Origin of the sequence: Streptomyces sp. BK340, from assembly GCF_007827595.1 — a bacterium.
In the GTDB taxonomy this organism is placed as follows: Bacteria; Actinomycetota; Actinomycetes; order Streptomycetales; family Streptomycetaceae; genus Streptomyces.
In genome coordinates, this window is record NZ_VISR01000003.1 from 508818 (window position 1) to 564778 (window position 55961).

A 55961-nucleotide genomic window follows, 5' to 3' on the forward strand; every position below is an offset into this window, starting at 1 on the left:
GGCCGTTCACGGTCCGGCCCACGGGGGCTGCCCAGGCCTTTGCCGCGATCATCATCGGTGATCCGGGGCCCGCCCCACAAACCGTGGCCCCAGACCCGGGCATCAGGGACATGCGGGCGGGTCGGCATAGGGTGGGCGACCATGACCTGGCTGATCACCGGCGGAGCCGGATACATCGGGGCGCATGTGGCACGGGCCATGACGGGCGCCGGGGAGAGCGTCGTGGCGCTCGACGACCTGTCGGCCGCCGTGCCCTCACGCCTCCCCGCGGACGTCCCGCTCGTCGAGGGTTCGACGATGGACGGCGACCTGCTGAAGCGGGTCTTCGCGGACCATGGCGTGACAGGTGTCGTCCATCTCGCGGCGCGCAAGCAGGTCGCCGAGTCCGTGGCGCAGCCGACCCGTTACTACCGGGAGAACGTGGGCGGCCTGGCCACCCTGCTGGACGCGATGGCCGAGGCCGGTGTCGGCCGGCTGCTCTTCTCCTCGTCGGCCGCCGTGTACGGCAACCCGGATGTGGACCTCATCACCGAGGACACCCCGTGCGCGCCGGTGAACCCGTACGGCGAGACCAAGCTCACCGGTGAGTGGCTGGTGCGGGCGGCTGGAGCCGCGCACGGGATCTCCACGGTGTGCCTGCGCTACTTCAACGTGGCGGGCGCGGCCGCGCCGGAACTGTCGGACACCGGTGTGTTCAACATCGTTCCGATGGTCTTCGACCGGCTCACCCGCGACGAGGCCCCGCGGATCTTCGGTGCCGACTATCCGACGCCGGACGGCACCTGCGTCCGTGACTACATTCACGTGGCCGACCTCGCCGAGGCGCATCTCGCGGCGGCCAGGCGGCTCGCCGACGGCGGCCAGGCCGGCGATCTGACGCTGAACATCGGCCGCGGCGAGGGCGTCTCGGTGCGCGAGCTCATCACGGTCATCGGTGAGGTCACCGGCGACCGGCGGCCGCCGTTGGTTCAGGCGCGCCGTCCGGGGGACGCGCCGCGCGCGGTCGCCTCGGCCGAGCGGGCCGCCGAGACACTGGGCTGGCGGGCCCGGCGCGGGGTGCGCGAGATGGTGGAGTCGGCCTGGCAGGGCTGGCAGCTGCACCACGGCAAGTGAGCCGGGCAACGCCCTGACCAGCGGTTCGTTTGCGCAGGTCAGGGCACATGACAACGGTGTTCAGTGCCGCGTTGCCCGATACCCCCCACCCGTAGTTCACTGTCAGCTCGGGAGCAACACGGAAGGGCGGACTTCTCATGGGGGCAGGGCACGACCACGGGCACACGCACAGCCATGTGCCGCCCACGGGTACGGCCGCGGCCGCGTACCGTGGCCGGCTGCGCGTGGCGCTGGGCATCACGCTCATGGTCATGGTGGTCGAGATCGCCGGCGGTCTTCTGGCGGACTCGCTCGCCCTGATCGCGGACGCGGCCCACATGGCGACCGACGCGGTGGGGCTGGGCATGGCGCTGCTCGCCATCCACTTCGCGAACCGCCCGCCGAGCACCAACCGCACCTTCGGCTACGCCCGCGCCGAGATCCTCGCCGCCCTGGCCAACTGTCTGCTGCTGCTCTGCGTCGGCGGCTACGTCCTGTACGAGGCGATCCAGCGGTTCGTCACGCCCGCGGAGACCCGGGGCGGCCTGATGATCGTGTTCGGCTTCATCGGCCTGGTCGCGAACACCGTGTCGCTCACCCTGCTGATGCGCGGGCAGAAGGAGAGCCTGAACGTGCGCGGCGCCTTCCTCGAGGTGGCCGCGGACGCGCTGGGCTCGTTGGCGGTCCTGATCTCCGCGACCGTGATCCTCACCACGGGCTGGCAGGCGGCCGACCCGATCGCCTCGCTCGTCATCGGGCTGATGATCGTACCGAGGACCCTCAAGCTGCTGCGCGAGACGCTGGACGTGCTGCTGGAGGCGGCCCCCAAGGATGTCGACATGGCGGAGGTGCGGGCGCACATCCTGGCCCTGGACGGCGTGGAGGACGTACACGATCTGCACGCCTGGACGATCACCTCGGGACTGCCCGTGCTGTCCGCGCACGTGGTGGTCAGCTCGGAGGTGCTGAACGCCATCGGGAACGAGAAGATGCTGCACGAGCTGCAGGGCTGCCTGGGCGGCCATTTCGACGTGGAGCACTGCACCTTCCAGCTGGAACCGGGCGGGCACGCGGAGCACGAGGCACGTCTGTGCCACTGACCGCACACACATTCGTTCGATATTCCGGGGCGGTTCCCGGCCGTGCCCGCCGGGCACGATGATCTACCGGGCCCCACCTCGGCCCGACCCCCGCGCGGGACATGCGGACGCGCCGGGAAGTGCCGGGAGTGCCGGATTCGTACGGCAGACTTGGGGTGCGAAGACCGAGGCGAAGGATGGGTATGCCGATCACACCTGCCACCGAGACGCACAGCTCGTCGAACGGCACCGCAGAGGCGATTTTGCTGGAACTGGTCGACGAGAAGGGCGTGACGATCGGCACCGCGGAGAAGCTCGCCGCCCATCAGCCACCGGGACAGCTGCACCGGGCGTTCTCGGTGTTCCTCTTCGACGAGCAGGGCCGGCTGCTGCTCCAGCAGCGGGCGCTCGGCAAGTACCACTCCCCCGGCGTGTGGTCCAACACCTGCTGCGGCCACCCCTACCCCGGCGAGGCACCCTTCGCGGCTGCGGCCCGGCGGACGTACGAGGAGCTGGGCGTGTCGCCGTCGCTGATGGCGGAGGCGGGCACGGTCCGCTACAACCACCCGGACCCGGCCTCGGGCCTGGTCGAGCAGGAGTTCAACCACCTGTTCGTCGGCCTGGTGCAGGCGCCGCTCGCGCCGGACCCGGAGGAGGTCGGCCAGACCGCCTTCGTGACGGCGGCCGAGCTGGCGGAGCGGCACGCCCGGGACCCGTTCTCGGCTTGGTTCATGACCGTGCTGGACGCGGCCCGTCCGGCGGTCAGGGAGCTGACGGGCGAGTCCGCGGGCTGGTAGTCCGCCGTCAGGCGAGGGTCACGGGCTTGAGCGGCAGGGCGGCCCAGATCACCTTGCCGCCGCTCGCCGTGTGCTCCACGTCGACGACTCCGCCCGCCTCCCGGGCCACCTCACGGACCAGGAGCAGCCCGCGACCGCCGGTCTGGCCGTGATCGGCCTCCAGGGCGGTGGGGCGGTAGGGGTGGTTGTCCTCCACCGACACCCGTACCCACTCGGCCCCGACGGCCACCTCCACGGCGAGCACCGGCGACAGCAGCGCCGCGTGCCGGACCGCGTTCGTGACCAGCTCGGAGACGATCAGCAGCAGTCCGTGGACCAGGTCGTCGGAGACCGGTACGCCCTGGCGCAGCAGCAGGTCCCGTACGGCGTGCCGCGCCTGCGGGACCGACGCGTCCACGGCGGCCGCGGTGAACCGCCACACTCCCTCGTACGGCAGTGGATCGGGCGGCCCATCGGCGCCCCCCGCTGGGCGCGGGTCGTCCCCGCGCCCGTGGTTGTCCATCGTCCGGTCGCCACCCTCGCGCTCGATTGTCACCACACGTCGAGTGTTGGTAACGATCCGCTCCGCGCCGAAGAACTGAACACAAGTGAGCGCTTATCGAGCGGTTCTGACCATGTGCGTATGACAACGGCAGTTGTGGGACCGCTCCTGTCCCCGTGGCGCCGGTTCGCGAACTATTCGTGTTGTGGGAAAACTCCCACAGAGCCCGCCGGAGCCGTCCGGATAGCATCCACCGCATGGATCCCCAGCTGTCTCACCAGGTCGTCGACGCCGTGGCCACCGTCGTCATCCGTCACCCGGCCAAGCGCAACGCCATGACGGCCGCGATGTGGCGAGCCCTGCCGCCGCTGCTGGCCCGGCTGGCGGGAGACCCGGACGTGCGGGCGCTGGTGCTCACCGGGGAGGGCTCGACCTTCTGCGCGGGCGCGGACATCTCCACGCTCCGGGGCTCGGCCGCCGAGGCGCAGGGGCTGGCCGTGGCGGCCGAGGAGGCCCTCGCCGCGTTTCCCAAGCCGACGCTCGCCGCGGTCCGCGGCCACTGTGTGGGCGGCGGGGCCCAGCTCGCCGCGGCCTGCGATCTGCGGCTGGCCGAGGAGGGCGCGCTGTTCGGCGTGACGCCGGCGAAACTCGGGATCGTGTACGCGGCCTCGTCCACCCGGCGGCTGGTCTCGCTGGTGGGACCGGCCGCCGCCAAGTACCTGCTGTTCTCGGCCGAGTTGATCGACGCCGAGCGGGCGCTGCGCACCGGGCTCGTGGACGAGGTGCTGCCCGAGGGCGAACTGGACAAGCGGGTCGCCGAGTTGACCCGGATCCTGGTGTCGCGCTCCCAGCTCACCCAGGCCGCGGCGAAGGAGTTCGCGAACGGCCGCACCGACCGGGACACCCACTGGGCGGAACAGGCACGCGGCAGCGGCGACACCGCGGAGGGGGTCGCCGCGTTCCTGGAGCGCAGGCAGCCGCGCTTCACCTGGACTACGACAGGATGAAGCGGCTCCGCGCGCGCAGCAGCTCGACGATGTGCGCGGGTGCCTTCTCCGGCGAGCCCGCGTCATAGGGCGGCTGCGGGTCGTACTCGGTCCCCAGCTGGACGGCCTGGGCGTGCTCGTCACCCGCGATCCGGCCGAGCAGGGCGAGCCCCATGTCGATGCCGGAGGACACACCGGCCGCGGTGACGTACTTTCCGTCGAAGACGACGCGTTCGCCCGTGGGCTCGGCCCCGAACCGGCTCAGCTGATCGAGGGCCAGCCAGTGGGAGGTTGCACGTCGCCCCTTGAGAAGCCCGGCGGCGGCCAGGAGCAAAGAGCCGGAGCATACGGAGGTCGTCCAGGTGCTGGTGGCGTCGGCGGCGCGCAGCCAGTCCAGCAGGGGCTCGTGGTCCATCAGGGCGCTCTGACCGGGGCCGCCGGACACCAGCACGATGTCGGGATCGGGTACCGCTGACAGTGCCTTGTCGGCGCTGATCGCGAGAAATCCGGTCTCCGTGCGTACGAGGCCGGCCTCCTCGGCGACGAACACCGTCTCCGCGTCCGGGACCCGGGAGAGGATCTCGTACGGGCCGACGACGTCGAGGGCGGTGAAGCGGTCGTAGACGACGATGGCGATCTGCATCGGTATTCCTTTCAGTGGGCGGATGCGGGCCGGAAGCGGCGGCGGTACTCGGCCGGTGCCGTTCCGAAAGCCCTGACGAAGGCGCGGCGCATGGCCTCCGGGGTGCCGTACCCGCTGGCACGGGAGACCTCCTCGATCCCGTCGCCCGTGTCCTCCAGGAGGCGGCGGGCGTGTTCGAGACGGACCCGGTCGACGAAGCGTCCGGGGCTCATGCCCGTCTCGGCCTGGAACGCGCGGGCGAAGTGCCGCGGTGAGAGGCTCGCCCGGGCCGCGAGCGCCTCCACGGTGAGGTCGCCGGCCGGGTGCTCGGTGATCCACTGCTGGACCTCCCGCAGCGGGTCGCGCTGCGCGGTCTGGGCGGCGAGCTGGGCGCTGAACTGGGCCTGGTTTCCGGGCCGCCGCAGGAACACGACCAGGTGGCGGGCGATGACCAGCGCCGCCTGACGGCCCAGGTCCTCCTCCACCAGGGCGAGGGCGAGGTCGATGCCCGAGGTGACGCCGGCCGACGTGGAGATGTGTCCGTCCCGGACGTAGATGGGGTTGGGATCGACCTCGACGGCCGGGTGGTCACGGGCGAGCTTCTCGCAGTACGCCCAGTGGGTCGTGACACGGCGGCCGTCGAGCAGGCCCGCCTCGGCCAGCAGGATCGCACCGGTGCAGACCGAGACGAGGCGTCGCGCGCGCGGGCCGTGCGTGCGCAGCCACTCGGTCAGCAGCGGGTCGGAACTGCGGGTGCCCTGACCGCCGGGGACCAGCAGGGTGTGCGGGTCGGGCACCTCCCCGAGCGCCGCGTCCGGTACGAGGGTCAGACCGCTGGAGGTGCGCACAGGGCCGCCCTCCAGGGAGGCGGTGCGGATGCGGTACGACCCCGGCGTGTGCGTCTCGGCGCCGTTGAACACCTCGAGGGGGCCGGTGACGTCGAGGCTCTGCACGCCGTCGAAGAGGACGAAGAGGAGGGTGCGCTGCGGCATGTCTCGATTCTTCGAGGGTGGGTGCGTGGCCGCAATGACGGATACCCCACCTTTCCTGCCATACGGCACGGGGCAGGCTCGGCTGCTGGGCCCCGCGCCCCGCCGCGTGGCGCCCTGATCCCCGGTTGTCGGTGTCACCTGCCACAATTGCCGCGCAAGCTGACGTGGAGAAGGCGGTACGGGATCGTGACGACACCCCTCGTAGGGTCCATCGAAGGCAGGATCGCCGAGGAGCTCGGCGTACGGGAGCGGCAGGTGAAGGCCGCGGTGGAGCTGCTCGACGGCGGTTCCACGGTGCCCTTCATCGCCCGCTACCGCAAGGAAGCGACCGAGATGCTCGACGACGCGCAGCTGCGCACGCTCGAGGAGCGGCTGCGCTATCTGCGGGAGCTGGAGGAGCGGCGGACCGCGATCCTGGAGTCGGTGCGCGAGCAGGGCAAGCTCACCGAGGAGCTGGAGGCGCAGATCCGCGGCGCCGAGACCAAGGCACGGCTCGAGGACATCTACCTGCCCTACAAGCCCAAGCGGCGCACCAAGGCGCAGATCGCCCGGGAGGCGGGCCTGGAGCCGCTCGCCGAGGGGCTGCTGGGCGACCCGGCGGTCGAGCCGCTGGCCGCGGCTGCCGCGTTCGTGGACGCCGACAAGGGCGTCGCCGATCCGCAGGCCGCGCTGGAGGGCGCGCGGGCGATCCTGACCGAGCGGTTCTCGGAGGACGCCGACCTGATCGGCGAGGTGCGCGAGCGCATGTGGGTGCGCGGGCGGCTGGCCGCCAAGGTGCGGGACGGCAAGGAGGAGGCGGGCGCCAAGTTCGCCGACTACTTCGACTTCGCCGAGCCGTTCACCGAGCTGCCCTCGCACCGCATCCTGGCGATGCTGCGCGGTGAGAAGGAGGACGTCCTCGATCTCGTCCTGGAGCCGGAGGAGGCGACGGAGGGCCCGTCCTCGTACGAGGGGATCATCGCCCACCGCTTCGGGATCGCCGACCGGGGCCGCCCCGCCGACAAGTGGCTGACGGACACGGTCCGCTGGGCCTGGCGCACCCGCATCCTGGTGCATCTCGGTATCGACCTGCGCCTGAGGCTGCGTACGGCGGCCGAGGACGAGGCGGTGAACGTGTTCGCCGCGAACCTGCGCGACCTGCTGCTGGCCGCCCCGGCCGGCACGCGCTCGACGCTCGGCCTCGACCCCGGCTTCCGTACGGGCGTGAAGGTCGCCGTGGTCGACGCCACCGGCAAGGTCGTCGCCACGGACGTGATCTACCCGCACGTCCCGGCCAACAAGTGGGACGAGGCGATCGCCAAGCTGGCGCGGCTGGCGAAGGAGCACGCGGTCGAGCTGGTCGCCATCGGCAACGGCACGGCGTCCCGGGAGACCGACAAGCTCGCCGGTGAACTGATCTCCAGGCACCCGGAGTTGAAGCTCACCAAGGTCATGGTGTCCGAGGCGGGCGCGTCCGTGTACTCGGCGTCGCAGTACGCCTCGCAGGAACTGCCCGACATGGACGTCTCGCTGCGCGGCGCGGTCTCCATCGCCCGTCGGCTGCAGGACCCGCTGGCCGAACTGGTGAAGATCGACCCGAAGTCCATCGGTGTCGGCCAGTACCAGCACGACCTGTCCGAGGTGAAGCTGTCCCGCTCGCTGGACGCGGTCGTCGAGGACTGTGTGAACGGCGTCGGCGTGGACGTCAACACCGCGTCCGTGCCGCTGCTCTCGCGGGTGTCCGGCATCTCCTCGGGCCTGGCCGAGAACATCGTCGCGCACCGGGACGCGAACGGGCCGTTCTCGTCGCGCTCCGAGCTGAAGAAGGTGGCGCGGCTCGGCCCGAAGGCGTACGAGCAGTGCGCGGGCTTCCTGCGCATCCGCGGCGGCGCCGACCCGCTGGACGCCTCCAGCGTGCACCCGGAGGCGTACCCGGTGGTGCGGCGCATGGTGAAGACCTCCGGCCAGGAGGTCGCCTCTCTCATCGGCAACACCGGTGTGCTGCGCTCGCTGCGGCCTGCGGACTTCGTGGACGACACCTTCGGTCTGCCGACCGTCTCCGACATCCTCAAGGAGCTGGAGAAGCCCGGGCGCGACCCGCGGCCCGCCTTCAAGACTGCCACCTTCAAGGAGGGCGTGGAGAAGATCTCCGACCTGTCCGCCGGGATGGTGCTGGAGGGCGTGGTCACCAATGTGGCGGCCTTCGGCGCGTTCGTGGACATCGGTGTGCACCAGGATGGTCTGGTGCACGTCTCGGCGATGTCGAAGACGTTCGTGAAGGACCCGCGGGACGTGGCCAAGCCCGGTGACATCGTCAAGGTGAAGGTCCTCGACGTGGACATCCCGCGCAAGCGGATCGCGCTGACGCTGCGGCTGGACGACGAGGCCGCGCCGCAGGGGCAGGGCGGCAAGCAGCAGCGGGGCGGCGGTTCCCGGCCGCCTCAGCAGCGGCAGGGCGGCCAGGGCCAGCGGCAGGGCCGCGGCGGTGACCGGGGTGGCGACCGGGGCGGTCGTCAGGCGCCGGCCCCGGCCAACAGCGCCATGGCCGACGCGCTGCGGCGGGCGGGACTGCTGAACCCGAAGGACGGACGCCGCTGAGCCGGGGCTCCGCCCCCGGCCCGTCTCCCGGCCGCCCATCCGTAGCCGTGGGCTGAGAAGCACCCTCACGGGGCTTGGCCCCGGACCCCGGCGGGGACGCGTTCGTGCGTCCCCGCCGGGGTCCGCCTCGGGACCACTCCTCGGCGCTGCGCAAACAAACGCGTGGGATGCGGAACTGTCCGCGGGCGAGATCGCGGAGCGGTTCGACGTCACGTTCGGGGCGGTATCCCAGCACCTCAAGGTGCTCAGGGAGTCCGGCCTGGTCACGCTGCGCCAGGACGGCAAGAAGCGCTTCTACCGGGCCGACCGCGAGGCCCTCGGTCCGCTGGCCGCGTATCTGCAGTCCATGTGGGCCACCAGGCTGGACACGCTCGCCGAACTGGCGGAGGCGGCGGAACGGGCGCAACGCCCCGGAGGGACGGACTCGTGAGGAACAACGCGGTCACCGTGGAACGGCGCATCGCGGCGCGCCCCGAGACGGTGTTCTCCTTCTTCACCGACCGGGACAAGTGGCTGTCCTGGATGGGCAAGGACGGCGAGTTCAGCTTCGAGCCCGGCGGCGCCTACCGAACGCTGGTCAATGGCGAGAACGTCGCCGAGGGCCGCTCTTCGTCGAGATCGACCCGCCCAGGCGGCTCGTCTTCACCTGGGGCTGGGCCACCGGCGAGATGCCCGTGCCACCCGGCTCCTCGACCGTCGAGATCACCCTGGAGCCGGTGCCCGAGGGCACCCTGCCGCGGCTGGTCCACCGGGATCTGCCCTCCCCCGAGGCGTGTGCCGCACACGAGGAGGGCTGGACGCACTACACCGGCCGGCTCGCCGTCGTGGCGGCGGGCGGCGATCCCGGTCCCGACCCCTTGCTGTGACCCGGCGGGATGTGAGCCGGCGTCACACGTACCCGCGCCGCTGGACGAAGCCGAGGGCCAGCGCGCCCAGCGGGACGTTGAGCCAGAACGTGAGCAGCCGGTAGACCAGGACCGCCGAGGTGGCGGGTCCGGCCGGCACACCGAGCGCGGTCAGACCGGCGATGAGGCCCGCTTCGAGCGCGCCCAGGCCGCCGGGGACGGGAGCCGCGTTGGCCAGCAGCCGGGCCGCCATGTATGCGGCGCCGGCCTGGATGAAGGGGAGGTCGCCGCCGAGCGCGTGAACGCTCAGGGCCAGACCCACGACCTGGACGAGCGGCAGACCGAGCGCGCCCACGGTGCCGAGTGCGATCTTCAGTGGGTCGGTGGCGATGCCCTTGACGGTCGATCCGGCAGAACTCAGGAACGGCCACACCTTCTCGTGCAGAAAGCGCCGGCCGGGCGGGGTGAGACCGATCAGCCCTCCGGCGGCAAGGGTGAGCGCGATGGCGGGCAGCGCGTAGCGGCCGACGGGCACGTCCAGGCGCACTCCGCCGTGGTGCCCTCCGGCCCAGGCGAAGAACACCGCGGCGACCACGGCGTTGGCGAGGGCTCCGGCCAGACTCTGCAGCCCGACAGAGGCCGTCGCCGCACCGGTCTCGATGCCCGTCTTCTGCAGATAGCGCAGGTTCAGCGCCATGCCGCCGACGTTGTTCGGGGTGATCCGGTTCAGGAACGCACTGGCGAACTGCACCTGGTAGGTGGGTCCGAACGGCAGCCGGTCGGGGATCGTGCCCAGCTGCAGAAAGGTCGAGAACACCTGCGACACGAAGGTGACGGGCACGACGGCGAGCAGCCACCACCAGTTCGCGTCGCCCAGCGCGCGAAGGGCGGCCGGGGCGTTGGCGAACTGCGGGAGCACCAGGTGCAGCACCAGGAACGCGCCGAGCAGGCCCAGGACGCTCTTCCAGGTGAACCGCGCCATGCGGGCAGGCGCGACGGACGGCACCCCGCACGCCGTACGGACCTCGGTGGCCAGGTCGTGCATCAGGCTGGGCCGGCCGCCGGGTTGCACCGCCCGGCGCCGGACGCCCTCCGAGGCGGCCCGGGCGCGCTCCTGGTCGTAGCGCGCGACCTCGCGCCGCGCCGGGCCGATCAGCGCGAGCGGCTGCAGGTACGGCAGCGCGCTCGCCAGCACGTCGGGGCCGAGCCCCGCCAGCGCACAGGCGGTGGCGCGGCGCGGGCCGACGCGTACGGCGGTTGTGGCCAGCAGTTCGGCGATGTCGCTGCCGAGCACCTCTGGCGGAGCGTTGAGCCGGGCCCTGGCGAAGGCGGTGAGCCGGGGCGTTCCGTCCGGTTCGACGAGGACGTGCCGGGTGCGCAGCGCGCGGTGCGCGAGGCGGTGCTCGTGCAGGTGGGCCACGGACTGCCACACCGCGCCGAGCAGCTGGTCGGTCAGTTCCTCTGCCGCCGATGCGGACAGCGGGCGGGCGTCCTGCCCCACGGTCACCAGGATCGCGCCCCCTCCGTCCACCGGGTAGGCGATCACGGGTTCGTCGACCCGGGCTCCGGTGCGGGCGGCGAAGACCAGCATGAGCAGTTCGTGCTCCACGGCGGTCAGCGGCGTCTGCGTGCCGGGGTCGTCCGGGTGACGCAGCAGCGTGCGCCGGGCGAGCCGGTAGAACAGGTCGCGGCCCTGGTCCTCGGCGGCGACGGCCCGTACGGTCAGCCGCGCGCCGGCGGTGGTCTCGGCGCGGTACCGGATCCCCTCACCGGGAAGCTGCTCGTCCGCGGGCAGCTCGCGCAGGGTGGCGAGCGGGATCCCGCAGTCGGCCAGCGCGTCGGCGACCGCCCGGGCCGACGGCCGGTCCGGCGGTCCGCCCGCCATGAGCAGGACCGCGGAGCCGGCCGCGCCGCCCGCGGCCAGGGCGGCGAGAGCCTCCAGCGGCACAAGGGCGGCCGCCACGGCGCCCACCACCGCGCACACGGCGGTCAGGGACCACAGCGCCCGACGCCAGGGCCGTGCGAGCCAGGGTCCCGCGGCGACCACGGCCGCGGCCCACCCGGCCAGGTACACCGAGGGCGGCCAGCCCGCCGGGACCACTCCGCTCCGGCCCGCCAGCACCTCGGGCCACAGATCCGGCCGGCCACGGGCCAGCGCCAGGCGGGTCAGCGCCCAGGCGGTCGCCGCGCCCAGCGCCGCCGCGGGCAGGACCCTGCGCAGCGCGTCGACCCGCCTGCGTACGACGAGCACGGCCAGGCCCGCGACCGGCGCCACCAGGGCGACGACCTGCACCGTGCCGACCAGGCCGTCGCGCAGGCCGGGCGACAGCGCGGCCGCGGCGGACATCAGCCCCTGCTGCGCCTTGCGGGCGAACTCCCGGGTGACGACCGCCACCAGCACCGACAGCCCCAGTACGGCCAGGGACACCAGCAGCCGCGACAGATCGGCCGCCCGGCGCACATCGCGCGGCGGGGGCGCGTCGATCACCGTCGCCGCCCGGTCGTCCGCTTTCCGTACGACGTCGGGGGACAGGATCATGTCGCGGTGCCCGGTCACCTCCGGCTCCCGGCAGGGACGCGAGAACGGCCCATGCGTTCACTCCCCGGGACGGCGTCCGGCCGGCCCGGACACCCGTTTCATCGTCCCACCGCGGGGGGCCGTGAGGGGCTGCGGTGACAGTCCTGCCTCACTCCGGGGCCTGGGCGGATCCGCTCATCCGGGCCCGGTTCTCCGCGAGGAGTTCCTGCACCCGGCGCTCGACCTCCTCGGGGTCGACGCCGAGGGCGCGGCCCATGTGGATCGACCACACCTCCGAGCGCACATTGGTCTCGAAGTCCAGGTCGGCGCGGACGTTCTCGCGGGCGGCCTGGCGGTTCTGGCTCACCATCACGAAGGTGGACAGGAAGATCGCCTCCAGGCTGACGATCATGGTGAGCAGCCCGAAGGGGAAGGGATCCCAGACCGCCTTCCGGCCGAACGCGCCCTCGTTGAACACGATCCAGACCGTGAACCAGAGGGCGTGCAGATAGACGAACAGCATGGTCCCCGCGAAGGCGGTGATCACGTCCGCGATCTTGTCCTCGGTGCCCCGTATCCGCGCGAGCACGTCCTGCTCGCGCCGCAGTCGCAGGGCCGGACCGCCCGGTCGACCCGAACCGCTCACCGCACCACTCATGCCCACTCCCCGGCCGACCGTCCGCGCGACAGCCGTGAGCCTAGCGGCGGGCGGGCCCGATCCCCGGTGCGGCACGATGCCCGGTCAGCGTTCCGTGACCTTGCCCGCCGCCACCTCCAGTCGGCGGGTCACCCGGACGGCGTCCAGCATCCGCCGGTCGTGGGTGACCAGGAGCAGCGTCCCCTCGTAGAGGTCCAGGGCCGACTCCAGCTGCTCGATGGCGGGCAGGTCGAGGTGGTTGGTCGGCTCGTCGAGGACGAGCAGGTTGACGCCCCGGCCCTGGAGCAGCGCCAGGGCGGCGCGGGTCCGCTCGCCCGGGGAGAGAGTGGCCGCCGGGCGCAGCACGTGGTCCGACTTCAGGCCGAACTTGGCGAGCAGGGTGCGGACCTCGACCGGCTCGGTGTCCGGGACGGCCGCGCAGAAGGCCTCCAGCAGCGCCTCCGGGCCGTGGAACAGCTTGCGGGCCTGATCGACCTCGCCGACCAGGATGCCGGAGCCGAGTGCGGCGTGTCCGGAGTCGAGCGGGACCCGCCCCAGCAGTGCGCCGAGCAGCGTCGACTTGCCGGCGCCGTTGGCTCCGGTGACCGCGACCCGGTCGGCCCAGTCGATCTGCAGCGACACCGGGCCGAAGGTGAAGTCGCCGCGCCGGACCTCGGCGTCCCGCAGGGTCGCCACCACCGCACCGGAACGCGGGGCGGCCGCGATCTCCATGCGCAGCTCCCATTCCTTGCGCGGCTCCTCGACGACGTCCAGGCGTTCGATCATGCGCTGGGTCTGCCGGGCCTTGGCGGCCTGCTTCTCGCTGGCCTCGCTGCGGAACTTGCGGCCGATCTTGTCGTTGTCGTTGGACGCCTTGCGCCGGGCGTTCTTGACACCCTTGTCCATCCAGGAGCGCTGCATCTGCGCACGGTCCTGGAGGGCGGCGCGCTTGTCGGCGTACTCCTCGTAGCCCTCGCGGGCGTGCCGGCGGGCCACGTCCCGTTCCTCCAGGTAGGCCTCGTAGCCGCCGCCGTACAGGTTGATCTGTCCCTGGGCGAGGTCGAGTTCGAGGACCTTGGTGACCGTGCGGGTGAGGAACTCGCGGTCGTGGCTGACGACCACGGTGCCCGCGCGCAGGCCGGTCACGAAGCGTTCGAGGCGCTCCAGACCGTCCAGGTCGAGGTCGTTGGTCGGCTCGTCGAGCAGGAAGACGTCGTAGCGGGAGAGCAGGAGGGAGGCGAGACCCGCGCGGGCCGCCTGGCCGCCGGAGAGCGAGGTCATCGGCTGGTCCAGGTCCACGGCCAGGCCGAGGGAGTCGGCGACCTCCTCGGCGCGCTCCTCCAGGTCGGCGCCGCCGAGGTCCAGCCACCGCTCCAGGCTGGTCGCGTACGCGTCGTCGGCGCCGGGCGTGCCGTCGACCAGCGCCTGCGTGGCCTCGTCCATCACGCGCTGTGCCTCGGCGACTCCGGTACGGCGGGCCAGGAACTCCCGGACGGTCTCCCCCGGCCTGCGTTCCGGCTCCTGCGGCAGATGGCCGACGGTCGCGGCCGGCGGGGACAGGCGCAGCTCGCCCTGCTCGGGCGCGGTCAGCCCGGCGAGCAGCCGCAGCAGGGTGGACTTGCCCGCGCCGTTGGCACCGACCAGCCCGATCACGTCGCCGGGCGCGACGACGAGGTCGAGCCCGGAGAAGAGGGAGCGGTCGCCGTGCCCGGCGGCGAGGTTCTTGGCGACGAGAGTGGCAGTCATCAGGAAGCCGATCCTAGTGTCCCGGGACACCGGCCGGCGGCGGGGTTTCCCGGGGCTGCCCGGCCTTCACTTCCCCACCGGCTCCACCAGCACGCTCCCGGTCGTTCTGGCCACCACGAACGCCTCCCCCTTCACCGCCTTCGGGTCCAGTGGAATGCGGTGGCGGCCGGACTCCAGGACGCCGTCGAAGACCTCCTGGGTGTGGGTGCGGTAGAGGCGGTCCAGGCGGTAGACCGTGACCCGGACCCGGCAGGGCGAGGTGACGTCGACGTCCACCGCGCCGTCGGCGGCGGCCAGGCCGGTCAGCCGGCGCTGCGGGAGCGGGCTGCGGTCCAGGGCGTGTTCGATCTGCGCGACGAGCAGGGGGATGATCGGGGCCAGGCCACTGACGTAGGCGACCTCGACCCCGGCACGCTCGAACGCCTCTCGTACGGCGGCCCGTTCCGCCTCGCCGACCGCACGGCCGAAGGCGACCGCGCCGTAGCCGCGCAGTTCCTCGGCGTGGACGGCCCGGACGTCCTGGGTGATGTCCGCGCCTATGCCGATGGTGCGCAGCGCGGCGGCGAGCTTGGCGAGGACGGCCACGCGGGCGCCGATCAGGAGCACCCGGCGGCGGGGCGCGGGCGGGCCGTCGGCGTCCTGGATCAGCGCGGCGAGGGCGGCCCGGTACTCGGGTCCGGCGAAGCGGAACGGCCCTATGCCGTGGTAGCCGTTGAGGTCCAGGTCGGCGTGCTCCTCCGTCTGCCAGGCGAAGTCCCGCCAGATGAAGTCGTCGCCCTCCCGCTCGATCACGGCGGTGACGGCACCACAGGCCAGGTCGGCGCAGTCGGGACAGCCGTAGATCACGAACCGGCCGTCCGGGAGCGGTGGTTCGGTCTCCAGCAGCAGACTGCGCACCTGCGCGGTGAAGATGGCGGGCGGGATGTCGGAGGCGAGGGGGGATACGGCGTCCAGGTCGGAGAGCTGGAACAGCAGCGGACGCCCGTCCACGATGAAGTCCACGAAGTCGCGGTGGACCTGGTAGCCGCCGTCGGCGAGGACACCGCCGGCGCGCATCGCCGGTGCCAGGCCGAAGGTCGCGTATGCGGCAGACATGCTGTGAGTATCCCCACACCGGGACGGATGTGAGCGCGGCATGACATATTCCGTTAGCGTCCTGGCGTGAAGCGCGAGTCGAGTGACGAAGTGATCGTGGTCGGCAGCGGGGTCGCCGGGCTGACGACGGCCGTGGTGCTGGCCGAGTCCGGCCGCCGGGTACGGGTGTGGGCACGGGAGCCCGCCGAGCGCACGACCTCGGCGGTCGCCGGCGCGCTGTGGTGGCCGTACCGGATCGAGCCCGAGCCGCTGGTCGGTGCGTGGGCGCTGGACTCCCTCGGTGTGTACGAGGAGTTGGCCGGGCGGCCGGAGGAGACGGGCGTACGCCTGGTCGAGGGTGTACACCGGGGGACCCGGCTGGACGAGCTGGGTGCCTGGGCGGGCCGGGTGCCGGGACTGCGGGCGGTGTCCGAGGGGCTGGCGGCACGGCTTCCGCTGATCGACATGCCGGTCCATCTGGCGTGGCTGCGGGAGCGGTTCGCCGAGGCGGGTGGCCGGGTGGAGGAGCGGGAGGTGACCGATCTGGCCTCGGTGCCCGCCGGCGTGGTGGTCAACTGCACGGGGCTGGGGGCGCGATCGCTGGTGCCCGATCCGGCGGTGCGCCCGGTGCGCGGGCAGCTGGTCGTGGTGGAGAACCCGGGGATCACGACCTGGTTCACCTCGGTCGACCACTCCTGCGACGCCTCGACCTACTTCTTCCCGCAGCCCGGCGGGCTGCTCCTGGGCGGTACGGCGGAGGAGGACGCCTGGTCGCCGGAGCCGGACCCGGCGACCGCCGCGGCGATCGTCGCGCGGTGCGCGGCCGTCCGGCCGGAGATCGCCGGGGCACGGGTACTGGCGCACCGGGTGGGGCTCCGGCCCGCCCGGGACTCCGTGCGACTGGAACGGCAGACGCTGCCGGACGGGCGGCTGCTGGTGCACAACTACGGGCACGGCGGGGCCGGGATCACGGTGGCCTGGGGGTGCGCCCGGGAGGCGGCCGAGCTGGCCGGAGCGGCACCCGGAGTCTGAGCGGGCAGGAGACCGAGCAGGAGCCGGAGGGCCCGTCAGGTCCGCCGCGTGCCGGACCCCCGCATGCCGGCCCCCGCATGCCGGTGCCGAGCGGGCGACCGCGAGGACGGTCGGCCGCCCGGCACCGGCTGATTCCCCCGGAGGGGAACGATCACTGCGTGGGTGATCAGCTCGCCGGGACGTGCCGGGTGGCGCGCGGGGCGCGGACGCCGTCCAGGGTGCGCGCCGCGGGTGCGGCGGTCACCCTGCCGGCGGTGGCCCGTTCGAACGCCGCCGTGCCTCCGACCAGCGGGACCCGGGCCGTCGTACGGGACAGATCCAGGGTGAGGGTCGGCTTGGTGGACGGAGGGTCGATGAGGTCCTTGTCGGTGCCTGCGACGATCAGTGCCAGGCGGTGCCCCTTCGGGACGGCGTGGTCGGTGGCCGCCAGGGACAGGGTGATCGTGTACGCCTTGCCCGGGGTGAGCGGGACGCCCCGGTCGAGGGAGGCGTAGTGGCCGAGGTCGGCCCAGCCGCGGCTGAACACCGTGGAGTCGACCTGGGCCGTCTTCGCCCTGGTCGCCTTGAAGCAGGCGCTGTCCCCGGCCGTGCTCTGGCCCCAGCAGGTGCGGTCGGTGAGCGTGGTGATGCCCTCGGCGCTGTCGGCGTAGTCACGGATGGTGTCCGGGCCGAGGTCCACCAGGACGGCGGAGAGGTGGGCCGAGGAGGTGGTCGGAGTGGCGGTCACGGTCACCTTGGAGGAGCCGGACAGGCGCAGGTCGCGGGTGAGCGGCGCCGTGACGAAGCCGGCCTTCTCGGGGGTGGACGTGGTGAGGTGGGCGGCCCAGTCGGTCTCGCCGAGCTTCGGGTCGTCGGTGAACGTCTCGGTGCCGGTGGCCGGGCCGAGGCCGAGGGTGCCGACGCCGGGCTGGGCGCCGCGGGCCGGGTGGAGCGTGGTGGCCCGGGTGCCGTGCGGCGGCCAGACCCTGGAGGTGACCCACTGGTCGGGGTGGCGCTCGATGTCCGCCATCGGCTGACGGTCGATACCGTTGTCGTAGCCGAGGAGCTCGTGGTCGAACCAGCGGTGCAGGGTGTCGACCCAGGCGCCGCGCCGGTAGTCGAAGGGGTCCACGTGGCCGGTCTGGGAGAGCCAGATCTTGCGCTCGACACCATGCTCGGCCAGGGCGTTCCACCACTGGCCGAAGTGCTTGGTGCGCACGTTGAGGTCCTGCATGCCGTGCACCAGGAACACACTGGCCCTGACCTTGGCAGCGTCCTTGACGTAGTTCCGCTCGGTCCACAGCGGGGTCCAGTCGCCACTGCGCGGGCTGCCGTCGGCGAGCTTCTTCTGCACCGCCGCGCAGTGGGCCGTCGCGCCGGCGCTCTCGACGTAGCCGGCCAGCTCGTCGGGGCCGCCGTCGTACAGCGGGGCGCCCTGGGCGAAGTAGTAGTCGTACCAGGAGGAGATCCCGCTGATCGGGACGATCGTCTTCAGGCCCTTGACGCCGGTGGCCGCGACGCCGTTGGCGATCGTGCCGTCCCAGCTCTTGCCGATCATGCCGGTCCGGCCGTTGGTCCAGCCGGCCCCGACGGTTCGGGTGCCGGTCCGGGTCGTGTAGGCCTTGGCGCGTCCGTTCAGCCAGTCGATGACGGCCTTCGCGGACCGGATGTCGGAGCGGCCGCCGACGTCGACGCAGCCGTCGGAGCGGTTGGTGCCGGCGAGGTCCACGCCGACGAAGGCGTAGCCGCGCGGCACGAAGTAGTTGTCGTAGAACAGCGGCATCTGGACGACGTGGCCGTGCGCGTCGTACGTCTTCTTCTGACTCTCGTTGCCGCGTCCGCAGCAGGAGTAGTAGGGGCTGGCGTCCATGATGACCGGCACCTTGCGGCCCTGGCGGGCGGGTTCGGAAGGTCGGACGATGTCGGCGGCGACGCGGTCCTTCTTCCCGTCACCGTCCGCGTCGAGGCCGGTGTCCACCCAGACGGACTCACGGATGGCATGTGCGTACGAATAGACGGGGCGGCTCTCGCGGGGCGCCGCGTGCGCGGCGGCGGGGGCGAGGAACGCGGCCAGCAGGGCCGTGACGGCCGCAGTCGCGAGCGGTCTCCAGATCGTGAAGCGCGTGCGCATGGTCGAACGAATCGGCATGCGCGGACGGTACTCCGGACAACTCCCGTACAGAAGAGGGCTTTACGGCGCCTCGCGTGGCTGTGACGGCTGAATGGCGATCGTGTGACAGCGGGGGCTGTGGACAGGTCAGGGGCCACAGCTACTGAATAGGCTCCGAACAGACTTCCTGTCCAGACGACTTGGAGCTGACGTGCACCGCAGAATCATCGCGCCGGGAGCACTCGCGGCGGCCTCCCTCCTGCTGGCGATCCCGGCATCGGCCGCGAGCCTCTCCCCGGGCGCGCCGGGCATCGGCGACCCCTACTACCCCGACTACGGCAACGGCGGCTACGACGTCTCGCACTACGACCTGAGGCTGCAGTACCAGCCGAAGACGGACGAGCTGCAGGGCACGGCGACCATCCTGGCGAAGACCACCCAGGACCTGTCCAGCTTCGACCTGGACTTCCTGCTGAACGTGAGCGAGGTGCGGGTCAACGGCGCCCAGGCGTCATTCGCGACGTCCGGCCAGCACGAACTGGTCGTCACCCCGAAGACGCCGCTGGCCAAGGGTGCGGCGGTGACCGTCGTCGTCCGCTACAGCGGGGTGCCGTCGGCGAAGAGCGCCTACGGTTTCACCACCTGGCACCGCACGCCGGACGGCGCGGTGGCCGCGGACGAGCCCGAGGCCGCCTGGTGGTGGTTCCCGAGCAACGACCATCCGAGCGACAAGGCGACCTACGACGTGTCGGTGGCCGTGCCGGACGGCACCCAGGCCATCTCCAACGGCACACTCCAGTCCACCAGTTCGAAGCTGGGCTGGACCCGTTACAACTGGCGGCAGAACAAGCCGCAGGCGACCTATCTGGCCACGCTCGCCCTCGGCAGGTTCGACATCACCACCAGCACCTCCGACGGCGGGGTGCCCGTCATCAACGCCTACAGCAAGGACCTCGGTGACAACGACGGTGCCGCGCGGGCCAGTGTGGAGCGCACCGGGGAGCTGGTCGACTGGCTGAGCGGCTACTTCGGGCCGTATCCGTTCAGCACGGCCGGCGGGTACGTGCCGAACACCACCACCGGCTACGCGCTCGAGACACAGACCCGCGTCTACTACAGCCCCAAGCAGTTCGCGAACGGCTCCAACACCTCGGTGGTCGTGCACGAGCTGGCCCACCAGTGGTACGGCGACGACGTGTCGCTGAAGGACTGGAAGGACATCTGGATCAACGAGGGCTTCGCACGCTACGCGCAGTGGCTGTGGTCCGAGCACGAGGGCGAGGGCACCGCCCAGGAGCTCGCCGACTACGTGTACGCCTCCCACCCGGCCGACGACGCGTTCTGGACGGTCAAGCCCGGCGACCCGGGCCCTGACGACCAGTTCGACATCGCCGTGTACGACCGGGGTGCGCTCGCCATCCAGGCGCTGCGCAACGAGATCGGTGACGACGCCTTCTTCGCCGTCCTGAAGGGCTGGCCGAAGGAGCACGCCTACGGCAACGCCTCCGTGGCCGACTTCCAGAGGTACGCCGAGCAGGTGTCCGGCAAACCGCTGGCCGCACTGTTCCACACCTGGCTCTTCCAGCCGTCGAAGCCGGCCGCTCCCGCGGCACACACGGCGTCCCTCGTGAAGGCGGGCACGACGGTCACCCAGCCGAAGTCGTGGAAGCGGATCGAGGCGACGAACGACGTCCACGGCCACTGACGCCCGGGCGCCTCACGGTCTCGGCCCGGCCGCCCGCTCGAGGAGTTCGTCCCGGCCCATCGCCTCCGCGCGGGTGGCCGGGACCGTGCAGGCGTACGCCCCGGCGACCGCCCCGTACCAGGCACACCGCCGGGGCGGCTCGCCGGTGAGGCGGCCGTAGAGGAAGGCGGCGGCGAAGGCGTCGCCCGCGCCGTTGGAGTCGACCACCGGCGCGGGCGGGTCCGCCGCCGGTATCCGGGTCAGCTCGCCGTCGGCCAGCAGATGAGCGCCCTCGGCGCCCGCGGTGGCGACGACGGTCTCGGCCCGGCCGCGCTCGGCGATCCGCCGCATGGTCCGCTCGGGGTCGGTGAGTGCGGCGGCGGAGAGGAAGACGACGTCCGCCGCGAGCGCGAACGGCTCGTGGTACGGATTCTCGCCGTCCCAGTCGTGCAGGTCCGTGGAGAGTGGCACGCCCGCCTCGGCCAGCACCGGCAGGGCGTGGGCGCAGGGCTGGGTGATGGTCACGTGGACGTGCCGGCTCGCCGCGGCCAGCTTGCGCAGGGTCTCCTCGGGGAAACGGTCGTCGGGGTGGGCGCGGCTGGTGTCGTACAGGGACAGGCGGCGCCCGTCCGGGCCGACGAGGTTCACCGCGCGCTTGGTCCCGGCGGGTTGCGGTAGGGCGGTGAGCCCGATGCCCCGCTCCTCGTGCAGGACACGGACGAGGTCGCCCTCGGGGTCGTCACCGAGCAGGTCGAGGTGGTGTGTGCGCAGCCCCAGCGCGGCCAGGCCCACGGCGACGAAGTCCCCGGTCTGCCCGGCGCGGGTCCGGATCCCGGAGTCGATCATGTAGCTGTCGGCGTACGGGAGCGGCAGCTCCGGGACGTACACGATCGTGTCGACGCCGGCTCCGCCCAGCACCAGAACGTCGTGAGCACCTGCCTGTGCGGTCATCCCCCGCCCTCCCCGTGGTCGTAGACCGTCACCGCGATGCCGCGGCTCACCAACCGCTCGGTGACGAGCGGTTCTATGCGGGACCACTTGCCGCCCGCCAGGCCGCAGCCTATGCGGGGCATGTGCACCGACGCGCCGAGTTCGATCACTTCGTCGGCGAGCCGGCCGAGGGCGGTGTCGATCGCCTCGTAGCGGACGGGGACGCCCTTGCTACCTGTACCGATGCCTCGCTGGCCGACCATGTTGGCCACCCAGACGTGCGGGGCGACCTTGACCAGCTGGACCGCGCCCAGCCCGAAGTCGTTCCTCGCGCGGTCGCGGTGCCACGCCCGGTAGGCCGCCTCGGGCTCCGGCCAGCGCCGCGAGAGCGCGAGGACGAAGCCCTTCCCCCAGCCCCCGATGTCGTTGCAGACATGGGCGATCACCTTCACGCCCTTGACCGACGGAACGGTGGCGTCACCCCGGACATACGTGATCTCCGACATGACGCCACCGTAGGCGATGCCACTGACAGTGGCGGTGAGCTGCTACTTCGTCAGCTGCGACAGCTCCTGGTCGGTGTTCTTGGACGCCCGGCGGCGCACCGCGAACCAGCCGGCGACCAGCATCACGGCGATCACCGGAATGAGCAGCAGGGTCCTGCGGCCGACCTCGGGGTCGTTCCACATCATGCCGAGGCAGACCAGCAGGAAGGTGATCGTGGCGATCTCCGTGACCGGGCTGCCCTTCAGGCGGAAGTGCGGCCGGGTGGCCAGGCCCGCGCGGGCACGGCGGACGAAGATCATGTGGCACAGCATGATGATCACCCAGGTGCTGATGATGCCGAGGGAGGCGACGTTCAGCACGATCTCGAACGCCTGGCTGGGCATCAGGTAGTTCAGGCCGACGCCGAGCACGCAGACCGCACAGGTCAGCAGGATGCCGCCGTAGGGGACCTGGCTGCGGTTCATCCGGGCGGTGAACTTGGGCGCGGAGCCCGCCATGGCCATCGAGCGCAGGATGCGGCCGGTGGAGTACAGGCCGGAGTTCAGCGAGGACATGGCGGCGGTCAGGACGACCAGGTTCATCACGTCGCCGGCCGCCGGGACGCCGATCTTCGACAGGACCGTGACGAACGGGCTCTGGTCGGCGGAGTACACGGAGCCCGGCAGCAGCAGGGCGAGCAGCACGACCGAGCCGACGTAGAACAGGCCCACCCGCCACATGATCGAGTTCACCGCGCGCGGGACGACCTTCTCCGGCTCGGCGGTCTCGCCGGCGGCGACGCCGACCAGCTCCAGCGCGGCGTACGCGAAGATCACGCCCTGCATGACCAGGACGACGGGCATCACACCATGCGGGAAGACCCCGCCGTGGTCGGTGATCATGCTCAGACCGGGGGTGTGGCCGCCGACCTTGTGCTGGGTGGCGAGCAGGAAGATGCCGATCAGCATGAAGCCGACGATGGTGGCGACCTTGACGATCGCGAACCAGAACTCCATCTCGCCGAAGATCTTCACCGAGATCAGGTTCACGGCGAGGACCACCGCGAGGGCGATCAGGGCGAGCACCCACTGGGGAATGCTCGTGAACATGCTCCAGTAGTGCGTGTAGAGCGCGATCGCGGTGATGTCGGCGATGCCGGTGGTCGACCAGTTGAGGAAGTACATCCAGCCGGCGACGTAGGCGCCCTTCTCACCGAGGAACTCGCGCGCGTACGACACGAAGGAGCCGGAGGACGGGCGGTACAGGACCAGCTCGCCCAGGGCCCGGACGACGAAGAAGGCGAAGACGCCGCAGACCAGGTAGGCCAGGGCGAGCGCCGGGCCCGCGTTGTGCAGGCGGCCGCCGGCGCCCAGGAGGAGTCCGGTGCCGATGGCGCCGCCGATGGCGATCATGTTGACGTGGCGGGCCTTGAGGTCCTTGCTGTAGCCGGCGTCGCCCGCGTCCGCGGGCGTCTGGGCCGCCTGGGGACGGGCGGCCGCCTGGGCCGATTCCACGGCTTCGTTGCTCACGGGTGGTTCTACTTCCTGGTCCGCCCGGGCCTCGTGGGCCCGGGTGTCCGTACAGTTCGGCCCGCACCACCCTGGTGAGTCGCGGTACAGACCAAGGCAGCAGCTTCCCAGAGAGGTCGCGGATATGCGGTGGCCCATGTCACAGAGCGTTACTTCTCACATGATCCACTCGGAGTACACCCAGTGTTCATCCGGGGTGTCACAGCATTGGTGAGACAGCGATACTGCTGCACATGACAAGCGAGGCCGAGGAGCCGACCCTCACCATCGACGAGCTGGCCGCCCGGGCGGGCCTCACGGTCCGCACCGTGCGCTTCTACAGCAGCAAGGGGCTGCTCCCGCCGCCGGTGATCGGTCCGCGCAGGGTGGGTCACTACGGGCCCGGACACGTGGCACGACTGGCCCTCATCGAGGAGTTGCAGCGGCAGGGCATGACGCTCGCGGCGATCGAGCGGTACCTGGGGCAGCTGCCGCCCGACCTCACCCCGCACGATCTGGCCATCCACCGTGCGGTGGTCGCGTCGTGGGCGCCGGACCTGGTGGAGACGGTGTCGCGGCGGGAGCTGGAGCGGCGCGCGGGACGGCCGCTCGCCCCCGAGGACATCGAGCGGCTGGCGGCGATGAGCGCCGTCGTGCCCGGGGACGGCGACGGGGACGAAGAGGCGACGTTCCGGGTCGACTCCGGGCTGCTCCGACTCGGCGTCCAGCTCCTGGACGTACCTCTGTCGCAGGACGCGATCCTCGCGGCGCGCAAGGTGCTCATCGAGCACTCGCGCGCCGCGGCCCACGAGCTGGCTCAGCTCTTCCGTGACGAGGTGGCGGAGCGTGACGCCCGGGACGTGAAGTCCCTGTCGGCGCACATGCACCCGCTGGTGGTGCAGGCGCTGCTGACGACGTTCCAGCGGTCGCTGCGGGAAGAGCTGAGCGAGTGGCTCAGCGGATCACGAGCCGGCTGAGTCGCTGAACCGCTCTCCCCTCTCCGCCTTCTCCACCAGCAGCGCGGGCGGGGTGAAACGCTCGCCGTAGCGCTCGGCGAGTTCACGCGCGCGGGCCACGAATCCGGGCAGGCCGCCTTCGTAGCCGTTGATGTACTGGAGCACGCCGCCGGTCCAGCCCGGGAAGCCGATGCCGAAGATGGAGCCGATGTTGGCGTCGGCGACCGAGGTCAGGACGCCTTCTTCGAGGAGGCGGACGGTGTCGAGGGCTTCGGAGAAGAGCATCCGCTCCTGCATGTCGCGGAAGGGGATCTCGTGGCCGGGCTTGGTGAAGTGTTCGCGCAGACCGGGCCAGAGTGCGGCCCGCTTGCCGTCGTCCGCGTAGTCGTAGAAGCCGGCGCCGCCGCTGCGGCCGGGGCGGCCGAACTCGTCGACCATGCGGTCGATGACCGCCTCCGCGGGGTGCGCGGACCAGGTGCCGCCGGCCTCTTCGACGGCCTTCTTCGTCTCGTTGCGGATCTTGCGCGGCAGGGTGAGGGTCAGCTCGTCCATGAGGGAGAGCACCTTGGCCGGGTAGCCGGCCTGGGCGGCGGCCTGCTCCACGGACGCGGGTTCGACGCCCTCGCCCACCATGGCGACGCCCTCGTTGATGAAGTGGCCGATGACCCGTGAGGTGAAGAAGCCGCGCGAGTCGTTGACGACGATCGGTGTCTTGTTGATCTGGCGGACCAGGTCGAAGGCGCGGGCGAGGGCTTCGTCACCGGTGCGCTCGCCCTTGATGATCTCGACCAGGGGCATCTTGTCGACGGGTGAGAAGAAGTGCAGTCCGATGAAGTCGCCCTGGCGCTCCACACCCTCGGCGAGGGCGGTGATGGGCAGGGTGGAGGTGTTGGAGCACAGCAGTGCGTCGGGGGCGACGACCGACTCGATCTCCTGGAACACCTTGTGCTTGAGCGAGGTGTCCTCGAAGACGGCCTCGATGACCGCGTCGCAGCCCGCGAGGTCCGCCGCCTCGGCGGTCGGGGTGATGCGGGCCAGGAGGGCGTCGGCCTTCTCCCGGCTGGTGCGGCCCCTGGCGACGGCCTTCGCGCACAGCTTCTCGGAGTAGCCCTTGCCCTTGACGGCCGATTCGAGGGAGACGTCCTTGAGGACGACCTCGATGCCCGCGCGGGCGCAGGAGTACGCGATGCCGGCGCCCATCATGCCCGCGCCGAGGACGGCGACCTTGCGGACCTGGCGGGGTTCGATGCCCTTGGGGCGGTTGGCGCCGGAGTTGACGGCCTGCAGGTCGAAGAAGAACGCCTGGATCATGTTCTTCGAGGTCTGGCCTGCGGCCAGCTCCACGAAGTAGCGGGCCTCGATGACCTGGGCGGTCTCGAAGTCGACCTGGGAGCCCTCGACAGCCGCGGCGAGGATGTTGCGCGGCGCGGGGTAGGGAGCGCCGTTGGTCTGCTTGCGCAGGGTGGCCGGGAAGGCGGGCAGGTTGGCGGCGAACTTGGGGTTGGCCGGCGTGCCGCCGGGGATCTTGTAGCCCGGCCTGTCCCAGGGCTGCTGCGACTCGGGGTTGGCGTCGATGAAGGCGCGGGCCTTGGCGAGCAGTTCCTCCGGCGTGGCGGCGACCTCGTGGACGAGACCGTTCTCCTGGGCGCGCGCGGCGTTGTACTGCTGGCCCTGGAGGAGCACCTTCAGGAGGGCGTCCGCGATGCCCAGCAGCCGTACGGTGCGGACGACTCCGCCGCCGCCGGGGAGCAGGCCGAGGGTGACCTCGGGGCAGCCGATCTTGGTGCCGGAGGTGTCGAGGGCGACCCGGTGGTGGCAGGCGAGGGCCAGTTCGAAGCCGCCGCCCAGGGCGGCGCCGTTGATCGCCGCGACGACCGGCTTGCCGAGGGTCTCGATGCGGCGCAGGTTGCGCTTGATGGCGAGGCCGCCGTCGAACAGGTCCTGCGCGGTCTCCGGCGTGACCCGGATCAGGTCGCGCAGGTCGCCGCCCGCGAAGAAGGTCTTCTTCGCCGAGGTGAAGATGATGCCGCGGATGGAGTCCTGCTCGGCCTCCAGGCGGTCGGTGATGGCGGCGAGGGAGTCACGGAACGCCTGGTTCATGGTGTTCGCGGACTGGTTGGGGTCGTCGAGGACGAGGGTGACGACACCGGTGTCGTCCTGCTCCCAGCGGATGGTGGTGCTCTCGGTCATGACAGTCGTCTCCGTTGAAGTCTCGTGATTCCGCATTCCGCAGGGAGTTCAGATGCGCTCGACGATGGTGGCGATGCCCATGCCGCCGCCCACGCAGAGGGTGGCGAGGCCGTACCGCTTGTCCTGGCGCTCCAGTTCGTCGACGAGTGAGCCGAGGATCATCGCGCCGGTGGCGCCGAGCGGGTGGCCCAGGGCGATGGCACCGCCGTTGACGTTGACCTTGTCCAGGGACAGGCCCATGTCCCTGACGAAGCGCAGCACGACCGCGGCGAACGCCTCGTTGATCTCGACCAGGTCGATGTCGTCGATGGTCAGTCCGGCCTTGGCGAGCGCCTTGCGGGTGGCGGGCGCGGGTCCGGTGAGCATGATGGTGGGCTCGGATCCGGAGACGGCCGCGGAGACGATCCGGGCGCGGGGGGTGAGGCCGTAGCGCTCGCCGACCTCCTTGGAGCCGATCGCGACGAGCGAGGCGCCGTCCACGATGCCGGAGGAGTTGCCCGCGTGGTGGACGTGGTCGATCTTCTCCACCCAGTGGTACTTCTGCAGCGCGACGGCGTCGAAGCCGCCCAGCTCACCGATGTCCGCGAACGACGCCTTCAGCTTCGCCAGGGAGTCGGCCGTGGTGCCCGGGCGCAGGTGCTCGTCGTGGTCGAGGACGACCAGGCCGCTGCGGTCCTTGACGGGGACGACGGAGCGGTCGAACCGGCCCTCCTTCCACGCGGTCGCGGCGCGTTCCTGGGACAGGGCCGCGTACTCGTCCACGTCCCGGCGGGAGAAGCCCTCGATCGTCGCGATGAGGTCCGCGCCGATGCCCTGCGGCACGAAGTTGACGGCCAGGTTGGTCATCGGGTCGTTGAACCAGGCGCCGCCGTCCGAGGCCATCGGCACGCGGGACATGGACTCCACGCCGCCGGCCAGCACCAGGTCCTCCCAGCCCGAGCGGACCTTCATGGCGGCCAGGTTGACGGCCTCAAGGCCCGAGGCACAGAAGCGGTTCTCCTGCACGCCCGCGACCGTGTCCGGCAGTCCGGCGGCGATGGCGGCGATCCGGGCGATGTCGGAACCCTGGTCCCCGACCGGGCCGACGACACCGAGCACGATGTCGTCGATCGCGGCCGGGTCGAGGCCCGGGAAGCGGTCCCGGATCTCGTGGATCAGGCCGACGACCAGGTCGATGGGCTTCGTGCCGTGCAGGGCGCCGTTCGCCTTGCCGCGGCCGCGCGGGGTGCGGATCGCGTCGTACACGTACGCTTCGGTGCTCACTGATGTGCCTTTCGGGAGGGCGGGCCGAGCGGGAGTCGGTCGCCGAGGGCGGGTGGTCGTCAGGTGGGCGGAGTCAGTCGCCCTCGGTGACGAGGTCGTCGGTCACGAGGTCAGGTATGCCCCAGTCGCGCGCCACCGTCCCGGCGTCCGCGCCCGGCAGGGCCGGGCCGGTGCGGACCGTGGTGGGGGTCGCGGAGAACCGGGGGGCGGGGGCGGGCTGCGTGATGCCGCCGTGGTCGGTGAAGGTGCCGCGGGCGGCCAGGTGCGGGTGGTGCGGGGCCTCACCGAGGGAGAGGACGGGGGCCACACAGGCGTCGGAGCCCTCGAAGAGGGCCGTCCACTCGTCCCGCGTGCGCGACTTGAAACGGGCGGCGACGCGTTCGCGCAGCTCGCCCCAGCGGGTCCAGTCCTTGCGGGCCAAGACCATGTCGTCGAGGCCGAGCAGGTGCAGGAACTCCTCGTAGAACTGCGTCTCCAGGGCGCCGACCGCCATGTGGCCGCCGTCGGCGGTCTCGTAGGTGCCGTAGTACGGGCAGCCGCCGTCCAGGAGGTTGGCGCCGCGCCGGTCCTGCCAGCCGCCGGCGGCGAGCATGCCGTGGATCATCGCGGACAGGTGCGCGGTGCCGTCGACGATGGCCGCGTCCACGACCTGGCCGGTGCCGGTCGCGCGTGCGTGGTGCAGGGCGGCGAGGACGCCGACGACCAGGTAGAGGGAGCCGCCCGCGTAGTCGCCGAGCAGGTTGGCGGGGACGGCCGGGGGCTCGTCCGGCCGGCCGATCATGCCGAGGGTGCCGGTGAGGGCGATGTACGCCACGTCGTGGCCCGCGCGGTCGGCCAGCGGGCCTTCCTGTCCCCAGCCGGTCATGCGGCCGTAGACCAGACGGGGGTTGCGGGCGTGACAGTCCCCTGGGCCGACACTGAGCCGCTCGGCCACCCCTGGGCGGTAGCCCTCGATGAGGATGTCGGCCCGGGCTGCGAGGTCCAGGACGCGCGCGGGGCCGTCCGGCGCCTTCAGGTCGACGATGACCGAGCGCTTGTTGCGATTGGTCACGTCGTACGCGGGGTCGATCCCGAGGCCCGGACCGCCCGGGCGGTCGACGCGGACCACGTCGGCGCCCAGGTCGGCGAGGAGCATGGCGGCGAACGGACCCGGTCCGATGCCTGCCAGCTCCACCACGCGCACGCCTGAGAGCGGGCCGTGCCCCGACGTCGTCGGCGTCCCTGCCGTCGTCATCCCGTCCTGCCCCCAGCCATGTGACACAACTGATGTAACACCAGTGATGCTAAGAACACGTTCCACCGGACACAAGACCTGAACGAGCAAGCGCTTAGCCAAGTGCCCGGCCGGACCCGCCGAGGCCGTGTCGGGAGTCCGTACGCTTCACGCTAGCCTCAGCCACCGACAGCGGCGCGGCTGCACGATCAAGGGGTGTCATGAGCAGGCTAAAAAGGACGGATCGTCCCTACGACATCGTGCTCTTCGGGGCCACCGGCTTCGTCGGCACGCTCACCGCGGAGTACCTCGCCGCGCACGCGCCCGAGGACCTCCGCTGGGCGATCGCCGGCCGCGACCGGGGCCGGCTGGAGCGGCTGCGCGACCGGCTGCCCGGCGGCTCCGGCATCGGGGTGCTGCGCGCCGACGTGAGCGAACCGGCCACCCTGCGCGCACTCGCCGAGCACGCGCGCGTGGTGGCGACGACCGTCGGGCCGTACGTCACCTACGGCGAGGAACTCGTCGCCGCCTGCGCGGACACCGGGGCCGACTACCTCGACCTCACCGGCGAGCCCGAGTTCGTGGACCTGATGTACGTCCGGCACGACGCACGCGCGCGTGAGACCGGCGCCCGCCTCGTGCACGCCTGCGGTTTCGACTCCGTGCCGCACGACCTGGGCGCGTACTTCACGGTCCGGCAGCTGCCGGAGGGGGTGCCGCTGACCGTGGACGGGTTCGTGACCGCCGACGCGGCGTTCTCCGGGGGCACACTGGCCTCGGCGCTGAACCAGTTCGCGCGCGGGCGGCAGATGATGGCCGCGGCCCGCGAGCGCGGCCGGCACGAGCCGCGCCTGATGGGGCGCCGGGTGACGGCACCGACCGGCGCGCCGCGGTTCGCCAGGGAGATCGGCGCCTGGGCGGTGCCGCTGCCGACCATCGACCCGCAGATCGTGCGCCGCTCGGCGAAGGCCCTGGAGCGGTACGGCCCCGACTTCCGCTACCGGCACTACGCGGCGGTCCGGCACCTGCCGGTCGCCGCGGGCGGCGTCGCCGCCGTCGGCGCGGTCGCGGCCGCCGCCCAGCTGCCGCCCGCCCGGCGCTGGCTGTCGGACCGGCTGCGGCCCGGGGACGGGCCGAGTCCGCAGAAGCGGGCGAAGAGCTGGTTCCGGGTCCGCTTCGTCGGCGAGGGCGGCGGGCAGCGCGTCTTCACCGAGGTGGCGGGCGGCGACCCGGGCTACGACGAGACGGCGAAGATGTTCGCCGAGGCGGCCCTCTGCCTGGCCTTCGACGAGCTGCCGCCGACCGCGGGTCAGGTCACCACGGCCGCCGCGATGGGCGACGCGCTGACCGGGCGGCTGCGCGCGGCGGGGATCACCTTCCGGGTGGCCGCCAGGCAGTAGCCCGCCGGCGCTACCTCTGCCATCCCAGCAGCGTCCAGAACATCCCGCCGATCCAGGCGAACCCCGCCACCACGGCGAGGACCAGAGCGGCCGTCACGGCGCGCTCGACGGGCTGGGCGGGACGGGTCACGGTCTTGGCGGAACGGTGCGTCGTCATGGGCGCCAGCCTGCCGTCGGGCCGGTGCGGGCACATCCGTGCGCGTACTCAGGCGACGTACTCACCCGCCCTGGGCACGCCTTCTCCCGCATTTGAGACTTTCCGCGTCAGGGATGCCCAGCCACCTGCGGCCACGCACTCGAAGTTTCACAGGGAACTTCAGTGAGACGCTGGAACCCCAGGCCGAAGGAGGGGGAACGGAAGTGAAGTTCGTACTCGAAGTGACCGTGGACGAGGGCGCGTCGGCGGCGGACCGGGCCGGCGAGCTGGGGCGGATCCTGCGCTACTGGGGCGGGAACCTCCACCACTACGCCCTCGAACCCGGCGACGGTTCCGCCGTCCACGACTCGCGGTATCAGGAGGTGGGCGCCTGGCGCATCGCCGCCTCCTGAAGCGTCCGCCGGCACAGTGCGTCGGCCCTGCGCGTGGTCTCCGGCAGGCGGAACTCCGGGGTCAGGGCCAGGGTGTGCGCCAGGGCGTTGCCGAGGCTCACGCGGTGGCCGACGGAGACGAAGACGGGCTTGACGCCGTCCCGGGTGCGCAGGGCGCGGCCGACCTCCTCGGTGCCCGCGAGGAGCGGCGTGGAACTGCCCCGCGCGGATCCCGGTTCGTCGTACGTGAAGGTGAACGGGTTCTTGGCGACGCCGATGGTCGGCAGGCCGGTGAGCACGCCGAGGTGGGCGGCGAGGCCGAAGCGCCGCGGGTGGGCGAGTCCGTAGCCGTCGCACACCACCAGGCCCGGCGCGCAGGGCAACGCGTCCAGGGCTGCGCGCACGGTCGGGATCTCGCGGAAGGCGAGCAGTCCGGGAACGTACGGGAAGGAGATCCTGCCGACGGCCGTCGCCTCCGCGACGACGTGCAGGGTGGCCGCGTCCAGGACGACGGCCGCCGCGGCGACGAGGTCGCGGTCGTCGTCGTAGGCGACGTCGACGCCCGTGACGTGCCCCGTCCCGGGCGGCGGCCCCGGCTCGTCGAGCACCACCCGCCCGCGCAGCTCGTCCTGTACGGCGCGGGCCTCTTCCTCGGTCGCGGGCCAGCCCGCGGGTACGCCTACGGTCGTCATGATGGCCAAGACTGTACGGGCCGCCGACTCCCGTGTGCGGCCCGGGGGTAGGCTCGTGATCATGTTCGTACTGGAGCTGTCCTACACCGCCCCGCTCGACGCCGTCGACGCCGTCATCCCGGCGCATGTGGCCTGGCTCGACGAGCAGTACGAGAAGGGTTTCTTCCTCGCCTCCGGACGCAAGAACCCCCGCGACGGCGGCGTGATCCTGGCCGTCGCGGAGAACCGCGCCCGCATCGAGGAGGTCGCCGCGGGCGACCCGTTCATCGCCGCCGGGGTGTGCGAGTACCGCATCACGGAGTTCCTCGCCACGAAGACGGCCCCCGAACTGGCCCGGCACCGGCAGACGCTGGACTGAGCCCGACGCCGGACCGAGCCCGGGGGCTCAGCCCTTCCTGTCGTTCAGCGCGCGCTGCAGCTCCGCCTTGTTCATGTGCGAACGGCCCTCGACACCCCGCTGCCTGGCCTCGTTGTACAGCTGGTCGTAGGTGGGCCCTTGCGAGCCCTTGCCCGACCGCCGGCCGCCCCGCTCGCCGGACGACATGTCCTGGGTGGAGGTGCGGCTGGCCGTCTTCGACTCTCCGGACCGGGCGCGTTCCTTGTTCACCGTCCGCGCGGCGATCTCCTCGGCGCGCCGGGTGCTCTCACCCCGGTCCAGCGCGCTCTCCTTGATGTGTTCGTACTGGCGTTCCCGCTTGGGACTGGAACCACGTGGCATGACCGCTCACTTCCTCTCGTGCACGGTGACCGGGTACCCGCGATCCGGCCGCCCGCATCAGCGCTCCAGCCGGGCCACCCGCCCCTTCTCGCCGGCCGCCCAGCAGCCGAGGTCGGGGGTGCAGGACACGGTGTCGTACGAGCCGGTGTCGATGGTCCGCCAGGTGCGGCCGCCGTCGGTGGTCAGGTCGGTGCCGGTGGGGCCGACGGCGAGGGCGGCGCCGCGGCTGTGCGGGAGCCAGGCGGCGCCGGAGCGGTAGGAGGGCGGCGGGGTCGCGGCGGGACGCCAGGTGCGGCCGCCGTCGTCGGTGACCGCGGCCGCCTGCGGCGAGGTCTGGTCGGGGCGGTAGTCGCCGCCGACCGCGAGTCCGTGGGTGCGGTCGCGGAAGGCGAGCGCGAAGACGCCCTTGGCCGGATCGCCCGCCGGAACGGGTGTGTCGGCGGCCGTCCAGGTCAGTCCGCGGTCGGCGGAGTGCAGCACGCGCGCGTGGGCGCCGCCGCCGGTCGCCAGCCAGACGTCCCGCGGCCCGGAGGTGACCAGACACTGGCCGCTCGCGGCGAAGCCGGCCTCGCCGTCCAGGGCGGCCGGCATGCCCTCGGCGGGCAGCACCCGCCAGGAACGGCCGCCGTCGCTGGTGGACAGGATGCGGAACCTGCCGTCGACGGGGTCGCTCATGGCGAGGCCGTGACGGCGGTCGAAGAAGGCGAGGCAGTCGTAGAAGGCCTTCGGGTCGGTGTTGCGGAAGGACTCCGTCCAGGTCGCGCCGCCGTCGTCGGTGCGGTAGACGCGGGAGGCCTCGCCCTCGCCGATGGCCAGCACCACCGCGCGCCGCGCGTCGAACGCCTCGACGTCCCGGAACTGCAGGTCGGCCGCGCCCGGCGGGGAGACGTTCCGCCAGCTCGCCCCGCCGTCGGTGGTGCGCAGCACGGTGCCCGCCGTACCGGCCAGCCAGGCGGTGTCACGGTCGACGGCTGCCAGACCGCGGAAGCGCACCTGCGGGGCGCCGCTGTTCTTCGCCTCCCAGTGCACGGTCCCCCGGCCTCCCTGACCGAGCTGTCCCGCCTCGGCGGCCGGCACCGTCAGCGCGGCCAGCGCCGCTCCGCACGCCACCCCCGCCGCCACCAGCCGGCCCGTCCGTCCCCTGCGTCGCGTGCTCCCCAAGCGCCTCATGGCGGGCGAAGCTAGCCCACCGCCCCGCCGCCGTCCAGAGGACCTCACGGCCACATCCCCGTGCATGAAAGCGGTGACCGAGGTCACTCGTTCCCGACGTGCACGCAATGGCCGATTCCATCGTCTCTTCCATTACCAGGCCTCACCCACCTGAAGTACGTCCAGCCGTCACGAGGGAGCAAGGCGTTGTCCACCGTCATCGAGCAGCCCGTAGAGGCCCGCCTCGTCGCCGCCGCACCGCGCATGCCGAGCATTCCCGCGAAGCTGCGCTACGACCGGAGCGACCCGTTCGCCGTCCGCATGACCTTCCCGGCCCCGGCCACCCTGGAGGGCGTCGAGGTCTGCTGGACCTTCTCCCGCGAGCTGCTCGCGGCCGGGCTGCACGGCCCGGAGGGCTTCGGTGACGTGCGCGTGCGGCCGTACGGCTACGACCGCACCGTGCTGGAGTTCCACGCACCCGAGGGCACCGCGATCGTGCACGTGCGCTCCGGCGAGATCCGGCGGTTCCTGCAGGCGACCGGCGACCTGGTGCCGGTCGGCCTGGAGCACCTGCAGCTGGACCTCGACCACGACCTGGACGAGCTGATGCGGGACGCCTGCTGACCTGCGCGAGACGCGCTACGCGCGCGTGAGCAACGCGTTCAGCCCGCCGTAGTCGAACCCGTCGGCCAGCGCCCCGTACGTCCCCTCCCGCAGCAGCTCCCGCGCGGCGCGGCGGACCAGGGCGTGGGCGGCCTGGGCCAGACTCGAGCCGGCGCTGATCCGGGCGACGCCGAGCGCGGCCAGTTCGGCGACCGGCGGCGCGCCGGGGCCGACCAGCACGTTGAGCGGCCCGTCGACGCCCGCCACGAGCACCTTGACCGTCTCCGGGTCGACGGCTCCCGGGACGAAGATCCCGTCCGCGCCCGCGGCCAGGAAGGCCGCCGCGCGTTCCAGGGTGAGGTCCACTCCCCCGGCGCCGCGCAGGAAGGTGTCGATCCGCGCGTTGACGAACAGCGGCAGGCCCGCCGAGTCGGCCGCCGCACGGGCAGCGGCGATGCGCTCCGCCTGCTCGGCGACCGGCCGCAGCGGCTCACCGCCCCCCTCATGGCGGGCGTCCTCGATGTTGACGCCGACCGCGCCGGCGGCGATCACCGCACGGACGGTGTCGGCGACGCCAGCGGCGTCCTCGGCGTAGCCGCCCTCGATGTCGGCGGTGACCGGGACCCGTACCGCGGAGACGACGCGGGCGACGGCCGCGAGCGCGCGGTCACGGTCGAGCCGGTCGCCGTCGGCGGTGCCCAGCGCCCAGGCCAGCCCCGCGCTGGTGGTCGCGACGGCGGCGGCGCCCGCCTGGACCACGACGGCCGCGCTGACCGGGTCCCAGGCGTTCGGCAGGACCAGAGGGCGGCCGGGCACGTGCAGTGCGCGGAAGGCGAGGGCGGAGTCGGCGAGCGGGTGCTGAAGCGTCATGCGGAGAAGTCAAACAGCCCCGGCGGGGCGGACGCTGGCAGAAATCCGACACCAGCGTGGGCCGCGCCGGGGGCATGGAAATCGGCCATTCGGAAGCGCGCATTAATCGCGTTGACAGTCTTTCCGGCCCCCTCCTACGGTGTACAGCGTTCCTGTTGCCGCCGATTGGAGAAGGACGTTGCTCGTCTGAGGTCCTGAGACACCGCGCTCACACCGGTGAGGTGTGCGTGGCGTTCGACCTCGGCGTTCGAGCCGTCCTCCGGCACAGGCCTTCTCTCCGTGCCCCAGGTTCTTCGGTTTCCGCCTCGCGGTGTCTCGACATGCGTTCGCCCACTCCGCACCCAGAAACCGCGAGGCCTGTATGTCTGCTTCCCTCACCTGCACGTCCCTGTCCTTCGCCTGGCCCGACGGCACCCCCGTCTTCGACGGCCTCGACATCGCCTTCGGCCCCGGCAGGACCGGGCTGGTCGGCGTCAACGGATCGGGGAAGTCCACCCTGTTGAAGCTGCTCGCCGGTGAAATCGTTCCTGCCGACGGCACCGTCAAGGTGACCGGCGAGGTCGGTTGTCTGCCGCAGAACGTCACGCTCGACACCACGCTCCGCGTCGACGAGGCCCTCGGCATCGCCGGCCGGCGGGCCGCCCTGCACGCCATCGAGGCCGGCGACGTGTCCGAGGCACACTTCGAGACCGTCGGCGACGACTGGGACGTCGAGGAGCGCGCCCTGGCCACGCTCGGTGAACTCGGCCTCGGCCACATCGGCCTGGACCGCACCGTCGGCGAGGTGTCCGGCGGCGAGTCGGTGCTGCTGCGCCTGGCCGCACTGCTGCTGCGCCGCCCGGACGTCCTGCTCCTCGACGAACCCACCAACAACCTGGACCTGTACGCGCGCCGGCGGCTGTACGCGGCCGTCGCCTCCTGGCCGGGCGTGCTGGTGGTCGTCAGCCACGACCGTGAGCTCCTGGAGCTGGTCGACCAGATCGCCGAGCTGCGCTCCGGGGAGGTCACCTGGTACGGCGGCAACTTCTCGGCCTACGAGAAGGCCCTCGCCGTGGAACAGGAGGCGGCCGAGCGGATGCTGCGGGTGGCCGAGGCGGACGTGCGCAAGCAGAAGCGCGAACTCGCCGACGCCCAGGTCAAGCTGGCCCGCCGCAAGCGGTACGGACAGAAGATGTTCGAGCAGAAGCGCGAGCCGAAGATCGTCATGGGCGCGCGCAAACGCGCCGCCCAGGAGTCCGCGGGCAAGCACCGCATCATGCACGAGGAGAAGCTCACCGAGGCCCGGGAGCGCCTGGACGACGCGGTGGAGGCCGTGCGGGACGACGACGAGATCCGCGTCGACCTGCCGTACACGGCCGTACCCCCCGGCCGGCAGGTGCTCACCCTGGAGAACCTGGAACTGGCCTACGGGGCGCGCGTCAAGGGGATCCTCGATCTGCGCGGCCCGGAGCGGATCGCCCTCGTCGGCCGCAACGGTGCGGGCAAGACGACACTGCTGCGGACCGTCGCCGGGGAGCTGGCCGCGGTGTCCGGCGAGGCGCGGGCGCACGTCCCGTTGCGGTTCCTGCCGCAACGGCTGGACGTGCTGGACGACACGCGCACGGTCGCCGAGAACGTGGCCCGGTTCGCGCCGGGCGCCACGAACAACAGGATCCGGGCGCGCCTGGCCCGCTTCCTGTTCCGGGGCGCACGGGCCGACCAGAACGCCGGGACGCTGTCCGGCGGCGAGCGCTTCCGGGCGGCCCTGGCCGCGCTGATGCTCGCCGAGCCCGCGCCCCAGCTGCTCCTGCTGGACGAGCCGACCAACAACCTCGACATGGCGAGCGTCCGGCAGCTGACCACGGCCCTGGAGTCGTACGAGGGTGCCCTGCTCGTCGCCAGCCACGACCTGCCGTTCCTGGAATCGATCGGCATCACCCGGTGGCTGCTGATGGAGGACGGAGAATTGAAGGAGACGACAGCGGAGTCGCTCGCCGATCCGGCCTAGCCGGACCGGCGGGGGTCTCAGCTGGGGCACAGCCTGACAACGAGGGTTTTGTCCAGGCCACCGTGCCCTGCATGATGGCGGACCGGCGCCGTGTCACGGGCGCCGGAGCCGCACCGCCGATACGAAAGGTCCCTCGTGCCCAGCAAGAAGGCCCTCGTCCGCCGCCCCAGCCCGCGCCTCGCCGAAGGCCTGGTGACACACATCGAGCGGGAGAAGGTCGACGTGGACCTCGCCGTCGAGCAGTGGGAGGCGTACGTCGGGGCGCTGGGCGAGCACGGCTGGAAGACGATCGAGGTCGATCCGGTCGAGGACTGCCCGGACTCGGTGTTCGTCGAGGACACCGTCGTCATGTACAAGAACGTCGCGTTGATCACCCGGCCCGGCGCCGAGTCCCGGCGCGCGGAGACCGCGGGCGTCGAGGAGGCCGTGGCCCGGCTCGGCTGCTCGGTGAACTGGATATGGGAGCCGGGCACTCTGGACGGCGGCGACGTCCTGAAGGTGGGTGACACGGTCTACGTCGGCCGGGGCGGGCGCACCAACGCGGCCGGGGTACAGCAGTTGCGCGCCGCCTTCGAACCGCTGGGCGCGCGCGTGGTCGCCGTACCGGTGAGCAAGGTGCTGCACCTGAAGTCGGCGGTCACCGCGCTGCCGGACGGGACGGTCGTCGGGCACATCCCGATGGTGGACCGGCCGTCGCTCTTCCCGGGGTTCCTGTCGGTGCCGGAGGAGTCCGGCGCGCACGTGGTGCTGCTCGGCGGCCACAAGCTGCTCATGGCGGCGAGCGCCCCGAAGACGGCGGAACTGCTCACCGATCTCGGCCACGAGGTGGTCACGGTGGACATCAGCGAGTTCGAGAAGCTCGAGGGGTGTGTGACGTGCCTCTCGGTGCGTATGCGGGAGCTGTACGCCTGATCGGGTGATCCGTGACTCCGGCAGCCCTGGGACCTGCGCATCCCGGGGCTGTTTGGCATGCCCTCGAAAAGCCGGGCCGTAGCCGCTGATCAGCGATCTTTACAACGAACTTAACCTACGGCTTCGTAACCTACGGATTCGTAGCCTACGATCTCGTAGGTTTCCGGCGCCGCTCGCCGGACCGTCCCCCGTCTCTCCCCCTTGTACGGCGTCCCCCTGGAGTTCCTGTGACGATCACCTCCCCTCACCTCGGCAGCCCGTCCGTGTGGACCGACGCGCGGCTGCTGTACGCGCTGGAGGAAGTGGTCGAGAAGGAGCTGAACCGGCATCTGAACGTCGCCAAGGACTGGATGCCGCACGAGTACGTGCCCTGGAGCGACGGCCGTAACTTCCCCGGCCTGTTCGAGGACGGCGAGGCCTGGGCCAAGGAACACTCCAAGGTGACGGAGATCGGCCGCATCGCCCTCGTCGTCAACCTCCTGACCGAGGACAACCTGCCCAGCTACCACCACGAGATCGCCTCGCTCTTCGGCCGTGACGGCGCCTGGGGCACCTGGGTGCACCGCTGGACGGCCGAGGAGGGCCGGCACGGCATCGTGATGCGTGACTACCTGCTCACCTCGCGCGCGGTGGACCCGGACAAGCTGGAGCAGTTCCGCATGTCGCACATGAGCGAGGGCTTCGAGTCCGACAACCGGCACTCGATGCTGCACTCGATCGCCTACGTCGCCTTCCAGGAGCTGGCGACCCGCATCTCGCACCGCAACACCGGTCACCAGTCCGGCGACCCGGTCTGCGACCGCATGCTGGCGCGCATCGCGACCGACGAGAACCTGCACATGGTCTTCTACCGCAACCTGCTGAAGGCCGCCTTCGAACTCGCTCCCGACCTGACCATGCAGGCGGTCCGCGACGTCGTGGTCAACTTCCGCATGCCCGGCCACGGCATCCCCGGCTTCGAGCGGGCCGCCGCGCAGATGGCGATCGGCGAGGTCTACAACCTGCGCATCCACCACGACGACGTCCTTCAGCCCGTGCTGCGCTTCCTGAAGATCATGGAGATCGACGGCCTCGGTCCGGAGGGCGCCCAGGCACAGGAGGAACTCGGCCTCTTCATGGGCGGCCTGGACTCGGAGGCTGCCAAGTTCGACGAGAAGCTGGCGGCCCGCAAGGCGCGGATGGCGGCACGCGCCGCGGGCTGAGCGGCGCTCGGGCCGTCGCCCGCGGTGGGTGTCGTTGCCACGCACGGCCCGGTCAGGGCGACATGCGGACCGGCCAGTGCGACGCGCGGGCCGGTCAGTGCGACGTGCGGCCCGGTCGGGGGAAGTACCGACCGGTCAGGGGGAGGTACGGCGCAGGGCGAGGCGCTCCTTCTCGGAGAGGCCGCCCCAGACCCCGAAGCGCTCGTCGTTGGTGAGCGCGTAGTCGAGACAGGCGGAGCGCATCTCGCACATGGCGCAGATGCGCTTCGCCTCGCGCACCGAGCTGCCGGGCTCGGGGAAGAAGAAGTCCGCCCCGGTCTGCGCGCACAGAGCCTGCGCCTGCCAGGCGGTGTCGGCCGGGGTGATCGTGTCGATGTGCATGTCCAGGATCGTGCCGGGCGGCGAAAAACGTTCGATCAACGCCGGGTCAACGGCGCGGCCGTGCCCCGTGCCGCCCGTTGATGCTCCGCCGGAGCCCTGGGCCGCCCCGATGATGCTCCGGGTGCAGACGCCCGCGCACGGCGGCGCGCGGAAGGGGTGTGAAAACCCGGAGAACCTGGCGCGGCCCCCAGGGTGACCGGGGGCATCGGTCCGGCGCGCGGCGGCGCTCCGGCAGCGGTTGTCAGTGGGCGGTGCCAGACTCGGCAGTGCAGAGGACGGGACCCGATTCCGGACGCCCCCTTCAAGGGTTTCCGGACCCCTTTCAAGGAGGGCGAAGATGCTCACCACCCGTTTCGTCAACGGCGCTCCGAACTGGATCGACGTCGGCACCCCCGACCTCGACGGCGCCCTCGCCTTCTACGGCGGGCTGTTCGGCTGGCAGTTCCAGTCGGCGGGGCCGGACGCCGGCGGCTACGGCTTCTTCCAGCTGGGCGGCAGGACCGTCGCCGGCGGCATGCAGACCGGACCCGACCAGGGGCCGCCGGCCTGGACGGTGTACTTCCAGAGCGAGGACGCGCAGGCCACGGCCAAGGCGGCCGAACAGGCACACGGCAGCGTGCTGTTCCAGCCCCTGGACGTGATGGGCCAGGGGCACATGGCGGTCCTCGCCGACCAGGCGGGTGTGCCGTTCGGCATCTGGCAGCCCGGGCAGACCAAGGGCGTGGACGCGGCGAACGAACCGGGCGCGCTGTGCTGGGTCGAGCTGTACACGCCGGACATCGCGGCGGCCGCCGCGTTCTACCAGAGGGTCCTGGGTCTGGAGACCTCGGCCGTGCCGTTCCCGGGCGGCACGTACACCTGTGTGAACCCGGGCGGTGCCGGTGAGGACTCGATGTTCGGCGGGATGGTCCCGCTGGCCGACGACCCGACGGAGGCCGAGGCGGGCGCGTACTGGCTGCCGTACTTCGAGGTCGAGGACACCGACGCCGTGGTCGAGAAGGCGCGGCAGCTCGGCGGCACGGTGCGTATGCCGGCGACGACCATGGAGGGCGTCGGCAGGATGGCCAAGCTCGCCGACCCGTACGGCGTCCGCTTCGCGGTGATCAAGAGCGAGCCGCCGCAGGGCTGAGGCGCGGACGTGCGCACCGGGGCCGGGCGGACGCGGTGACCCTAGGCGGACGCGCGCCGTATCAGGGTCGTCGGCAGGACGACGCTGGAGGCGGCCGCGTCCGCCGGGGCCGCGTCGCGTGTCCGGCCGGCCAGGCCGCTCAGCAGGAGACGGGCCATCAGCCGGCCCATCTCCTCGATGTCCTGACGGACCGTCGTGAGCGGTGGATCGGCCTCTTCGGCGATGGGGAGCACGTCGTCGAAGCCGATCACGGCCACGTCGTCCGGCACGCGCCGGCCCCGCTCGCGCAGCACGCGCAGGGCGCCGAGCGCGGTGAGGTCGTTGGCGGCGAACACCGCGTCCACGTCCGGGCAGCGGTGGAGCAGTTCCCGCATGGCGCGCTCGCCGCCGCCCGGGGTGAAGTCGCTCTCCACGACGAGCCGGGGGTCGGCGTCGCCCACCACGTCACGGTAGCCGTCGAGCCGGTCCACCGCCGAGGTCTGGTCCAGCGCGCCGGTGATGTGCGCTATCCGGCTGCGGCCGAGGTCCACGAGGTGGCGTACGGCCGCCCGGGCACCGCCCCGGTTGTCGCTGTCGACGTACACCGGACCGGGAGTGCCGTCGCTCCAGTCGGGGCGGCCGCCGAACACGGTGGGCACACCCGCGTTCCGGATCAGGCCGGGCAGCGGGTCGTCGAGGTGGAGGGAGAAGACGAGCGCGCCGTCGACATGGCCACCGGCGAGATAACGGGCCACCCGGGCGTGGTCGGCGCGGCCCTCGGTCAGCAGCAGCACGAGCTGGTTGTCGTGGGCCGTCAGTTCCTTGCTGATGCCGCGCAGTTGCAGCGCGAAGAAGGGGTCGGCGAAGACCCGGGCCTCGGGTTCGGCGATGACGACGGCGACGGCGTCGTGCCGCTTGGTGACCAGGCTGCGTGCGGCCTGGTTGGGCACGTATCCGAGTTCCTCGACCGCCTGCCGGACCCGTTCGGCCAGGGGCTCTCTGACCCCGTCGCCGCCGTTGACGACCCGGGACACGGTGGCCCGGGACACCCCGGCCCGCGCGGCCACGGCCTCCAACGTGGGACGCGACACTGCCTCGGTCACTTCGGGACTCCTCATCGGCGGCTGGCGATCAGGATAACCGCGGTGCGCTGGGGCCGTCGGGGTGGGAAAAGGGGTTGCTCTCCAGCATCTCGCCAGGTGAAGGTCGCCGGACGAAGATGCGAAAGGCTCATGCCGGCTGGGCGCCCCGAGACACGGCTCGTGCCCTACGCACGACTGCCGCGCACGTACCGCGACCGGCACATCGTCCACAGGGCCGGGCGACCGGCACGTTCCGCGTGGGAGACGGCTTCGAACACCTCATGACCGACCGGGCGGGAGACCTCTGGGCCGGCTACTTCGACGAGGGCATCCACGGCGACGCGTTGAGCGCGCCCGGCCTGCGCCGCTGGAGCATCACGGGCGAACCCCTGTGGTCCTACAGCCCGGTGCCCGACGCGGGGTGGATCGACGACTGCTACGCCTTGAACGTGGCCGGGCGCACCGCCTGGGTGTGCCCGTACAACCGCTTCCCGCTCATCGAGGTGAACGAGGCCCGGGTCGTGCGGGTACGACAGAACCCGGTGCGGGGTGCGAACGGGCTCGCCGTCCTGGGCGAACGGGCGGTGTTCTTCAGCGGATACGGCGACGACCGCAACCGGCTCGTCGACTGCCGTCTGACGGAGACCTCCGTGGCACCGGTGGCCGAGAGCCGCCTGGTCCGCCCCGACGGCGGCCGGCTCGGCCGGCGCCGGATCGTCTCCCGTGGCTCCCGGATCCATGTGCAGGTCAAACCGTTCACCGAGTGGTTCGTGTTCGACCTCGCGTGAGGGTTGTCCACAGGCCCGGCCCGTTGTCGGTGGCGTGCGGCATCCTGTGATCAGTGGCGGAACACGCGCCATGAACCACGGGAGGGCTGGATGTTCAGGGGGATCGACGACGTCGACTGGGCGTCGATGGGGCACGCGTACACGGAATCGGCTTCCGACGTGCCGGAGTTGCTGTGGGGATTGGCGTCGGACGACCCGGAGCGCCGGGAGATCGCGCTGGACGGCATGTACGGCGCGGTGCACCACCAGGGGGACGTGTACGACAGCACGGTCGCCTGCGTCCCGTTCCTGTTCGAGCTGGTCGCCAACCCGTCGATCGCCGACCGGGGTGCGGTGATCGGCCTGCTGTGCAGCATCGCCCACGCTTCGGACGAGGACGAGGACGAGTGGGACGCGGAGGAGGCCGAGGCCTTCGCCGGGTTCGACGAGGACGAACACGAGGAATGGCTGCGGCACTTCTTCGTGGCGCGTGACCTGGTCCGGGAGCGGGCCGGGGACTTCCTCGGACTGCTCGCCGATCCCGACCCCGGCGTGCGGGCCGCCGTGCCGGGTGCGCTGGCGCGGCTGCACCCGGACCCGGTGCGGGTGTTCCGCGCCCTGCGCGACCGGGTGCCGGCGGAGACCGACCCGGAGGCCGCCCGGTCCCTGGCGCGCGCCCTCGGCACGCTGGCCGGACGGCACCCCGGCGAGCTGGGTGCCGCGGCGGTCCGGATGCTGAAGGATCTCGTCTCCGGTACCCCCGACCCCCAGGTGCGGATGACGGCACTGGCCCGGCTGGCGCGCAGCGCGCCCGGCGAACTGCCACCGGACACCGCCGAGATCGCGCTGGACGTGATGCGGCTGGCCCGAGAGGCGGACGAGCTGGGCCCGCCGCCCGCCGCGCCCGAGCGGCCACGCACGGACACCCTGATCTCCCATGTGCGCGAGCTGCACGCGGAGCACCGCCGCAGCCTGGACCTGGACGAGGCGGCGGACCTGCTCCAAGAGCTGCACACGGAGCTGCGCGACCGGGTCGACCTGCGCTTCCCGCTCCTCGTCGGCCAGTTGGGCAGCCCCAGTCCGCGCCAGCGCAGGCACGCCGTCGGCATGGCGGGACGGCTGCTGACCGGGTGGCGGGCTCCCGACGACGAACCGGTCCTGGCGCTCGCCCGGCTGCTGGCCGACGACGATCTGCGGCTGCAGAAGGAGGTGCTGTCGGAACTGCGGTATCTCGCACCGGTGGCACACCGGGTGTCCGAGGGGGTGGCGGCGTACGTCGAGAGCTGGGAGGGCCGCCCGCTGGAGAGCGGCACGGCCTTCCGGGACATGGCCCTCGGCATGGCCTTCGAGGTGCTGGCGCTGCAGGGCGACGCGCGGATCGTGCCGGCGCTCACCCATGTGCTCGAAGTGGTCGAGCTGCCCGAGAAGCTGTCCCGGTGGCTCGAGGCACTCGGCCCCGAGGCGGCGGCTCCGCTCGGCCCCGTGCTCCACGACCGGCTGGCCCGGCTGGACCACCGCGCACCGTCCGCGGAGCTGGACGGCCTCGTCGAGGCCCTGGGCACACTTCGGCACGCCGGGTCGGTGCCCCTGCTGACCCGCATCCTGGCGGGTACCGAGCACTTCCGGACGACACGGGAGGTCCTGGAGGCCCTCTCCGCCTACGGCCCCGAGGCTGCCGAAGCAGCCCCGCTGGTACGGCGGCTGTGGGAGGACGACACCCTCGCGGACGAACACCGCATCCATGTCGCACACGCCCTGTGGGCCCTGACGGGCGAGGCCGAGGCGGTGCTCCCCGTCGTCCACGAGGGCCTGCGGTCGCGGTCCTGGAGCCCGTGGTACGCGGCCCTGCGGCTGACCGAGTCCCTGGGCCGGTCCGGTGCCGCGCTCGCACCCACGTTGCGCGGGATGATCGCGGACGGCCACACGCCCGCCCGGGCGGCCGTCGGCCTGTGGCAGGTCACCGGGGAGACGGAGGAGGCGCTCCCCGTGCTCCTGAGCGAGTGGTCGGCCACGCCCGCCCAGCGTCCCGCCATGGCCGGCTGCCTGGCCGGCATGGGCCCGGCGGCCGCACCGGCGCTGCCGCTGATACGCACGGAGCTGGCCTCGCCCCGCCGTCACAACAACGACGACTCCACCGGCAACATGCGCTACGACGTTCCCACCGACGTGGCCCTGCAGCAGGACTGCCGGCGCGTGCTGGCCGGGTTCGGGGAGCGGATCGAAGCCCCGGTTCGCTAGGTCCTGTCGTCAAATTCCCGTCGTCGCCCGAAGGGCGGCCTCGCGGCGTCTGGTGCGTGCTCTCGGCGTGCCGGGCGGAAGTCCTCGTACTGGACGTACTTGGGCTTTCGCCCGGTGCGGCGAGAGTGCGTGCCAGGCGTCGTGGGGCAGACGGGAATTTGACGACAGGGCCTAGCGCCGGGCCGGGTCAGGAGTCCTGCTCGGGACGGGCCCGGCTCGGCTGGACCCGCTTGGGCTCGCCCGGCATCTTCGGGTACTCCGGCGGGTACGGCAGGTCGCCCAGGCCGTGCTCGTGTTCGTCGCGGCGGGCCAGTTCGAGGAGGGCGTCGAGGGAGTAGGCGTGGTCGTCCATGTCGGCGTGCACGTCGCCGAGTTCGGCGAAGCGGGCCGGCATGGTGGCGAGGTCGAAGTCGCGGGGGTGGGCCACGCCGACCTCGTCCCAGTTCAGGGGCGCGGAGACGGGGGCGTTCGGGCGGGGGCGGACGGAGTAGGCGGAGGCGATGGTGCGGTCGCGGGCGGTCTGGTTGTAGTCGAGGAAGATGCGCTCGCCGCGCTCCTCCTTCCACCACTTGATCGTGACCTGGTCGGGCATCCGGCGTTCCATCTCCCGGCCGACCGCGATCGCGGCGCGCCGCACCTGGGTGAAGGTCCAGCGCGCTTCGATGGGCACGAAGACGTGCAGGCCGCGGCCGCCCGAGGTCTTGGGCCAGCCGCGCAGGCCGCCGAACTCGTCGAGGACGGCGCGTAGTTCGTGGGCGGCACGGGCGGCGTCGTCGTAGTCGGTGCCGGGCTGCGGGTCGAGGTCGATGCGGAGTTCGTCGGGATGGTCGACGTGGGTGCGGCGCACCGGCCAGGGGTGGAAGGTGAGCGTGCCGTACTGGGCGGCCCACACCACGGCGGCCTCCTCGGTGGGGCACATCTCGTCGGCGCTGCGGCCGCTGGGGAAGGTGATGTGAGCGGTGGGGATCCAGTCGGGCATGCCCTTGGGTGCGCGCTTCTGGTAGAACCACTCACCGTCGACGCCGTCCGGGTAGCGCTGGAGGGTGGTGGGGCGGTCGCGCAGGGCGCGCAGGATGCCGGGGCCGACGGCGGCGTAGTACTGGGCGACGTCCAGCTTGGTGAATCCGCGCTCCGGGAAGAAGACCTTGTCGGGGCTGGACAGCCGTACGGTCCGGCCGGCCACGTCCAGTTCCACCGCTTCACCCATGCGGCCACGGTAGGCGCACCCGGCACACCCCGCACACCGGGCGTCAGCTGATGTATGCGAGCAGAATCGGACGCATGGATCTGCCGGTGATGCCGCCCGTGAAGCCGATGCTCGCCAAGTCGGTGGCGAAGATCCCGCCGGGCATGCACTACGAGGCGAAGTGGGACGGGTTCCGCGCGATCGTGTTCCGGGACGGGCCCGAGGTCGAGCTGGGAAGCCGCACCGGGAAGCCGCTGACCAGGTACTTTCCGGAGCTGGTCGCGGCGTTGAAGGAGCGGGTGCCGCAGCGGTGCGTGCTGGACGGGGAGATCGTGATCGCGCGGGGCGGGCGGCTGGACTTCGACGCGCTGACCGAGCGGATCCATCCGGCGGACTCGCGGGTGCGGATGCTTGCCGAGAGGACCCCGGCCTCCTTCGTGGCGTTCGACCTGCTGGCGCTGGACGACCACGCCTTGCTCGACGTGCCGCTGACCGACCGGCGGGCCCTGCTGGAGCGGGCGCTGTCCGGCGTGAGCGCGCCGGTGCATCTGGCGCCGGCGACGACCGACGGGGAGACGGCGCAGCGGTGGTTCGAGCAGTACGAGGGCGCCGGTCTGGACGGGGTCGTCGCCAAGCCGCTCGATCTGCGCTATCTGCCGGACGAACGGGTCATGTTCAAGATCAAGCACGAGCGGACCGCGGATGTGGTCGTGGCGGGCTACCGGTTCCACAAGAGCGGACCGGTGGTGGGCTCGCTGCTGCTGGGCCTGTACGACGACCGGGGTGCCCTGCAGCACGTGGGTGTGTCGGCGGCCTTCGCCATGAAGAAGCGCGCCGAGCTGGTCGAGGAGCTGGAGCCGCTGCGGATGGACGACGCGGCCGGGCACCCATGGGCGGCGTGGGGCGACGAGGCGGCGCACGAGACGGCGCGGCTGCCGGGGGCACCGAGCCGCTGGTCGGGCAAGAAGGACCTGTCCTGGGTGCCGATCCGGCCGGAGCGGGTCGCCGAGGTGGCCTACGACCACATGGAGAACGGCGCCCGTTTCCGGCACACCGCCCGCTTCCGCCGCTGGCGCCCGGACCGGACACCGGAGAGCTGCACCTACGCGCAGCTGGAGGAGCCGGTGCGCTACGACCTCGCGGAGATCCTCGGGGTACGGGAGGACGGCTCCTAGGTCTCCTGGGTCCGGCCCGCGACGGCCTTCGGGGCACCGGCGCCGCCGGACACGCCGCCGCCCGCGTGGTCGGTCACTGCACGCCGGACACCCGGATGCCGCTCAGGGCTGCATCAGGATCTTGATCGCGCCGTCCTGCTTGTGCTGGAACATCTCGTACGCGGCCGGTGCCTCGTCGAGCGGCAGACGGTGCGTGGCGAAGTCCTCCACGCCGAGCGGGTCCTCGTCCGTGAGGTAGGGCATGATCGCGTCGGTCCACCGGCGCACGTTGGCCTGCCCCATCCGAATCTGGATCTGCTTGTCGAACAGGGTGAGCATCGGGATCGGGTCGGCCGTGCCGCCGTAGACACCGACGAGGGAGAGTGTGCCGCCCCGCCGGACCAGGTCGATGGCCAGGTGGAGAGCGCCGAGCCGGTCGACACTGAAGCGTTCCGCGAGCGGAAGGCCCAGCTTGCGGGGCAGCATCGCGGACGCCTGCTGGGCGAGCCGGGCAGCGGCGCTGCCGTGAGCCTCGGTCCCGACGGCGTCGATGACGGCGTCCGGGCCGCGGCCGTCGGTCTGATCGCGGATCGCGGCGACCAGCTCCTTCTCGTCGTCGAAGGCCCTGAGGTCATACGTCCGCACACCGCGCCGGCTCGTCCGGCCGAGCCGCTCGGACACCAGGTCGACGCCGAACACCCGCTCGGCGCCCCGGGCCAGCGCGACCCGGCAGGCCATGTCGCCGATCGGGCCGAGGCCGAGGACGGCGAGGCTGCCGCCGGGCGGGACGGACGCGTACTCGACGGCCTGCCAGGCGGTGGGCAGCACGTCCGAGAGGTAGACGAACCGGTCGTCCGGCGGGCCCTCGGGCACCTTGATCGGGCCGAACTGCGCCTGCGGAACGCGCAGGTATTCGGCCTGTCCGCCCGGCACGGCGCCGTACAGGCGTGTGTAGCCGAACAGGGCGGCACCCATGCCCTCGCCCGTGACCTGGGTCGTCTCGCACTGGGTGGGCAGCCCGGTCAGGCACATCCAGCAGTCTCCGCAGGCGATCTGGAACGGGACCACCACCCGGTCGCCCGCGGCGAGGTCCGGCACCCCGGGACCGACCTCCTGGACGATGCCCATCGGTTCGTGGCCGAGGATGTCACCCGGGGTCATGAACGGGGTGAGCACCTCGTACAGATGCAGATCCGAGCCGCACAGGCCGCTGGACGTGATGCGAATGACCGCGTCGGTGGGCTGTTCGATTCGCGGGTCGGGCACGTTCTCCACCCGCACGTCCCGCCTGCCCTGCCAGGTGACTGCCTTCATGGGGTCACGCTCCCTTGCTCGCGTGCGCGCCGGTTCCCTGGCGCGTCCGGTTCGCGGTGGCGCCCGGGTACCCGCGCATGCCGCGACGAACACCTGCGCCGCCCGGTGGACCGGACCGCCCGGGCCGCGCCGCGGACTCGATCGGCCCCCGGAACGCGCAGGACCGGAACCGACCAGGGATGGCCCGCGATGACCTGATGAGCACACAATCGACATATACGAACGGGGGCAGCGGTGGCCATAGGACGCAGCGCGCGCACACGACGTACGGCACTGACGGCGGCTCTGGCCGCCATCACGATGACGGTCTCCCTGACGACCGGCTGCACACGGCACGGCCCGGCCGACGACGCCCACGCTCCGCACCGGACCGCGTCGCCCACCGGTCCGGCCGTATCCGCGGACGGCTCGCTGCTCGCCGTGAAGATCGACAACGTGCCGGCGGCCCGCCCGCAGACGGGACTCGACGCGGCGGACGTCGTGTACGCGGAGCAGGTCGAGGGCGGCCTGAGCCGCCTGATGGCGGTGTACGCCACCACCCTCCCCAAAACGGTCGGCCCGGTGCGCAGCGCCCGCGAGTCCGATCTGGAGCTGCTGCGCCAGTTCGACGAACCGACGCTGGCGTTCTCCGGAGCCCAGCGCAAGCTGCTGCCGCTGATCCACCAGGCCCCCGTGCGGGCCGAGTCGCCCGACGAGGCCACGGACGCCTACTACCGGGGCACCGACAGGGCCGCGCCGCACAACCTGTATCTGCATCCCGCCCGGCTGCTGCCCTCCGCGCCCGGCAAGACCGCGCTGACCACCGGTTTCCACTACGGTCCTGCACCCTCCGGCGGCACCCCCGAGTCCGCGCGGACGGTGCGATATCCGTCGGCGCGCTTCACCTTCACCTGGTCCGCGGGGCGAAGCGGCTGGCTGGTCGCGATGGACGGCACGCCCACGGTGACGACCGACGGTGGACGGCCGGCGCCGGCGACGGTCGTCGTGCAGTACGTACGGATCCGTGCGTCGCGCTATCACGACACACTCGGCAACACGACGCCGTACACCGAGACCGTCGGCTCCGGAAAGGCCGAGGTGCTGCGGGACGGCCGGTCCTTCGACGCCACCTGGTCCCGGCCGTCCGCCGCGGACGGCACGGCGTTCACCGCGGCGGACGGCAGCCCGCTGAACTTCGCCGCCGGCCAGGTGTGGGTGGTGTTCGCCGAGGCCCGCTCCTGACCGGGCCGCTGTTCAGCTCGGCCGGGCGGCCGGCGACTCGGCCGGGTTGCGCAGGTTCTCGGCGGCGTCCGCGACCCTGCGCATCAGGTCGAAGAAGACGGTCTGCTCCTCGGGGGAGAGCGGGGCGAGGAAGACCTGGTTCATCCGCGCGGTGCGCACGGTCAGCTTGCGGTGGACGCGCAGCCCCTCGTCGGTGAGGCGGAGCAGGAAGCGGCGGCCGTCCTGCGGGTCGCGGACCTTGTGCAGCAGCTCGCGGCGGGTGAGCCTGCTGATGACCTCGGCGATGGTCGAGCGGTCCAGGCCGACCCGCTCCCCCACGGTCCGCTGGTCCAGACCCGGCTCGGCGACGAGTGCGTTCAGCACCGCGAACTGCGGTGAGGTGATCTCCTCGGAGACCATGGTGTTCCACAGCAGGTGGTGCGCCTGCTGGAGCCGCCGGGCCAGGTGCCCGGGATGGGTGGCGAGGTCCGCCGCGGCCATGCGCGCCCCCCTGGTCGATTCGTTGGTGCACTGAACGATACTCGCCGAGGGCCATGCATGTCTGCACGAGGAATCCGCTGCACTGCAAGGTCTTGACGGTTCTGATGCCCGCTGGCAGCGTGAGGAGCGTCTCGCCGAAATACTCAGTACACTGATTAATTGCAGAGATGAGGCTTCACGGATGGACAAGGTGGTCGCCACGGCCCTGGAGGCGGTGGCCGATGTGCCGGACGGCGCGTCCCTCGCGGTCGGCGGCTTCGGGCTGAGCGGCGTGCCGAACGTACTGATCCAGGCGCTGTACGAGCGCGGCACGACCGGTCTGGGCGTGGTGTCGAACAACTGCGGTGCGATGGAGTCCGGCCTCGCGGTGCTGCTGGCCGCCGGCCGGATCGCCCGGGTGACCGGCTCCTACATCGGCGGCAACAAGGAGTTCGCCCGCCAGTACCTGTCCGGCGAACTGGAGGTCGAACTGATCCCGCAGGGCACGCTCGCCGAGCGGCTGCGCGCGGGCGGCGCCGGGATCCCCGCCTTCTACACCCCGGCGGGCGTGGGCACACAGGTCGCCGAGGGTGGGCTGCCGTGGCGGTACGACGGTGCGGGCGGGGTCGCACTCGCCTCGCCACCGAAGGAGGTCCGGGAGTTCGACGGCTCGGAGTACGTCCTCGAGCGGGCCATCCGCACCGACTTCGCGCTGGTCCGCGCCGCCAGGGGCGACCGGCACGGCAACCTCGTCTTCGGCAAGTCCTCCCGGAACTTCAACCCCCTTGCCGCGATGGCCGGCCGGGTGACCGTCGCCGAGGTGGAGGAGCTGGTGGAGCCCGGGGAGATCGACCCGGACGCGGTGCACCTGCCCGGCGTCTTCGTGCAGCGCGTGGTGGCGCTGACCCCCGAGCAGGCGGCGGACAAGAAGATCGAGCAGCGGACGGTGAGGTCCTGATGGCGTGGACACGCGAGGAGATGGCCGGCCGGGCGGCCCGCGAACTGAAGGACGGCCAGTACGTCAACCTCGGCATCGGCCTGCCGACGCTGATCCCGAACCATCTGCCGCCGGGCGTCGAGGTGGTCCTGGAGTCGGAGAACGGCATCCTGGGAACCGGCCCGTACCCCGCCGAGGACGAGGTCGACCCGGACCTGATCAACGCCGGCAAGGAGACCGTGACGGTCCTGCCGGGCGCCTCCTACTTCGATTCGGCCCTGAGCTTCGCGATGATCCGGGGCGGGCACATCGACGTGGCCGTGCTGGGCGCGATGCAGGTGTCCGCGTGCGGCGACCTGGCCAACTGGGCGGTCCCGGGGAAGCTGGTCACCGGGATCGGCGGGGCGATGGACCTGGTGCACGGCGCCCGTACGCTCGTCGTCGTCATGACGCACACGGCGAAGGACGGTTCCCCGAAGATTCTGGAACAGTGCACGCTGCCGCTCACGGGCAAGGCGTGTGTGAACCGAGTCGTCACGGATCTGGCGGTACTGGACGTCACGGATGCGGGGCTCCTCCTGGTGGAGACCGCGCCGGGAGTGACCGTTGAAGACGTCGTCACCAGGACCGGCGCCGAACTGACCATCGGGGAGCACGTGCTGTGAACCCGGTCCCCCGTCATGGCTCCGACACCGGTGGGGCCACCCCCGAACGCCAAGGAAGCGTCAGGTATCCCCCGATGACTCTCACCCAGCAGGACATCGACCGCGAGATCGCGGCGGAGCACGCCGCGTACGAGAAGCGGGTCGCCGACGGAGCACCCGTCGAGCACCACCCGCGCCGTGACTACGCGCCCTACCGCTCCTCCCTGCTCCGCCACCCCAAGCGGCCCCTGGTCGCCATCGACACCCGCCAGGACCCCGAACTGGTGGAACTGCACTCCCCCGCCTTCGGGGAGCGCGACCTCGGCGACATCGACAACGACCTCACCCGGCAGCACACCGGAGAGCCGGTCGGCGAGCGGATCACGGTGTCGGGACGGCTCCTGGACCGTGCCGGACACCCGGTCCGCGGCCAGCTGGTCGAGATCTGGCAGGCCAACTCGGCCGGCCGCTACGCCCATCGGCGCGAGCAGCACGACGCCCCGCTCGATCCCAACTTCACCGGCGTGGGCCGCACCCTCACGGACGCCGAGGGCCGCTACCGCTTCACCACCGTCCGGCCCGGCCCCTACCCCTGGCGCAACCACGTGGGCGCCTGGCGCCCGGCGCACATCCACTTCTCGGTCTTCGGTACGGCGTTCACCCAGCGGCTGGTGACGCAGATGTACTTCCCGAACGACCCGCTGTTCCCGTACGACCCGATCCTGCAGTCCGTGACGGACGACGCGGCCCGGCAACGGCTGGTCGCCGCCTACGACCACGCCCTGTCGGTGCCGGAGTTCTCCCTCGGCTACCACTGGGACATCGTGCTGGACGGCCCGGCCGCCACCTGGATCGAGGAAGGACGCTGACGGAAGCGATGACGAAGACCGACACGAGCGGCCCGCAGGGCGTGCCGCCCACCCCCTCCCACACGGTCGGCCCCTTCTACGGGTACGCGCTGCCGTTCCGCGGCGGCGAGGACATCGCGCCCCTGGGGCACCCCGACACGGTCACCGTGCACGGGTACGTCCTCGACGGCGAGGGCGACCCGCTTCCGGACGCCCTCGTCGAGCTGTGGGGGCCGCGCCCCGACGGCACCGTCCCGCAGGTGGACGGCTCCATCCGGCGGGACCCGGCGACCGGTGTCTGTCCGGGCCGCAACGGCGTGGAGTTCACCGGCTGGGGCCGCGTCCAGACCGACGCGAACGGCCACTGGTACGCGCGGACGCTGCGACCCGGCGCACGTGGGCGGAGCGCCCCGTACCTGAGCGTGTGCGTCTTCGCGCGCGGTCTGCTCGTGCACCTGTTCACCCGGATCTACCTGCCGGGCGACGAGGCCGCGCTCGCCGCGGACCCGCTGCTCACCCGGGTGGGCGGCCGGCGTGACACGCTGATCGCCGGCGACGAGGGCGGCAGCACCTACCGTTTCGACATCCGCCTTCAGGGAGAAGGCGAGACGGTCTTCCTGGAGTTCCAGTGACATCTGCGTCCCCGCCGTACGCCGACACGGGTCTGCTCGCCCCCGAGTGGGGGCTGTCCGAGGCCGCCTCCGAGACCGGCGATCACGCCTATCTGCGGGCCCTGCTCGACGCCGAAGCCGCGCTGACCCGGGCGCAGGCCGCGCTCGGGCTCGCTCCGGCGGAGGCCGCGGAGGCGGTGACCGAGGCGGCCGTCCCGGCGAACTTCGGCATCCGTTCGCTGGCGGCCCGCACCCCGGCGGGCGGCAACCCGGTCATCCCGCTGATCGCCGACCTGACGGCGGCGGTCGGCGAGGAGTACGGCCCGTACGTCCACCGTGGTGCGACCAGCCAGGACATCATGGACACTGCGACGATGCTGGTCGCCGTACGCACCCTGGGGCCGGTCCTCGCCGACCTCGGCCGCACCGAGCGGGCGTTGGCCGGGCTCGCGGCGGAGCACCGCGGCACGCCACTGCCCGGTCGCACGCTCACCCAGCACGCCGTACCCACGACGTTCGGGCTGAAGGCGGCCGGCTGGCGCTCGCTGGTCCTGGACGCACGCGACCGCCTCACCCGGGTACGGGACTCGCTTCCTGCCCAACTCGGAGGTGCGGCCGGCACCCTGGCGGCATTCCAGGCGTACGGAGCCCAGGACGCGGACGCGCTGACGAGGGCCTACGCCCGCGAAGCCGGGCTCGCCGCACCGGCGTTGCCCTGGCACACGCTGCGCACGCCCGTCGCCGACCTGGCCGGCTGTCTGGCCTTCACCGCGGGGGCGCTGGGCAAGCTCGCCGTGGACGTGCTGACGCTGTCCCGCACCGAGGTCGGCGAGGTGAGCGAGGGCAGCGGTGGCAGCTCCTCCGCCATGCCGCACAAGGCGAACCCGGTGCGCTCCACGCTCCTCGCCGCGGCCGCCCGGCGCGCCCCGCAGCTCGCGGCCACCCTGTACGGCTCCCTGGCGGCCGAGGACGAGCGGCCGGCCGGTGCCTGGCACGCCGAGTGGGAGCCGCTGCGCGACCTGCTGCGCCTGACGGGCGGTGCCGCCGAGCACGCTGCCGAGCTGACGGAGGGGCTGCGGGTGCACCCCGCCGCGATGCGCCGGAACCTGGACACGACCCGGGGTCTGATCGTCTCCGAGCGGCTGTCCGCCGCCCTGACACCCGTCCTCGGCCGGGCACGGGCCAAGGAACTGCTGACCGAACTGGCCCGCCGCGCCCACGAGGAGGACCGCTCACTGCATGAACTCCTCGCGGAGGAAGAGGAGTTGAAGGAGGTCGAACTGGGCGCCCTCGCCGACCCCGCCCACTACACCGGATTCGCCGGTGCCCTCACCGACCGTGCCCTGGAGCGACGTTGACCGTGAAACTCCTCAACCACCTGGAAGAAGGCCCGGCCTCCGCTCCCCCGCTGCTGCTCGGCCCGTCGCTCGGCACCTCCTACGCCCTGTGGGACGCGGTCGCGCCCGAGCTGTCGACCACGCACCGGGTGGTGCGCTGGGACCTGCCGGGGCACGGTGGTTCGGCGCCGGACCTGATCGGGCCGGGTGCCACCGTCGGCGACCTCGCCGCGCTGGTGCTGGCGCTCGCCGACACGCTCGGCATCGAGCGGTTCGCCTATGCGGGCGTGTCGCTGGGCGGAGCGGTCGGCCTGCACCTGGCCACGCACCACCCCGACCGGCTGACCTCGCTGGCCGTCATCTGCTCCTCCGCGCACTTCGGCGGCGGCGCGCCCTGGCGGGAGCGGGCCGAGCGGGTGCGCCGGGAGGGCCTGGAGTGGCTGGTCGAGAGCGCCGACGCGCGGTGGTTCACGCCCGGCTTCACCGTGCCGCGGCTGGTGCGGGACCACCGGGAGGCCGACCCGGAGGCGTACGCCGCCTGCTGCGACGCGCTGGCCGCGTTCGACCTGCGCGACCGGCTCGCCGACATCGCCGTACCGGCCCTGCTCGTTGCGGGCCGGCAGGATCCGGCGACGCCGCCCGCGCATCTGCGGGAGATCGCGGACGCGGTGCCCGCGGCCGCGCTCGTGGAGCTGCCCGGGGCCTCGCACCTCGCGCCCGCGCAGTGCCCGCAGGCCGTCCTGACCGCCCTGCGCACCCAGCTGACCGGGCCCCCGGCGAGCGGGGCGGCGGTGCGCCGGGAGGTGCTGGGCGATGCGCACGTCGACCGGGCACAGGCCCGGCAGACCCCGTTCACGGCGCGGTTCCAGGACTTCGTCTCCCGCTACGCCTGGGGCGAGATCTGGACCGACCCGACCCTCTCGCGCCGCGAGCGCAGCATGATCACGCTGACCGCGCTGGTCGCGCACGGCCACTACGCCGAGCTGGCGATGCATGTCCGGGCTGCGCGGCGGAACGGGCTGACGCCGGAGGAGATCGGGGCGGTGCTGCTGCAGACAGCGGTGTACTGCGGGGTGCCCGCGGCCAACTCGGCGTTCGCGACGGCCCAGCGGGTGCTCGCCGAGGAGGACCGGCAGGACGAGGACGGGAAGGACGAGGACGGGACGCCCGGCCAAGGGTGACCCTGCCGGCCGTCGGACTCCCCTCCGCGCGGCGACGCCCGGCGCGCGCCTAGGGGGTTCGTTTGGGTCAGCCCGGGTCCGTGACGCCCGGCACGGCACCTCGTCGCGTTGTCGGACCACCCGGGTACGCCCAGTACGCGGGTGCTCCTCCGCCTTGCGATGCACCGCACCGGACGCCGCGGCCTGATCCGACCTGATCCAAACGAAACCCCCTAGCGCAGTCCCCGCCCGGTCTCCAGCACCTCCCGCGCCTGCGCCACCAGCCCGTCCGCGCCGATCGAACGGGCCAGCGCCAGGCCCCGGTTGAGTTCGGCGACCGAGCGGATCGCGATGCCGTACTCGACCCGGGCCGCCGCGTGCTCGTACTGGCAGGGCGAGGCCTCCAGATAGGCGACGGCCTGGGCGGCCAGATGGACCGCGCGCTGGCCGGTCTCCAACGCGGCGGCACAGCGCAGGGCCTCGCCGATGGCGGTGTCCGTGCCGAACCGCTCGGCCTGTCGGCGGGCGTCCGCGGCGAGCCGGGCGGCCCTGGCGGGGTCCTGGGTGGCGAGGGCCTTGGCGAGGTCGACGGACCAGGGTGCGAGGACGGGGTTGTGGCCGCCGCGGGAGACGGCCGTCTTCTCGGCGGCCTCCAG

At 72.2% G+C, this 55961-nt stretch carries 53 protein-coding genes (1 of these 53 only partly in view); 28 read left to right on the plus strand and 25 right to left on the minus strand.

Going from position 1 to position 55961, the window contains the following annotated elements:
• Nucleotides 1-141: 141 nt before the first annotated feature.
• The 3 genes from galE to idi all read left to right on the plus strand — a co-directional run bounded on the left by galE (nt 142) and on the right by idi (nt 2968).
• Nucleotides 142-1113, plus strand: coding sequence for a UDP-glucose 4-epimerase GalE (galE, locus tag FB157_RS08880; protein ID WP_145877665.1), 972 nt, complete (start codon nt 142-144; stop codon nt 1111-1113).
• 137 nt (nt 1114-1250) lie between these two features.
• The gene (locus tag FB157_RS08885; RefSeq protein WP_145877666.1) at nt 1251-2192 is read left to right on the plus strand and encodes a cation diffusion facilitator family transporter; all 942 of its coding nucleotides are present in this window, start codon (nt 1251-1253) and stop codon (nt 2190-2192) included.
• 182 nt (nt 2193-2374) lie between these two features.
• The gene (idi, locus tag FB157_RS08890; RefSeq protein ID WP_145877668.1) at nt 2375-2968 is read left to right on the plus strand and encodes an isopentenyl-diphosphate Delta-isomerase; all 594 of its coding nucleotides are present in this window, start codon (nt 2375-2377) and stop codon (nt 2966-2968) included.
• A gap of 7 nt (nt 2969-2975) precedes the next feature.
• Here the strand turns inward: idi and FB157_RS08895 are convergent, their stop codons facing one another.
• Nucleotides 2976-3470, minus strand: a complete 495-nt coding sequence (locus tag FB157_RS08895; RefSeq protein WP_145877931.1) for an ATP-binding protein — start codon at nt 3468-3470, stop codon at nt 2976-2978.
• Nucleotides 3471-3706: 236 nt separating this feature from the next.
• Here FB157_RS08895 and FB157_RS08900 point away from each other — a divergent pair, with 236 nt between their 5' ends.
• Nucleotides 3707-4456 carry an enoyl-CoA hydratase/isomerase family protein gene (locus FB157_RS08900; protein WP_145877670.1) on the plus strand — a complete coding sequence of 250 codons (750 nt, stop codon included), beginning with the start codon at nt 3707-3709 and terminating at the stop codon, nt 4454-4456.
• Here FB157_RS08900 and FB157_RS08905 read toward each other — a convergent pair.
• Both FB157_RS08905 and FB157_RS08910 read right to left on the minus strand, forming a co-directional pair.
• Nucleotides 4443-5078, minus strand: a complete 636-nt coding sequence (locus FB157_RS08905) for a DJ-1/PfpI family protein (protein ID WP_145877672.1) — start codon at nt 5076-5078, stop codon at nt 4443-4445. The two genes, FB157_RS08900 and FB157_RS08905, sit on opposite strands and share 14 nt — an antisense overlap.
• 11 nt (nt 5079-5089) lie before the next feature.
• Complete coding sequence (locus FB157_RS08910) at nt 5090-6049, minus strand: GlxA family transcriptional regulator (protein ID WP_145877673.1); 960 nt, start codon at nt 6047-6049, stop codon at nt 5090-5092.
• 186 nt (nt 6050-6235) lie between these two features.
• On the opposite strand from FB157_RS08910, the gene FB157_RS08915 reads away from it, so the two are divergent.
• From FB157_RS08915 to FB157_RS08925, 3 genes are all read left to right on the plus strand, one after another.
• Entirely contained in the window at nt 6236-8626 is a 2391-nt protein-coding gene (locus tag FB157_RS08915) for a Tex family protein (protein ID WP_145877675.1), read from the plus strand.
• Between the two features lie 175 nt (nt 8627-8801).
• Nucleotides 8802-9056 carry a helix-turn-helix transcriptional regulator gene (locus tag FB157_RS08920; protein WP_261386226.1) on the plus strand — a complete coding sequence of 85 codons (255 nt, stop codon included), beginning with the start codon at nt 8802-8804 and terminating at the stop codon, nt 9054-9056.
• Between the two features lie 79 nt (nt 9057-9135).
• On the plus strand, nt 9136-9492 hold the full coding sequence (locus FB157_RS08925; protein WP_261386215.1) for an SRPBCC domain-containing protein: 357 nt from the start codon (nt 9136-9138) through the stop codon (nt 9490-9492).
• A 22-nt stretch (nt 9493-9514) separates the two neighbouring features.
• On the opposite strand, the gene FB157_RS08930 is transcribed toward FB157_RS08925, so the two are convergent.
• From FB157_RS08930 to FB157_RS08945, 4 genes are all read right to left on the minus strand, one after another.
• On the minus strand, nt 9515-12028 hold the full coding sequence (locus FB157_RS08930; RefSeq protein ID WP_145877678.1) for a lysylphosphatidylglycerol synthase transmembrane domain-containing protein: 2514 nt from the start codon (nt 12026-12028) through the stop codon (nt 9515-9517).
• A gap of 130 nt (nt 12029-12158) precedes the next feature.
• Nucleotides 12159-12647, minus strand: a complete 489-nt coding sequence (locus FB157_RS08935) for a DUF1003 domain-containing protein (protein ID WP_145877680.1) — start codon at nt 12645-12647, stop codon at nt 12159-12161.
• A gap of 84 nt (nt 12648-12731) precedes the next feature.
• A complete protein-coding gene (locus tag FB157_RS08940; RefSeq protein WP_145877682.1) occupies nt 12732-14372 on the minus strand; it encodes an ABC-F family ATP-binding cassette domain-containing protein in 1641 nt (546 codons plus the stop codon).
• Nucleotides 14373-14438: 66 nt separating this feature from the next.
• Nucleotides 14439-15467 carry an oxidoreductase gene (locus tag FB157_RS08945; RefSeq protein WP_145877683.1) on the minus strand — a complete coding sequence of 343 codons (1029 nt, stop codon included), beginning with the start codon at nt 15465-15467 and terminating at the stop codon, nt 14439-14441.
• 90 nt (nt 15468-15557) lie between these two features.
• Here FB157_RS08945 and FB157_RS08950 point away from each other — a divergent pair, with 90 nt between their 5' ends.
• Nucleotides 15558-16478, plus strand: coding sequence for an FAD-dependent oxidoreductase (locus FB157_RS08950; protein WP_145877933.1), 921 nt, complete (start codon nt 15558-15560; stop codon nt 16476-16478).
• A 166-nt stretch (nt 16479-16644) separates the two neighbouring features.
• Here the strand turns inward: FB157_RS08950 and FB157_RS08955 are convergent, their stop codons facing one another.
• Nucleotides 16645-18606, minus strand: a complete 1962-nt coding sequence (locus FB157_RS08955; protein WP_145877685.1) for a Xaa-Pro dipeptidyl-peptidase — start codon at nt 18604-18606, stop codon at nt 16645-16647.
• A gap of 172 nt (nt 18607-18778) precedes the next feature.
• On the opposite strand from FB157_RS08955, the gene FB157_RS08960 reads away from it, so the two are divergent.
• Nucleotides 18779-20272 carry a M1 family metallopeptidase gene (locus tag FB157_RS08960; RefSeq protein ID WP_145877687.1) on the plus strand — a complete coding sequence of 498 codons (1494 nt, stop codon included), beginning with the start codon at nt 18779-18781 and terminating at the stop codon, nt 20270-20272.
• Between the two features lie 12 nt (nt 20273-20284).
• Here FB157_RS08960 and FB157_RS08965 read toward each other — a convergent pair whose 3' ends face one another.
• From FB157_RS08965 to FB157_RS08975, 3 genes are read right to left on the minus strand one after another with little or no spacing between them, the layout of a single operon-like run.
• The gene (locus FB157_RS08965; protein ID WP_145877690.1) at nt 20285-21202 is read right to left on the minus strand and encodes an adenosine kinase; all 918 of its coding nucleotides are present in this window, start codon (nt 21200-21202) and stop codon (nt 20285-20287) included.
• Nucleotides 21199-21687, minus strand: coding sequence for a macro domain-containing protein (locus FB157_RS08970; RefSeq protein ID WP_145877693.1), 489 nt, complete (start codon nt 21685-21687; stop codon nt 21199-21201). Before FB157_RS08970 ends, FB157_RS08965 begins: the two co-directional genes overlap by 4 nt.
• Nucleotides 21688-21729: 42 nt before the next feature.
• Nucleotides 21730-23196 (minus strand): amino acid permease, encoded by a 1467-nt coding sequence (locus FB157_RS08975; RefSeq protein ID WP_145877694.1) that lies wholly within the window; start codon nt 23194-23196, stop codon nt 21730-21732.
• A gap of 233 nt (nt 23197-23429) precedes the next feature.
• On the opposite strand from FB157_RS08975, the gene FB157_RS08985 reads away from it, so the two are divergent.
• The gene (locus FB157_RS08985) at nt 23430-24152 is read left to right on the plus strand and encodes a MerR family transcriptional regulator (protein ID WP_145877696.1); all 723 of its coding nucleotides are present in this window, start codon (nt 23430-23432) and stop codon (nt 24150-24152) included.
• On the opposite strand, the gene FB157_RS08990 is transcribed toward FB157_RS08985, so the two are convergent.
• From FB157_RS08990 to FB157_RS09000, 3 genes are all read right to left on the minus strand, one after another.
• The gene (locus FB157_RS08990; protein ID WP_145877698.1) at nt 24138-26321 is read right to left on the minus strand and encodes a 3-hydroxyacyl-CoA dehydrogenase NAD-binding domain-containing protein; all 2184 of its coding nucleotides are present in this window, start codon (nt 26319-26321) and stop codon (nt 24138-24140) included. The two genes, FB157_RS08985 and FB157_RS08990, sit on opposite strands and share 15 nt — an antisense overlap.
• A 48-nt stretch (nt 26322-26369) precedes the next feature.
• Nucleotides 26370-27584, minus strand: a complete 1215-nt coding sequence (locus FB157_RS08995) for an acetyl-CoA C-acetyltransferase (protein WP_145877700.1) — start codon at nt 27582-27584, stop codon at nt 26370-26372.
• A gap of 73 nt (nt 27585-27657) precedes the next feature.
• A complete protein-coding gene (locus FB157_RS09000; RefSeq protein ID WP_186581416.1) occupies nt 27658-28818 on the minus strand; it encodes a CaiB/BaiF CoA-transferase family protein in 1161 nt (386 codons plus the stop codon).
• 200 nt (nt 28819-29018) lie between these two features.
• Here FB157_RS09000 and FB157_RS09005 point away from each other — a divergent pair, with 200 nt between their 5' ends.
• A complete protein-coding gene (locus FB157_RS09005; RefSeq protein ID WP_145877701.1) occupies nt 29019-30197 on the plus strand; it encodes a trans-acting enoyl reductase family protein in 1179 nt (392 codons plus the stop codon).
• A 10-nt stretch (nt 30198-30207) separates the two neighbouring features.
• Here the strand turns inward: FB157_RS09005 and mmpA are convergent, their stop codons facing one another.
• The gene (gene mmpA, locus FB157_RS09010) at nt 30208-30354 is read right to left on the minus strand and encodes a morphogenic membrane protein MmpA (RefSeq protein WP_186581417.1); all 147 of its coding nucleotides are present in this window, start codon (nt 30352-30354) and stop codon (nt 30208-30210) included.
• A gap of 203 nt (nt 30355-30557) precedes the next feature.
• Between mmpA and FB157_RS09015 the strand changes: the two genes are divergently transcribed.
• Nucleotides 30558-30746 (plus strand): hypothetical protein, encoded by a 189-nt coding sequence (locus tag FB157_RS09015; protein WP_145877705.1) that lies wholly within the window; start codon nt 30558-30560, stop codon nt 30744-30746.
• Here the strand turns inward: FB157_RS09015 and FB157_RS09020 are convergent.
• On the minus strand, nt 30710-31417 hold the full coding sequence (locus FB157_RS09020) for an endonuclease V (protein ID WP_145877706.1): 708 nt from the start codon (nt 31415-31417) through the stop codon (nt 30710-30712). The genes FB157_RS09015 and FB157_RS09020 overlap by 37 nt on opposite strands.
• A 61-nt stretch (nt 31418-31478) precedes the next feature.
• Between FB157_RS09020 and FB157_RS09025 the strand changes: the two genes are divergently transcribed.
• Nucleotides 31479-31775, plus strand: a complete 297-nt coding sequence (locus tag FB157_RS09025; RefSeq protein WP_145877708.1) for a YciI family protein — start codon at nt 31479-31481, stop codon at nt 31773-31775.
• A gap of 27 nt (nt 31776-31802) precedes the next feature.
• Here the strand turns inward: FB157_RS09025 and FB157_RS09030 are convergent, their stop codons facing one another.
• A complete protein-coding gene (locus FB157_RS09030) occupies nt 31803-32135 on the minus strand; it encodes a plasmid stabilization protein (RefSeq protein ID WP_145877710.1) in 333 nt (110 codons plus the stop codon).
• 57 nt (nt 32136-32192) lie between these two features.
• Nucleotides 32193-33305, minus strand: coding sequence for an oxidoreductase (locus tag FB157_RS09035; RefSeq protein WP_186581418.1), 1113 nt, complete (start codon nt 33303-33305; stop codon nt 32193-32195).
• A gap of 186 nt (nt 33306-33491) precedes the next feature.
• Between FB157_RS09035 and FB157_RS09040 the strand changes: the two genes are divergently transcribed.
• Entirely contained in the window at nt 33492-33908 is a 417-nt protein-coding gene (locus FB157_RS09040) for an SsgA family sporulation/cell division regulator (RefSeq protein ID WP_145877712.1), read from the plus strand.
• Nucleotides 33909-33923: 15 nt separating this feature from the next.
• Here the strand turns inward: FB157_RS09040 and FB157_RS09045 are convergent, their stop codons facing one another.
• Nucleotides 33924-34757 carry an isocitrate lyase/phosphoenolpyruvate mutase family protein gene (locus FB157_RS09045; protein WP_145877714.1) on the minus strand — a complete coding sequence of 278 codons (834 nt, stop codon included), beginning with the start codon at nt 34755-34757 and terminating at the stop codon, nt 33924-33926.
• 361 nt (nt 34758-35118) lie between these two features.
• Here FB157_RS09045 and FB157_RS09055 point away from each other — a divergent pair, with 361 nt between their 5' ends.
• The 3 genes from FB157_RS09055 to FB157_RS09065 all read left to right on the plus strand — a co-directional run bounded on the left by FB157_RS09055 (nt 35119) and on the right by FB157_RS09065 (nt 38858).
• Complete coding sequence (locus FB157_RS09055; protein WP_145877716.1) at nt 35119-36744, plus strand: ABC-F family ATP-binding cassette domain-containing protein; 1626 nt, start codon at nt 35119-35121, stop codon at nt 36742-36744.
• Nucleotides 36745-36879: 135 nt separating this feature from the next.
• Nucleotides 36880-37656, plus strand: coding sequence for a dimethylargininase (gene ddaH, locus FB157_RS09060; RefSeq protein WP_145877718.1), 777 nt, complete (start codon nt 36880-36882; stop codon nt 37654-37656).
• 227 nt (nt 37657-37883) lie between these two features.
• Nucleotides 37884-38858: an acyl-ACP desaturase gene (locus FB157_RS09065; protein WP_145877719.1), complete on the plus strand. Its 975-nt coding sequence runs from the start codon at nt 37884-37886 to the stop codon at nt 38856-38858.
• Between the two features lie 135 nt (nt 38859-38993).
• Here FB157_RS09065 and FB157_RS09070 read toward each other — a convergent pair whose 3' ends face one another.
• Nucleotides 38994-39239, minus strand: a complete 246-nt coding sequence (locus FB157_RS09070) for a WhiB family transcriptional regulator (protein WP_145877721.1) — start codon at nt 39237-39239, stop codon at nt 38994-38996.
• A gap of 337 nt (nt 39240-39576) precedes the next feature.
• On the opposite strand from FB157_RS09070, the gene FB157_RS09075 reads away from it, so the two are divergent.
• A complete protein-coding gene (locus tag FB157_RS09075) occupies nt 39577-40368 on the plus strand; it encodes a VOC family protein (RefSeq protein ID WP_145877723.1) in 792 nt (263 codons plus the stop codon).
• Between the two features lie 41 nt (nt 40369-40409).
• On the opposite strand, the gene FB157_RS09080 is transcribed toward FB157_RS09075, so the two are convergent.
• On the minus strand, nt 40410-41450 hold the full coding sequence (locus FB157_RS09080) for a LacI family DNA-binding transcriptional regulator (RefSeq protein WP_145877724.1): 1041 nt from the start codon (nt 41448-41450) through the stop codon (nt 40410-40412).
• Nucleotides 41451-41710: 260 nt separating this feature from the next.
• On the opposite strand from FB157_RS09080, the gene FB157_RS09085 reads away from it, so the two are divergent.
• Nucleotides 41711-42217 carry a hypothetical protein gene (locus FB157_RS09085; protein WP_145877726.1) on the plus strand — a complete coding sequence of 169 codons (507 nt, stop codon included), beginning with the start codon at nt 41711-41713 and terminating at the stop codon, nt 42215-42217.
• A gap of 90 nt (nt 42218-42307) precedes the next feature.
• Nucleotides 42308-44434 carry a HEAT repeat domain-containing protein gene (locus FB157_RS09090; RefSeq protein ID WP_145877729.1) on the plus strand — a complete coding sequence of 709 codons (2127 nt, stop codon included), beginning with the start codon at nt 42308-42310 and terminating at the stop codon, nt 44432-44434.
• Nucleotides 44435-44621: 187 nt separating this feature from the next.
• Here FB157_RS09090 and ligD read toward each other — a convergent pair whose 3' ends face one another.
• Nucleotides 44622-45641, minus strand: a complete 1020-nt coding sequence (ligD, locus tag FB157_RS09095) for a non-homologous end-joining DNA ligase (RefSeq protein WP_145877731.1) — start codon at nt 45639-45641, stop codon at nt 44622-44624.
• 74 nt (nt 45642-45715) lie between these two features.
• Here ligD and FB157_RS09100 point away from each other — a divergent pair, with 74 nt between their 5' ends.
• Nucleotides 45716-46795, plus strand: coding sequence for an ATP-dependent DNA ligase (locus tag FB157_RS09100; protein WP_145877733.1), 1080 nt, complete (start codon nt 45716-45718; stop codon nt 46793-46795).
• Nucleotides 46796-46897: 102 nt separating this feature from the next.
• On the opposite strand, the gene FB157_RS09105 is transcribed toward FB157_RS09100, so the two are convergent.
• On the minus strand, nt 46898-48088 hold the full coding sequence (locus FB157_RS09105; RefSeq protein ID WP_145877735.1) for a zinc-dependent alcohol dehydrogenase: 1191 nt from the start codon (nt 48086-48088) through the stop codon (nt 46898-46900).
• A 240-nt stretch (nt 48089-48328) separates the two neighbouring features.
• Here FB157_RS09105 and FB157_RS09110 point away from each other — a divergent pair, with 240 nt between their 5' ends.
• Nucleotides 48329-49309 carry a DUF3048 domain-containing protein gene (locus FB157_RS09110; RefSeq protein WP_261386227.1) on the plus strand — a complete coding sequence of 327 codons (981 nt, stop codon included), beginning with the start codon at nt 48329-48331 and terminating at the stop codon, nt 49307-49309.
• A gap of 12 nt (nt 49310-49321) precedes the next feature.
• On the opposite strand, the gene FB157_RS09115 is transcribed toward FB157_RS09110, so the two are convergent.
• Nucleotides 49322-49789: a MarR family winged helix-turn-helix transcriptional regulator gene (locus FB157_RS09115; protein WP_145877737.1), complete on the minus strand. Its 468-nt coding sequence runs from the start codon at nt 49787-49789 to the stop codon at nt 49322-49324.
• Between the two features lie 181 nt (nt 49790-49970).
• Between FB157_RS09115 and FB157_RS09120 the strand changes: the two genes are divergently transcribed.
• The 6 genes from FB157_RS09120 to pcaD all read left to right on the plus strand — a co-directional run bounded on the left by FB157_RS09120 (nt 49971) and on the right by pcaD (nt 55326).
• Nucleotides 49971-50726: a CoA transferase subunit A gene (locus FB157_RS09120; protein WP_145877739.1), complete on the plus strand. Its 756-nt coding sequence runs from the start codon at nt 49971-49973 to the stop codon at nt 50724-50726.
• Nucleotides 50726-51370, plus strand: coding sequence for a CoA transferase subunit B (locus FB157_RS09125; protein WP_145877740.1), 645 nt, complete (start codon nt 50726-50728; stop codon nt 51368-51370). The genes FB157_RS09120 and FB157_RS09125 overlap by 1 nt, the downstream gene beginning before the upstream one ends.
• 74 nt (nt 51371-51444) lie before the next feature.
• Nucleotides 51445-52218 carry a protocatechuate 3,4-dioxygenase subunit beta gene (pcaH, locus tag FB157_RS09130; protein ID WP_145877742.1) on the plus strand — a complete coding sequence of 258 codons (774 nt, stop codon included), beginning with the start codon at nt 51445-51447 and terminating at the stop codon, nt 52216-52218.
• Nucleotides 52219-52226: 8 nt separating this feature from the next.
• The gene (pcaG, locus tag FB157_RS09135; protein WP_145877744.1) at nt 52227-52829 is read left to right on the plus strand and encodes a protocatechuate 3,4-dioxygenase subunit alpha; all 603 of its coding nucleotides are present in this window, start codon (nt 52227-52229) and stop codon (nt 52827-52829) included.
• Nucleotides 52826-54166 carry a 3-carboxy-cis,cis-muconate cycloisomerase gene (gene pcaB, locus FB157_RS09140; protein ID WP_145877746.1) on the plus strand — a complete coding sequence of 447 codons (1341 nt, stop codon included), beginning with the start codon at nt 52826-52828 and terminating at the stop codon, nt 54164-54166. Before pcaG ends, pcaB begins: the two co-directional genes overlap by 4 nt.
• A complete protein-coding gene (pcaD, locus tag FB157_RS09145) occupies nt 54163-55326 on the plus strand; it encodes a 3-oxoadipate enol-lactonase (protein ID WP_145877748.1) in 1164 nt (387 codons plus the stop codon). The genes pcaB and pcaD overlap by 4 nt, the downstream gene beginning before the upstream one ends.
• A gap of 212 nt (nt 55327-55538) precedes the next feature.
• Here the strand turns inward: pcaD and FB157_RS09150 are convergent, their stop codons facing one another.
• Nucleotides 55539-55961 carry the end of an AAA family ATPase gene (locus FB157_RS09150; RefSeq protein WP_145877750.1) on the minus strand. 2262 nt of this gene lie beyond the right edge of the window, so the window shows 423 of its 2685 coding nt (coding positions 2263-2685); its start codon lies off the right edge, out of view; the stop codon is at nt 55539-55541.

Excerpts from the sequence above, each read along its gene's own strand:
- galE (WP_145877665.1), top strand. The coding sequence starts at position 142 with ATGACCTGGCTGATCACCGGCGGAGCCGGATACATCGGGGCGCATGTG.
- FB157_RS08885 (WP_145877666.1), top strand. The coding sequence starts at position 1,251 with ATGGGGGCAGGGCACGACCACGGGCACACGCACAGCCATGTGCCGCCC.
- idi (WP_145877668.1), top strand. The coding sequence starts at position 2,375 with ATGCCGATCACACCTGCCACCGAGACGCACAGCTCGTCGAACGGCACC.
- FB157_RS08895 (WP_145877931.1), bottom strand. The coding sequence starts at position 3,470 with ATGGACAACCACGGGCGCGGGGACGACCCGCGCCCAGCGGGGGGCGCC.
- FB157_RS08900 (WP_145877670.1), top strand. The coding sequence starts at position 3,707 with ATGGATCCCCAGCTGTCTCACCAGGTCGTCGACGCCGTGGCCACCGTC.
- FB157_RS08905 (WP_145877672.1), bottom strand. The coding sequence starts at position 5,078 with ATGCAGATCGCCATCGTCGTCTACGACCGCTTCACCGCCCTCGACGTC.
- FB157_RS08910 (WP_145877673.1), bottom strand. The coding sequence starts at position 6,049 with ATGCCGCAGCGCACCCTCCTCTTCGTCCTCTTCGACGGCGTGCAGAGC.
- FB157_RS08935 (WP_145877680.1), bottom strand. The coding sequence starts at position 12,647 with ATGAGTGGTGCGGTGAGCGGTTCGGGTCGACCGGGCGGTCCGGCCCTG.
- FB157_RS08940 (WP_145877682.1), bottom strand. The coding sequence starts at position 14,372 with ATGACTGCCACTCTCGTCGCCAAGAACCTCGCCGCCGGGCACGGCGAC.
- FB157_RS08945 (WP_145877683.1), bottom strand. The coding sequence starts at position 15,467 with ATGTCTGCCGCATACGCGACCTTCGGCCTGGCACCGGCGATGCGCGCC.
- FB157_RS08955 (WP_145877685.1), bottom strand. The coding sequence starts at position 18,606 with ATGCCGATTCGTTCGACCATGCGCACGCGCTTCACGATCTGGAGACCG.
- FB157_RS08965 (WP_145877690.1), bottom strand. The coding sequence starts at position 21,202 with ATGACCGCACAGGCAGGTGCTCACGACGTTCTGGTGCTGGGCGGAGCC.
- FB157_RS08970 (WP_145877693.1), bottom strand. The coding sequence starts at position 21,687 with ATGTCGGAGATCACGTATGTCCGGGGTGACGCCACCGTTCCGTCGGTC.
- FB157_RS08985 (WP_145877696.1), top strand. The coding sequence starts at position 23,430 with ATGACAAGCGAGGCCGAGGAGCCGACCCTCACCATCGACGAGCTGGCC.
- FB157_RS08990 (WP_145877698.1), bottom strand. The coding sequence starts at position 26,321 with ATGACCGAGAGCACCACCATCCGCTGGGAGCAGGACGACACCGGTGTC.
- FB157_RS09000 (WP_186581416.1), bottom strand. The coding sequence starts at position 28,818 with ATGACGACGGCAGGGACGCCGACGACGTCGGGGCACGGCCCGCTCTCA.
- FB157_RS09005 (WP_145877701.1), top strand. The coding sequence starts at position 29,019 with ATGAGCAGGCTAAAAAGGACGGATCGTCCCTACGACATCGTGCTCTTC.
- mmpA (WP_186581417.1), bottom strand. The coding sequence starts at position 30,354 with ATGACGACGCACCGTTCCGCCAAGACCGTGACCCGTCCCGCCCAGCCC.
- FB157_RS09020 (WP_145877706.1), bottom strand. The coding sequence starts at position 31,417 with ATGACGACCGTAGGCGTACCCGCGGGCTGGCCCGCGACCGAGGAAGAG.
- FB157_RS09025 (WP_145877708.1), top strand. The coding sequence starts at position 31,479 with ATGTTCGTACTGGAGCTGTCCTACACCGCCCCGCTCGACGCCGTCGAC.
- FB157_RS09030 (WP_145877710.1), bottom strand. The coding sequence starts at position 32,135 with ATGCCACGTGGTTCCAGTCCCAAGCGGGAACGCCAGTACGAACACATC.
- FB157_RS09035 (WP_186581418.1), bottom strand. The coding sequence starts at position 33,305 with ATGAGGCGCTTGGGGAGCACGCGACGCAGGGGACGGACGGGCCGGCTG.
- FB157_RS09045 (WP_145877714.1), bottom strand. The coding sequence starts at position 34,757 with ATGACGCTTCAGCACCCGCTCGCCGACTCCGCCCTCGCCTTCCGCGCA.
- FB157_RS09055 (WP_145877716.1), top strand. The coding sequence starts at position 35,119 with ATGTCTGCTTCCCTCACCTGCACGTCCCTGTCCTTCGCCTGGCCCGAC.
- FB157_RS09070 (WP_145877721.1), bottom strand. The coding sequence starts at position 39,239 with ATGCACATCGACACGATCACCCCGGCCGACACCGCCTGGCAGGCGCAG.
- FB157_RS09075 (WP_145877723.1), top strand. The coding sequence starts at position 39,577 with ATGCTCACCACCCGTTTCGTCAACGGCGCTCCGAACTGGATCGACGTC.
- FB157_RS09085 (WP_145877726.1), top strand. The coding sequence starts at position 41,711 with ATGACCGACCGGGCGGGAGACCTCTGGGCCGGCTACTTCGACGAGGGC.
- FB157_RS09090 (WP_145877729.1), top strand. The coding sequence starts at position 42,308 with ATGTTCAGGGGGATCGACGACGTCGACTGGGCGTCGATGGGGCACGCG.
- ligD (WP_145877731.1), bottom strand. The coding sequence starts at position 45,641 with ATGGGTGAAGCGGTGGAACTGGACGTGGCCGGCCGGACCGTACGGCTG.
- FB157_RS09100 (WP_145877733.1), top strand. The coding sequence starts at position 45,716 with ATGGATCTGCCGGTGATGCCGCCCGTGAAGCCGATGCTCGCCAAGTCG.
- FB157_RS09105 (WP_145877735.1), bottom strand. The coding sequence starts at position 48,088 with ATGAAGGCAGTCACCTGGCAGGGCAGGCGGGACGTGCGGGTGGAGAAC.
- FB157_RS09115 (WP_145877737.1), bottom strand. The coding sequence starts at position 49,789 with ATGGCCGCGGCGGACCTCGCCACCCATCCCGGGCACCTGGCCCGGCGG.
- FB157_RS09120 (WP_145877739.1), top strand. The coding sequence starts at position 49,971 with ATGGACAAGGTGGTCGCCACGGCCCTGGAGGCGGTGGCCGATGTGCCG.
- FB157_RS09125 (WP_145877740.1), top strand. The coding sequence starts at position 50,726 with ATGGCGTGGACACGCGAGGAGATGGCCGGCCGGGCGGCCCGCGAACTG.
- pcaH (WP_145877742.1), top strand. The coding sequence starts at position 51,445 with ATGACTCTCACCCAGCAGGACATCGACCGCGAGATCGCGGCGGAGCAC.
- pcaG (WP_145877744.1), top strand. The coding sequence starts at position 52,227 with ATGACGAAGACCGACACGAGCGGCCCGCAGGGCGTGCCGCCCACCCCC.